The following is a 57419-nucleotide window of genomic DNA, read 5'->3' on the forward strand; positions in this document are numbered from 1 at the left end:
TGGGCCGATGTTCTGTCTGAAATCAAGACCATTTGTCACTGCGGACGAAAGGCCACGATGGTGCTGAGAATCGATTCCGAGGGAAAGCCCCTGCGAGCCGGAAATCAAATTAAGGTGGGGGGCAACGAAAGCTATGTGTCCGTCTGCCGACAGCACTTCAAGGAAGGAATGGCCGAACGCAATTCGCCAACACTTCCCTTCGAAGATGACGAGTAATGCCTCAAGGTTTCTGCTAAACAGACGGAGCGTGGCTCAGCACCGCAAGGCATGCCGATGTCGCTGCGGCGACATTCAGCGATGGTACCGGGCCTGATGGGGGAAGCGCTACAAGCTGATCACAGCGTTCTCGCGTCAGCCGCCGCATTCCTGAGCCTTCGTTGCCGACGATAATCATCCAGTGACGGTCACGCTTGACGTTGTACAGGCTCTCTGTGGCTCGTTCACACGTTCCCAGTATCCAGATGCTGTTTTGCTGAGCTTTCTCGATCGCCTGAGACAAATTGGCGACCGTGCTGAACGGAACGTATTCAACTCCTCCCGTTGCAACGTCGCACACTGTCGCGTTGACGGGGGCACTGCGATCTTTCGTCATAATGATGCCCCTGGCTCCGAAGAAGCCAGCCAGTCGAAAGATCGCGCCAGTGTTCTGCGGATCCTGAACCTGATCGAGAGCGAGCCAGATGCCGAATTCCGGGGCACGATCGGCTTTCTGATCCTCGGAGTGTCGTGGCGGCACGGAGATCGGAGGTGAGCTGACGTTCAGCAATTGTTCCAGTGGAATCGGAGACGGCGGTTCGACAATCGCCATTCCGGCACTTGTGCGTTCGGTGCCCCGATCATCACGCGAGGGCCGTCCTTCCTTCCCGTTCCGGCTGCCCTGCCTGCCGTGTGATTTCTTTCTTCCGTCGCGCGAACCGCGAATTTCGCTGCGCCGTGAATCGGGTGGCGATCCGACCAGAACAGACACGCCATTCGATCGAGCGACATGGGCCACGTGGTCCCAGACATCGCCCGCCCCAATGGTCTGAATGCTGACCGATTTGACTGCTTTCGGACGCACTTTTAGCGCGGCAAGAATGCTGTGTGGGTTACGAAGTTCCAGCATAGAATTTCTGACCGCGAAGAATGTCGTTTGGGGAATACGATACGTACTGATCGTTCAATGAGGTTCACTGTTGGTGGCCGGGACATTTCATGCCCGCCTGCGTTGTCAGCCGAGCCTGATAAGTGACTGATCGGTGATGACTGTACTATCATCGTCGGATAGATGAAGGATATCGGATAGACGCAGGATGACGTGTCATTCCGCGACGATCTCCGTTCCAACACCTGTATCCGAGTAAATTTCGAGCAGTACAGAATGCGGCATGGCGGCGTCGACAATATGAACCTTGCGAACGCCTGCGTCCAGCGCATCCAAAGCGGCTTCGACTTTCGGGACCATACCTCCGGCAATGGTTCCGACGGCGATCATATTACGGACCTGTGATCCGGTGACGTGAGACAGTCGACTCGCGGGATTGGTGATGTCGGTAAGGATACCGGGGATGTCGCTCAGAAAGACCAGTTTCTCGGCTGCCAGCGCACGTGCGACTGCTGCCGCTGCAGTATCCGCGTTCACATTCATGCGATGACCATAAGGGCTGAGAGCGATACACGGGATCACCGGGATCGTACCTGTCGAACAGACGCGCACCAGTGTGTCCACTTCCACTCGAGTCACACTTCCCACGTGGCCGAGATCCAGTTCGTTGCCCTGATCATCCCGGAGAGACAGCTTTTCGGCTGTCAGCACATTCTCACTGCCAAAGTGCAGCCCGGTTGCTCGCGAACCTTTTTGGTTGATCTGGTCGACAATGGACTGGCAGATGTCTTCAATCAGAACTCGCGAAGCGATTTGCAGAGTTTTATTGTCGGTGTAGCGTCGACCCGCAACAAACTTCGGTTCAATGCCGGCACTGTTCATGGCAGAACTGATGGCTTTGCCACCACCGTGAACGATGACGGGCTTCATACCAACGGTCGACATGAAGACGACGTCCGCCAGAAGACTGTCCACTGCTGCCTTATCATCCAGTGTGCTTCCGCCCAGTTTGACAACGACGTATCTTCCGCGGAAGCGCTGAATCCAGCTCATAGCCTCGATCAGTACGCGTGCTTTTCGGATTGCTTCTTCCATAGTGGACCAAATTCTGTGCAGCGGGAAAATCACTGCTGAGGGAGGGCGAGCGATGTTATGAGGGGCACGATTCTATGATTCGGCGAAAGCGAATCAACGTGCGAATCGCTCGTTGTGTTCAGATTACATTCGATTACAGTGATGTCTCGACTCGGCGAATGCTGGAAACGGCTGTGAACCACCGGATTTCAATGGTCCGAGACGAAGTGTTTCAGGTGCCTGTGGGTGTGGAATCAGCCAAAGACTGACTGTCCGCACGGGTACAGGTGAAAAGGGAAGACGGTGAAAATCCGTCGCGGTCGCGCCGCTGTAACCGGGGACCATCACTGCATTCATCCACTGCGAATCCTGCTGCAGGGCGATTAGCCATCCAGTGAGTTCGTGGGAAGGGGCAGTTGAAGGAATGATCCGGAAGTCAGAAGACCTGCCTGAAATGCCGGAGATCAGTCCTTCGCGAAAAAGGATTGTCGTCCATCATACGAATCGCCCCGAATCCTGATTCGGGCTGGTTCCGTTGGCATGCGACAATTTTGCTTCGCGGGTTTTCCTGTTTCAGTGTCGGGCTTCCACCGCCCGGACAACGGAAAGGTCGTCATGCCTGCACAAACAACGCCTGAACCCGAATTTTCTCCATCCGCGACCCCACCACGGCATCGCCATCGTGGTTTCACGCTGATTGAGCTTCTGGTTGTTATCGCGATCATCGCTGTCCTGGTCGGACTATTGCTGCCGGCAGTCCAGCAGGCCCGTGAAGCCGCTCGAAGAACTCAGTGCCGCAACCGATTGAAGCAGCTGGTGCTTGCGATGCACAATTACGCCGATGTCTACCGGGAGACATTCGTTCCGTATGTAATCGAAGACCAGCAGCGTTTGAATTACCTGAGCACTTTCAGCGGCAATCAGGGCACCGCGCAATTCTGGTTTGGCACGGTGGACTACGACCAACCGCTGCCAGAGAATCAACTGGCATTTGAACGGGGGCCGTTGAGCCCCTTCATGGAAACAAACTATCAGGCGTTTCAGTGTCCGAATTTCGGTCCGGGGCAAATGGACAGTGTTCGATTCGGACGCCCGGCATCGGGGTTCGGATTTAACGGCTATTATCTGTCTCGCCCCGGCGGAATCGAATGGCTTCCGCCTGCCTGGGCCGCGCAGTTAAGCCGCAAACCGGTGACGCGAAAGTTTCGCGATGTCCGGTCGACGTCTGAAACCCTTGTATTTGCCGATGCTGCTCAGGTCAAGCTGGTGACGTTTGCCCCGCCCACCTACAGCTTTGAAGAAACGTGGTTGCTGGAACCGCCGAGCAATAATTTTCCGAACATCCACTTCCGACATTTGGATTCAGCCAACGTAGCCTTTCTGGATGGTCACGTCGAAAGTCGAGCCTGGCAAAGCCTGGTTGAGGTGCCGGGAAGCAATTTCCTGTCGCAGGAACAGGCCGACCTGATGAAGGAAAAACGTCTGGGCTTCGCTTCCAACGGGAATCTCCATGATCCTAACCTGCGGGATGAGCTTTACGATCGCGAGTGACGGGCGTTCTGTGTTCCGGAAAGGATCATCGTCCTGGTCAGGAACAGCGAAGACTCAGAATGCTGCTGAAACCCGAAGTCCTGCTGTCTGCTGGCGTATTGGCTCAGGATATTTCACAATGCCAATCCTGACCCAATCGCGTCTCATTGCAGCGCGAGCATTGCCTTCGAGCCCCACCCGATAAATCCCCACGCAGAACGAATTCGGAGTTCTCCATGAAGTATCTCTTTGCATCCGTGCTGATTGCTGCCGTCAGTGTTTCAGTGTTCGCCGATGAAAAGCCATCGGGCCAGCAGCAGGCCGCATCAGAGTCACCATCCGATGGTAAAGTGCTGAAGGTGGGAATGATTGGACTGGACACTTCGCATTGTCTGGCGTTTGCGAAACTCCTGAACGTGAACGACGCACAACACGTTGCGGGGTGTCGATTGACTCTGGTGTACCCCAAAGGATCGCCCGACATCAAAAGCAGCGTTGAACGGGTTCCGAAATACACCGAAGAGATTCAGAAACTGGGGGTGGAAATCATCGAAGATCTTCCCGCCATGATTGCTCAGGTCGACGCGGTGTTGCTTGAGACCAATGATGGACGGCCGCATCTGGAGCAGATTATTCCCGCACTGAAAGCTGGCAAACCCGTGTTTATTGACAAGCCGATTGCTGGTTCACTTGTGGACGCCATCGCGATATTCAAGCTGGCAGAACACTACCAGACACCTGTCTTCAGTTCGTCTTCACTCCGGTTTGCGTCCGCGGCTCAGGACGTTCGGAATGGTTCCATCGGCGATGTCACGGGTTGCGACGCATATTCGCCGTGTTCGCTGGAGATGACTCATCCGGACCTCTTCTGGTACGGAATTCATGGCTGTGAAACATTGTTTACTGTCATGGGGGCCGGCTGTGAAAGCGTTGTGCGAACCCAGACAAAAGATTTCGATCAGGTCACGGGAACATGGTCTGATGGTCGAATCGGTACGTTTCGTGGTATTCGATCCGGCAGCAGTGGTTATGGCGGCACAGCATTTGGCACCAAAGGAATTGCTCCGGTCGGAAAATACGACGGCTATCGTCCGCTGGCTGTTGAATTTGTGAAGTTCTTTCAGACAGGCATTGCTCCGGTTGGCCCTGAAGAAACGATCAATCTTTATGCCTTTATGGAAGCCGCAGACGAAAGTAAGCGACAGGGATTTATTCCAATAAAAATTTCAGCAGTGATGAAGAAGGCGGAAGCGACGGCCGCACAAAAAGTCGCAGACATCACATCGAAATAGCGTCATCCGAAACAGGCTTCGAAATTTCCAGGTCAGCATCTCAAAAGCACTTTTCATTTTCCATCAGACCGCTGCTCCCGGCGCTGATGATGTCTGCGGCTGCCTTCGTGCTGGCAGCCTCGCGAATCAATCACGGCCTGATCGATTCGCGTCTGCCGGCCGGTCCCGGTTTAACCCTGGACGAATCGTTCAATGTGGGTCAGGGAGTGTATCTGGCTGAGGCGATCGGTCGCCACGGTCCCATGATTCTGACACCCACTGTGGCAAAGGAGGTTTTCGCTGCAAGAGACTACCTGTCGGATCATCCTCCCGTGGGCCGAATCCTGCTTGGCATGGCTCACCAGATGACAGCATGGCTGATAGGCGGAGCCGATGGATGCAGTATCAACATTACTGCGGCCCGAACGGGTTCGTGTTTTGCATTCGCGGTGCTGATCTTTCTGGTGTTCGAATTTTGCCGACGACACTTCGATCAACCAACGGCAACCGCTGCCGCGGTCGCACTGATCTTCATGCCGCAGTTCATTGGTCACGCAAGACTGGCAACGCTGGAAACATCGACCGTGCTGGCCTGGTCCGCGGCTGTGCTGGCATTTGCATCCTGGTGGACCCGAACGACACCACCAACGAATCGCCAGGCAATATTCTGCGGTGCCCTTTGGGGGGGCCTGATGCTGACGAAAATGCAGGGCATCCTGCTGCCGCCACTGATTGCCGGATGGAGCCTTTACCATCTTCGAATCCGCGCAATTCGGCCACTGCTTCTTTGGACTCTGTCAGGGTTGTTCGTTGCATTTGTGTGCTGGCCATGGCTTTGGCTTGACCCCATGGAACACATCCGGCAATACCTTGGGCGCGCGTCGGATCGACAAACGCTGTATGTCTGGTATCTGGGGGAACGATTCGCCGACAAGCTTGTTCCATGGCACTTCCCGTTTGTGATGACGCTGATCACTGTGCCGGTCTACGCATTGCTGAGCCTAGTGATGCGAGCCATGAACCGCCAAATGCAGACGATCGAATGGTTTCTTCTGGCGGCAACTTTGTGGCCTTTGATTGTGTTCGCGCTGCCAGGGACACCCGTCTACGACGGAACTCGGCTTTTCCTGTGTATCATGCCCTCGCTTGCTATTCTGGCCGCGCGGGGGTTTGCACTATCGATCCGTCGAATCCGTGAGGCGAGACTGCATCCGGAAACGGTTCCTGTCGGTCGATGGTTGCCTGCCTGTCTGTTGATTACCGTGATCGCTCTGGCCAAGACGACCGCAGACCGAAGCTGGCTGAGTCCCTATGCCATCAACGAATACAACGATCTCGTCGGCCGCGGCCGCGGTGCGTGGCGACTGGGGATGGAATCGTGTTACTGGTCCGATTCGCTCAATGGCGATTTCTGGAAGCATATTGCAGAAGATACGACAATCTTCGTGGCTCCCGTGTCACATCAATTTCAGTTGAATGCGATCGAATCACTGGTTCCCGTGGTCGCTCGCAAAAATATCCATCTTGTCCCTTTTGAATACGATTCGCAACGTCAGCGCGGCCCGTTGCTGCTGCTTCATCGCCTTGCCGATCTGCGTCGTTCCCTTCGCGAAGTCCCGCCGGGTGCAGAACTGCTGATTGAAGTCCAGTACGATGGCGTTGTGCTGGCTCGCCTCATCGATACAACCCATGCGGAATGGGATGAACTCCCCGAATAACAACTCGATTGGCCAGCTGACCGTTCTTCTCCATTGATCCCACGAGGCCCTCATGAACCACGCACGTTCGTCCCTCTGCGGGAAGCTGAATCTTTGCTTCCTGGTTGCACTTGTCGGAACATGTCATTCACTGGAACAAGCGGCTGCCAGTGAGGACGCACCACTGGCTGCATCCACGACTCTGCGAGTGTTGTGTTACAACATTCACTATGGTCAGGGGAATGACGGCGTCTACGATCTGGAGCGGCTCGCAAAGGTCATCAAAGACAGTCAAGCAGACATCGTTGCGCTTCAGGAAGTTGATGTGGTTGTCCGGCGATCCGGTTTAGTCCATCAGGCTCGGGAACTTGCAAAGCTCACAGGACTAGCCGTGCGATTTGGTCCAACTCAGCATTACGACGGCGGTCTCTACGGCAACGCTGTTCTGACTCGCTTTCCTGTCCAGGATGTGCATATTCAGCCATTGCCCTATTCAGAAAGCACAGCCGCACGCACAACTTATCCCCGGGGAGCCATCAGGACAGAATTGACGATCAGCAATGGCATCCCCATCACGTTTATCAGTACGCATTTTCAGCACAACGTTCCCGAAGATCGGATTGCTGAAGCGAAGGCTGTTAATCAGCTGTTTGCAGCTGATAGTCCCTCTCAGCCAGTCATTCTTGCGGGCGACATGAACGCGACGCCGGACTCAGAACCGATTGCAATACTGCTTGAGAAATGGAATCACGCAATGGATGCAGCTCAATCTCCATCGGCGCCCTCCAGCAAACCGCGCAGTCGCATCGACTACGTCTTCTACAGAGGTGCCGGCATTCGAATGACTCATTCAGAAGTCATTGAAGACGACATGGCATCTGATCATCGACCTGTACTCGCCGTCTTCGAAATCAGTTCCCCTCAATAGTCTTTCGGCCGCCAGCACGTGGACGTTGTCAGAAAATCCAGCCTATGAATATCCTTCTCCCGCTAAACAATCCCGGTCCCCTGAGCATGTTTCGGACTGTGCGATTCGCCTGCCTTCCCGTCCTTTGCATGATGTTGGCGACCTCAGGGTTTCCGGTTTTCGCCCAAACCCGGGATGAAGGCCAGCTAAAGGCCAGCCTTACTGCCACATCAGCAGAAGAAGATACGGCAGGCAAGGAGCAACTGCAGCAGGCCCTGCAGGCGGCCGGGGAAAACCGAACGGAACTTCTGATGGCGATCAGCAAGTCGCCAGCGGCTCATCGGGAAGCGATGGAGTTCCTGATCGCCAATATGCCGGAACGCGACCTGAGATCGCTTTCCTCGGAGTATCTGCTGGAGAATGTGCGGCTTGCCTATGAAGCATGGGAGCAGGCTCCCTGGAAGACAGACGTACCTCATGACATTTTTCTGAACAACGTGCTTCCCTACGCTAACATCAACGAACGCCGGGATGGATGGCGAAGACAATTCATGGAGCAGTTTCGCCCGCTGATTGCAGAAGCTTCTACGCCGTCCCATGCAGCAGCCCTGCTTAATCAGAAGCTTTTTCCGCTGGTAAAGGTCAAATATTCGACGCAGCGTCCCAAGGCGGATCAGAGTCCGCTTGAATCGATTAATGCCGGCCTGGCCTCCTGCACAGGATTATCCGTGCTGCTGATTGATGCCTGCAGAGCCCTGGGCATACCCGCTCGGTTTGTCGGAACACCGTTATGGTCCGACAACAGTGGAAACCATTCCTGGGTGGAAATCTGGGACAACGGCTGGCACTTCACTGGAGCGGCTGAACCAACAGGAAACAATCTGGACAAGGCGTGGTTCAGCGGCAGAGCGGGGACGGCCGTTACCGATGATCCCAACCATGCGATCTATGCTGTCAGCTTCCGGCGGACACCTCTGAGGTTTCCTCTGGTCTGGGATCGTTCGATCGACTACGTCAGCGCGGTGAATGTCACAAATCGCTACGTTGCTCAGGCTGAAAAAGTGCCGGATGGAATGGTCCTCGCCATGTTCTGCGTGAAAGACCGCAGGGACCAGAAGCGGATCTCTGCCAGGGTGCGCGTCCTGAACAATCGAAACGAAAACGTCTTTGAAGGTATTTCCCGAGACGAGGGATTTGACACAAACGACTACCTGCAGACCTTTCTTCAACAGGGAGAACAATATCGCGTCACCATCCGCTGCGATGACATCGAACAGGCCGAGACTATCCGGGCAGAAAACAGGTCGGGGCCATGGATCTGGACGATCGCCCGATCAGGAGGTTCTTCTGCCGCAACTCGTTCCGCGAAAGCGGTGGCTGATCTGGTCGCTTTCCTTTCGCAACCGACGGATCAGCGACCCGATATTCAGCGGCAGGAATTTGCAAAAGTGCCCCTGACAAAAGGCGATGCCGCCGAAGCCGTTGCACTGCTTTGGTCAGACCACCAGGACCACATTCGAGCAACTCGAAAGGCCGAAACGGATGCGCGCGAACTGGTGATTGGCGAACTGAAAATGCCATTCGACTTCAAAGTGTTTGGAACGAAGCCGCCGACCGGTCGAAGCCTGTATCTCTCTCTGCACGGCGGCGGTGGCGCGCCGAAGCGAGTGAACGATCAGCAGTGGGAAAACCAAAAACGGCTGTACGAACCTGCGGAAGGTCTTTACCTCGCGCCGCGGGCTCCGACAGATACCTGGAATCTCTGGCATCAGGCCCATATTGATCAGTTCTTCGACAGACTCATTCAGAACCTGATTGTGCTGGAAGAAGTTGATCCCAATCGAGTGTACCTGCTCGGATATTCCGCCGGGGGTGATGGTGTCTACCAACTGGCTCCTCGCATGGCCGACCGCTTTGCGGCCGCGGCCATGATGGCCGGACATCCCAACGAAACTTCACCACTCGGCCTGCGTAATTTGCCGTTTACTTTGCACATGGGAGAACTGGACACCGCATACAATCGCAACAAGACTGCTGTGGAATGGCAGACAAGACTGAAAGCCCTGCAAAAAGAAGATCCAGAAGGCTATGACCACTGGGTTCATATTCATGCTGCCAAATCGCACTGGATGGATCGTGAAGATGCCGAAGCGATCCCGTGGATGGCCGGCAAATCTCGCAATCCTCTGCCGCAAAAAATCGTCTGGAAGCAGGATGACGTTGTGCATTCCAGATTCTACTGGCTCGGCACAAACCCACAACGCATCAGGGAACGCGCTGAGATTCGTGCTGAACGCGACGGTAACTCTTTCGCTGTGAAATCGGATGATGTCGAAGAGTTTGCAGTTCTTCTGAACGACGAGATTGCTGACCTGGACAAACCAATTACCGTCACACACAACGGCATCGTTCTGCACGAGGGAATGGTTGAACGAACGATTGATGCAGCCGCACGCTCCCTGGCAGAACGCGGAGATCCAGCGACGGTGTTTACCAGTCAGATCGCTGTAGTTTTATCCGCGCAACCATAGCTTTCGTTGTTGAATTGCGGTGACAGCATCAGCAGCAGAATGCTGATTCAACGGTTGTTTGTCGGCATTGCTTGCTGCCCATCAATCGAAAGCGGTATGCTGGGCGTTCGAAATATGCACAGCTGAGGCATCGACTGTGCCGCTTTCCTGCGCGATTCAAATTCCTGCCGAGCTGCCAACCTTTCCTGCCGGAGCTGCTCATGTTGATCTGTCTGGTTCGATCCCATGCTGCAGTTGCAGCACTACTGACGGCCTGCCTGCTTTCGGATGCAGCTCTGGCGACACAGCCATCGCCTGTGAGCGAACAGGATGGCGCTGGTCTCCCCGCCAGTGTGTTCACGGAGCTTTCCCGCAGCTTCGACCAAGAACAGTTACCGTTGCTGAAACAGTTTTGTCTTGATTGCCATTCGACCAGCGAAATGCAGGGTGAACTGGATCTCGAAACATTCAACTCGTTCGATGCTGTAAGGCGGCACCCTGCGGTCTGGCAAAAAGTTGTGGAAATGATCGACAACGGCGAAATGCCGCCAAAGGATTCTGCACAACTGTCCGTCCGGGATCGCAAACAGTTTCGCAACTGGGTCCAGGAGTTTCTGAACGCGGAGGCCCTCGCAAGCGCCGGAGATCCCGGGCCCGTCGTCCTGCGACGTCTGAACAATGCCGAGTTCACGTATACCATTCAGGACTTAACCGGTGTGCCGCTGGAGCCGGCTCGCGAATTTCCAGTGGACAGTGCATCGGGGGAAGGATTTACCAATACGGGTAGTTCGCTGGTTATGTCCCCGGCGATGATCACGAAATACCTGGATGCTGCTCGCGAAATCAGTTCACATGCGGTTCTTCTGCCTCAGGGTTTTCGCTTTTCGAAATTCCATACGCGACGCGACTTCACAAATGAGATGCTCGATCAGATTCGCAGCTTCTATGCACGATATACCGACAGCTCTGGTGGTGATCAGGTCAATCTGCAGGGAATTGTTTTCAATACGAATGGTGGCGGACGACTGCCGCTGGAAAAGTACCTGACAGCATTGCTGGAAAACCGAGCTGGCCTGCGAGCCGGCTCAGTAACGTTTGAACAGATTGCACTGGCATCGGCCAACAATTCACCTCAACTCAGTGCACGATACCTGCAGACACTCTGGGAATCACTGGAGGCCGCCGATCGGCCCGATTCGCTGTTGTTGAACAAACTTCGTGCCGCATGGCATCACGATTCACCGGAGGCCCGTTCAGAAATTCTTCAGCAGGTTGCACGATGGCAGTCTGCTTTGTGGCAGTTCACAACGGTGGGGCATATCGGCAAAGTGAACGGGCCGACTTCCTGGCTGGAACCTGTCAGTCCGATTGTGTCGCGACAGGACATCAGATTGCCACTTTCTGCTTTGGCGGCCGCACAGTTGGCCCCTGGCGAATCCGGCCAGCGGGAGATTTCGTTGTACCTTGTCGCGGGCGATGCCGGAACATCGTCGTCCGGCGATGTTGTTGTCTGGGAACGACCGCGACTGGTTGCGGCCGGGCGGCCGGATTTATTATTAAGAGATGTCCGCGATGTGACTCGTGAACTCGCCGCTCATCGCCAGCAGCTATTTTCCACAGCCGAACGATGTCTTGCTGCCGCATCCCGTGCCAGTGAAACATCACAGACCACCGATGTCCATGCGCTGGCTGAGGAATTCTCTGTCGATGCTGCGTCGCTCACCGCATGGCTCGACTACATGGGAATCGGTTCAGCAGGGCCAGTTCGGTTGGGAACGCCCATCGGTCGCAAGATGGAAAACGGTGCGGGCTACGCTTTCATCAATGGGTGGCATGAAGATGACGCGCTCAGCATCGTCGCCAATTCATCGGATCAGCATGTTCGAATTCCCGGCAATATGAAGCCTCATAGCATTGCCGTGCACCCGGCCCCGACACTTTCGGTTGTTGTCGGCTGGAAAAGCCCTGTGACGGGCACACTGAACATCGAAGGTGCCGTTCAGCATGCCCACCCCGAATGCGGGAACGGGACTGCATGGACAATAGAATTGCGGCGAGGAAACACCAGGCAACGACTGGCTGCAGGCATCAGTCACGGCGCGACCGTCATCCCGTATGGTCCGCTGGAAGATATCGCTGTGCGGCAAAATGATGTCGTCTGCCTGATCATCAGCCCTCGGGACGGAAACCATTCGTGCGATCTGACCTCAATCGACATGACTCTGAATTCAAGTCTGCCGGACGGAACAACTCTGCAATGGAACATGGCGAGCGACTTGTCCCCCGACCTGCTGGCTGGAAACCCCCATGCGGACCAGCACGGTCATCTCGACGTATGGCATTTCTTCTCGGAACCCGCAACCGGTTCTACCGGACACGTCATTCCTGCTGGGTCATTGCTGGCCAAATGGCAGAGCGAAGCCGATTCGATAAAGCGATCCTTACTGGCTGCACAATTGCAGAACCTGCTCCAGAACGGCCCGCAGAATGCCCCGGGAGACTCGCCCGACGCGATCTTGTATCAGCAGCTGACATCGCTCAGTGGACCACTGATGTCTTCCGCCCTGCAAATGATCTCCGTCAGGGAAAGGAGCACGGGGTCGTCGTCAGCCAATGGTGTGAATGCTGACGAAGGACTTGAAGGACTCCCATGGGGGCTGGATCGCTCAAAATTTGGAGCACATCCGGCAGACAATGGACTTTCACAGGATCTGCCTGCCGTTGAGTCGGCCAGTCTGTGTGTTGCTGCGCCGTCTGTGCTTGAAGTTCGGCTTCCTGCTGACCTCGTGGCAGGAACGGAGTTCGTCACCACAGCGATGCTGCATCCGGTTTCAGGAGCCGAAGGCAGCGTACAAATGCAGGTCCTCACTTCTCGCCCCGAAAAGCTTGAGGGCCTGCAGCCAGCGTCTGTCACAAATACGAATGGAGTGGGCCCCTGGACATCCAATAATCGTGGCATCGCGTATGCCACGCCCGTCATTGTCAATCAGGACAGCGTCGCACGGGAGCAGATCGAGCAGGCTTTCGACGACTTTCGACACCTGTTTCCGGCAGCATTGTGTTACACAAAAATTGTTCCGGTGGACGAAGTTGTTACTCTCACGCTTTACTATCGCGAAGACAACCATCTGAAACGACTGCTGCTCAGCGAACGCGAAACGGCAGAACTCGACAGACTCTGGGAGGAAATGCGTTACATAAGTCGAGAGGCTTTTGCGACTGTCGATGCCTTTGAACAATTGATGGAATTCGCGACTCAGGATGCGGACCCGGGTGTCTTTGCGCCAATGGCTGGTCCAATTCAAAAGGCTGCCGACAGATTTCGTGACACGCTCAGAAAAAGTGAGCCTACACATATCGAAGCGATGATTGATTTCGCTGCCCGGGCGTATCGACGTGATCTGAAAGCAGGCGAAGCCGATACCCTGCGAAGTCTCTACGCCGAGCTCCGGGCCGATGGCCTCTCTCACGAGGATGCATTCGGCATGTTACTTCAACGGGTTCTTGTAGCGCCGTCGTTTCTCTATCGACTGGAGACCCCAGGCAGGGGCAGCGATCCGTCGGCTGTAAGCAGCTGGGAACTGGCGAATCGGTTGAGCTACTTCCTGTGGTCGTCAGCTCCGGATGCACAACTGCGAGAAGTCGCTGCGAATGGAACGCTTTTACAGCCGGATATTCTGAAATCGCAGGCAACCCGAATGCTGGAGAATCCCCGGTCACGCCGCATGGCGACCGAGTTTTTCTGCCAGTGGCTGCATATCTATGACTTCGATCAGCTGGATGAAAAGAGCGAACAGTATTTTCCGACCTTTGATTCTGTGAAACCGCTGTTGTACGAAGAAGCGATTCTGACATTCACAGACCTGTTGCAACAGGACCGATCTCTTCTGGATTTATTCGACGCTGACCACACGTTTCTCAATGCCGCTCTTGCAGAACACTACGAAATCCCGGGCGTAGATGGCACCAACTGGCGTCGAGTCGATGGCGTGCGGCAATATGCACGCGGAGGCATTTTCGGGCTTGGCGCCACGTTGGCGAAACAATCTGGTGCATCACGCACAAGTCCGATTCTGCGAGGCAACTGGCTGAGCGAAGTCGTGCTGGGCGAGAAACTACCAAAGCCACCGAAAGGAGTTCCTCCGTTACCGGAAGAAGAAGCAAATGTGGAACTGTCGGTGCGGCAACTGGTGGAGCGCCATACCAGCGACGATCGTTGTTCCGGCTGTCATCTGCGGATTGATCCCTACGGCTTTGCCCTCGAGAACTTTGACGCCATCGGCCGTTTCCGAACCAGGGATCTTGGCGGCCGACCTGTCGAAACCAGCACAACGGTTCTGGACGGAACCACGATCGACGGCTTCGAAGGCATGAAACACTATCTGCTGACCGATCGCCGTGACGCTATCGTTCGTCAGTTTTGCAGAAAGCTGCTTGGCTATGCCCTTGGCCGCGCAACACAACTATCCGATGAACCACTCCTGGATGACATCCAGAAAGATCTTGCTCGAAATGACTACCGCATCTCAACGGTTGTGAACGCAATTATCACGAGCCCGCAATTTACGAAGATTCGCGGTAGTGACGTTGCTCAATCGACAAGCGACTGATCACACTGCGCTGGTTCTGCACATTCTTCCGGCACGATCCGTGATCAACGTGCCGCTTCACAGGCAGTCTTCATCTTTTGCAAACCTGTCTTTGCAACCTGCAGCGCGTCCTGTTGCCAGTAGTCTTTGTTGAATAGCTCCAGTGACAATGTCACGCTGCGTCCATTGCCGCCAATCATGTTCAGGATGTCTGTCAAAGGAGCGATGCCATCTCCCGGGTAGACGCGGTGGGAGTCATTCATTTCCTGTCGTGATGGCGAAGCGGGATAATCATTCATGTGGAAGACCTGAATCGCCGCATCGCTCAACAACTGGAGGCCGTTAAATCCAGAGCCGCCCTTAAATATATGATAAACGTCCGGCAACACGCATGCTTTCGGATGATCAGCTTCGGTGCACACGAATACAGTTTCGCCGAGCCGCGAAAGATTGGCAGAAAAGCCCCAAACTTCCAGCTGCGGTGTGACCCCCGTCTGATCGCCAAGTTCCAGCAACGCGCGATAACGCTCTGCGACGACAAACAAATCCAGCTTCGGGCCCTGATTCGCGCCGGATGGTGGAGCGGCGATGCGAGTTCCCCCGAGTACTCTCAGCATATCCATGTCACGTTTGGCTTCTTCCAGCCCGGCTTTCCGTTTTGACTCATCGTCCACAATCCATTGAGCAAAACCGATCGCACTGTCGACTGTCAGACCCGCATCCTGAATCTGTTTTCGAAGATCGGCCAATTTGCCACCGGCTTCAACGAATTCAGCGATACTCCGAATCCAGGGTTCGATTCCATCGTATCCCGCCTCAGCGGCAATACGGATTTCTTCCTGAATGCCGAGTTTTTGCCCTCGAATCGTGCTCGTGTTCAGACAGAACCGAAACGGTGAGGCGATTGTTTGATTGCCGCCGTCAGCTGATTCGGCAGCCACAGCATCTGCGCTCCTCCGGGTTGCCAGTATTCCTGTGGCCGCAGAAGCCAGAAAAGCTCGTCGTGCGAACGAAATTGATTTCGATTCCATTGAGATCTGTCCTCAAGACTAGTCGGGCCTGGTCGCCAGCAATCCGGCGCCCGAAGGTAGTTGACAGAGAAAGCAAAAGAAATCGTTTGTCCACCAGGAGCGGCAAAAACCGGCCAACTCCAAAAAAATCGAGTCTGCCGTGAACCCATTCCCCCGAAGTCACGAAACTGACTTCCGGCCATTGAGTCTCCTTGACAGTATTTTGGATGCGTGATAGTGTTCTGCGCTCGGTGACAAAGTCTTCGGACACGCACCACCAAAACCGGGGGATTAGCTCAGTTGGGAGAGCGCTTGCATGGCATGCAAGAGGTCATCGGTTCAAGTCCGTTATCCTCCAATTCACAGAAAGCCCTGAAAACACTTAGTTTTCAGGGCTTTTTTGTTTTTCACGGTGAACCGATTTCGTGTGCATGTCCCCATTTTTGTCCCCAAAATCCGGACAAGGGAGACTCGTCCATGCGAAAGCCGTTCTACAAAAAATCTCATGGGGCCTGGTACGTCAACCACCACGGCCGAATGATCCGTCTGAGCCAGGACAAGGAGGAAGCGTTCAAAGCTTACCACGAGCTGATGGCATCGGAAGCACCAGCATCGTCGAATGACTCGGTGGCCACACTGATGAACAGCTACCTCGACTGGTGCAAAAAGAATCGGTCAGCTCAGACCTACATCTGGTACAAAGAATTCCTGTCCTCATTCGCCCGTTCGATCGGCGTCCGTCTGAGAATCGGCAGTCTGAAACCTTTGCACATCACGCAGTGGACAGACACTCAAGAAGGCTGGAATGACACGACAAAGCACAACGCCGTGAGAGCCGTCAAGCGGGTCTTCAATTGGGCGGTGAAAGAAGGCCGGCTCCGAATCAGCCCCATTCAAAACGTCGAACGCCCAGCTCCTCGTCGCAGGGAATCATTCTTGACATCTGCTCAGTTCGAGCTGGTCAGGAACTGCGTGAGGGAAGGCGGCTTTCGTGACTACATCACATTTCTGTTTGAAACAGGAGCTCGCCCACAGGAGATCCGTGTGATCGAGGCGAAACATTGTGATGTGAAGGCCGGTCGAATCGTGCTGCCTGCGAGCCAGGCGAAGGGTAAGCAGTATCCGCGACTGATTCTGCTGACACCGGCAGCGAAGGATCTTGTTGCCTCACTGTGTCAACGTCACCCGGATGGCCCTCTATTCGTGAATCGAACTGGCCACGCCTGGAACAAGGACTCCGTGAACTGCCGATTCCGCCGAATCAGAGAGCAGCTTGAAAAGAATGGAACTCCAATTGCCGGTCTCTGTGCCACCAGTGCAAGGCGTCGGTCTCGTCGTTCTTGAGGAACAGGTGCAGCTTGCCGTTGATGATCTTGAAGTTAGTTGGGCACGCCTCGAACTCCTTGTCGATGGACATACCAAAGGCGCATCGACCGCCGTAGACAGGGATGTACTTGTCAGGGTTCCGGTCGAACTCTGTTTTCACTTCCTCGTTGACGAAGTGGTAGACCTTGCCGTCGTGCGTGGAAGAGAACTGTGGATCGCCTTTCATCGGCTGGCTCAGTGCGAAGTAAGCGACCGGGCAGTGCCCCTGAAGTTCTGGTGTGTGATCTAGAGTCATGGTGATTCATCTTTCTTAATGGTTGTCGGGATTGAGATTGTGAGAGCAGGCGGCAACTACTTGCCTGCGATCTTGGGCCGTGCCGCTCGCAGGACGGGATAGGTGCCGGTGAAGACATAATCCTCATTGGCTCCCGAGTGGCAGGCGTTGCACGATTCTGTCTTCATCCGAGTCCCCACCGATGCGTAGTCGGGCGCTTCCCCAAAGCGGAAGAAGGCCCAGCCTCCCGGTTCGTCGCTGAACCGCTTTGAGTCCTTCACCATCGCTTCCAGGCTGACGAACTCTCCTTGGAAGTAGCCGTTGCCACTGTCCATCTTCTTGCCACCGACCGAAACGAGTTCCTTGAGGATCACTGTGCCCTCGGCAAACTTGCCGGTCTGCTTGTAGGCGGCGTAACTGGCTGGATCGATGTAGACGTTGTGGAACTCGGGAAAGGCCGCCTTGCCATCGTTCATGTCGTTGGGCGTGACGGGTGCCCCGACGAAGACCCATTCCCGGTGATCGGCTGGGCGCAGCAGTTCGCCCTGCTCGTTGTGGTTCACCAACCTGGCCTGCATTCCGGGTTCTCGCTCGGCAGCATTCGCAGTTGCCATCGGCGTGTCGGCTGAGGTGCCGCAGCCTGACAGCAGCAGTGGCGCTGAGGCGGTTCCGGCGAACAGCAAGACGGCTCCCAACAGGTTCTTTTTGTGACGCATGTGTCTTCTCCTCACTGAGTGAATCAAGTGGCCCTGAACGACGGTGTTCACTGGCACGGCTCTCGCATTTGCAAGGAGAGTGCCAAACAGGGAGGAGACGCTTGGAAGCGTCGTAAACCGTTGGCACAAAAGGCGTTCATCTTCACGGCACTTTTCAGGAGAGGCTTTGGTGAATACGATATTTCGTAACACGACACGACATTCCGTGAATGTTAGGGATGGAGAAGGGGTTCTGATGGCGGCGAAAGGCAAACCGATGGCGCCCGACCCGGATGCTACGCTGCGGTCCATCATGGAGGGGACTGCCGGGGCCAGTGGCGAGCATTTCTTTCGCTCGCTGGTGCAGTACCTCGCCGTCTCACTCAATGTGAAGTCATCGTTTGTGGCCGAGTTCAACCCGGAGCGAACGCAGGTCCAAACGCTTGCTGTCTGGGTGGATGGAGAGCATGTCCCCAACTTCGACTTTGGGATCGAGGGAACGCCCTGCAAGCACGTTCTGAGCGGAGCGATTCAGCATTTCGCCGATGACGTACAGCAGTTATTCCCACCAACGACTATCTCCGTGCGTTAGATGCTCGCAGCTATCTGGCGATTCCCCTCGTGGACGAGACGGGTGTTGTTGTCGGGCATCTCGCCGTGATCGACGACAAGCTTCTCGCCGCCGACGAGCGAGAGCTTTCGATCTTCCACATCTTCGCCGCCCGAGCGACCGCCGAATTGATTCGTCGGCAGGCCATCCGGCAACTGGACGACAGCCGCCAGCGAGAACACCGCTTGCGGGTTGAACGCCAACGAATGGAAGCAGAAGTCGCCTACCTGCGGGAAGAGTTGAGGAACACGATCCGACTTCTCGGAGATCGTCGGGAGAGTGACGGTATCTGGAAGGTGTTGCGGAGCATCGACATGGTAGCTCCCACCGATAGCACGGTGCTGATTCTCGGGGAGACCGGCACGGGCAAGGAACTCGTGGCACGGGCCATCCATAAGAACAGTAAGCGGAGTAATGGGCCGTTCGTGCGAGTCAACTGCGCTGCTTTGCCCGAGTCGCTGCTGGAGAGCGAACTCTTCGGCCACGAGCATGGAGCATTCACCGGAGCGACTCAAAAGCGGACAGGTCGCTTTGAGTTGGCGGACGGAGGGACAATCTTCCTTGATGAGATCGGTGAGATGCCGTTGCCTGCGCAATCACGTCTGCTGCGTGTATTGCAGGAGCAGGAACTCGAACGTGTCGGCAGCAGTCAGACGATCCGGGTCGATACCCGAGTGTTGGCTGCTACAAATCGAAGCCTGCTCGATATGGTGGACGAAGGGACGTTTCGGGAAGACCTGTATTACCGGCTCAACGTCTTTCCGATTCAGGTGCCTGCGCTGCGGGAGCGCAGGGAAGACATTCCCACGCTGGTCCGATTCTTCATCAAGAAGCTGGCCGAACGACTGGGCCGACAGATTGAAAGCGTACCCGCCAGCATCATCTCGACTCTTCAGGAGTACAACTGGCCGGGGAACGTTCGGGGTTGGAGAATATCGTCGAGCGGGCAATGATTCTCTCCACGGGTGACACGCTGCAACTTCCCAGCGGTGTGATTCCCGTCCACCGCCAGAAGAAAAGCTCGGTCCTGCGGTCACTCGCCGAGATGGAGACCGAACACATCCGGGCCGTGCTGGACCACACCAACGGCGTCATCGCCGGGCCGCAGGGAGCAGCCAGGATTCTCGACATGAACCCCAATACGCTTCGCAGCCGGATGGAAAAGCTGGGCATCACGGTGGAACGCTGAGATGCGAGAGTTCCGAGTCAAACGCATCTATGACGCCCCCAGCCCCGAAGACGGTGTGCGGCTCTTGGTAGATCGCCTGTGGCCACGAGGTGTCTCGAAAGAGGCGGCCAGGATCGACTTGTGGGCGAAGGAACTCACACCATCGCATGAACTGCGCAAATGGTTTCACGACCAGCCCGATCAACACGCCGAGTTTGCCAACCGATACAGGCTGGAACTCAACGAACGCCTCGACGAAATCATCGGAATGTTTTTGTCGATCGATTCTTCACGGTTGACCCTGGTAACTGCCACGAAGGACTTGAAACGAGGTCACGTCGCTGTCTTGTGTGAATTCCTCGAAGCTATGGTCATCTAACCTGCCCGCCTCCTGCACTCATGCCAGAATCACCTCAAGTGCTCTGACTACAATGCACAGGCTCATCGTCATCGATCGAATGCCCGGTCAAAGAAAAGTTCAACTGGTATCCTTAATCCTCCACTTTCTTAAAACAGAAGCCGCTGATCAAATGGGATCAGCGGCTTTTCTTGTGGAGTCATGGAAGAGTTCAGAGCTCAATCGGGAAACGCAGTGATTGCCCCGATTGACCGAAATCAAATGCTGGCAGTAACTTCTGGAGTTCAATCGTCCAGTACCTTCTGCGATTAGAATCAATGTCGCCGCACTTCGTCTATTTGGGGCCTGCAGCGCTTCGATAGATGTGCGTTCTCTCTGATGGCGGTCGAAAGTGATCTCGATGTGGCGAAACCACACGCCTGCGGCATGTGATGTCTTGACTTATGACACGCCCTCATCGGGCAGTTTACTCCGGAGACTTCGCGCCACAACTGTCATCAGTCCGATCACAGAGTGTGAGGTTTGTTCTGCAGCACAAAAGCGTACTACAACTTCAGAGACAGCCACCCGCTCGCACCGATCGCCGTCTCGCAGAATGATTCCATACGTGGCCTGCGGTCGGAAAGGACACCACTGCCTGAGTGGTGAATTGACGGTTTGGAGTCGCTGTTCGAACAGCTTTCAGGCCTGTTGCCCGGCGGGCTGTCAAGCCGGACAATGTTGTGATGAAGACTCCTGCGTTCCGTCGTCCGGATCGAGAACAAGTGTTCGAACGATAACGTGGACCAGTACATTCGTGAATTCCGAACCATTAGCCGGTGTTCAGGACGAGTGAGCCGTCATTTCGGTCCCTGAAAACAGGCTCAGCGACAACTCTTTCCTCGCCGAAATGCAGATCCCATATTTGCACTTGCAATTACTGAATCTGCACGGGTATAATCGGTTGAAAAGAAAATGACACGCATCACCAAGAAACAATTTCTCGCGGACTCTCAGGGAAGAACGTTCGTCGACGTCGCCGATGACCCGGAACAGCCATTTAATGTTGTGCTGAAGTTTTTTAGTTCGGCCGATCGACAGCGGCGAATGGAAGATTCGGAGATTCACCACGACAGGCCGCCTCTGGCGGGAGTTGTGCGTGAACTGGAAGCGGAACCTGCTGTCAATCAGTTTCTGTCTGAGATTCATGTGACGCAGAGTAAGCGGTTACGCCAGGCAATCGGCGTTGTCGTTCGCATGATCATGGAACGTCGTGGCTGGAAGAAATCAGGACGAAAGGGGTCGTTGGGGGTACGTGCCCCGAAGACGTCCGTGCGATCTCCGCGACATAATTCTGGTGGCCTGGCATTTTGGTTCGTTCGCGGCGAGCGGTACGAACGAGAAGAGGGGATGCCGTATCGTTCTGTGCGAGAGCGATTTCAAGAGCTTGAGTCCCCAGCGAACACGAAGTAGTTCGACTGAAGGAAGCCAGCCATAACTGCGCTGGTGTTGACTCGGCCAGCCGTCGGTCGCAACCGATGTGAGTGACAAGGACGAACAGCGGGCACTGGTGCGCCGGCGGACGCAAGGCCAGGGACGGCGGGACGGGGTCGAAGAAGTAATTGAATACCTTCGCTCGAATTCGAGCGTTCCTTGCCGGGAGTAATGCGATGAATGCATTTGATGTGTGGGTTCGCCCGCTGGGTAAAAGTTGCCGCGTACGCGTGAGTGGAACTACGAATGCCGAGTGGCTTCTGAAGAGGCTCGGCGAGTCGTTCGCAGTGGATAATGCTGATCCATGCCGTGAGAAGCAGGAATCGGACATTTGCACATTCGAGGTGCCATGTAAGTTGCCACGGTCGCGCAATCGTCTGGAGAAGGCGCTGGCATCCATGCCTGAAGTGAGATTAAGGATGCGACCGGAGTGATCAACGTGGATTTTCAAAGGAGATCGAAATGTGGAACTGGTTTACAAATTTCTGCTTTTCTGTACTCGCTCTGTTTGAGCGAGCCTGGCGATCGATTTCGAAAGCCTGGAAGGCCTGACAGCAGGTCCCGGGCAGAGCGTGGAATGGCTGGCGTTAACGCACATAACGCCGGCTATCCGGGGAACGTGATCGTTCAGCATGTGCTCGATGACGGGCATGGGAGCTTTGGATTCAGGGCCGCGACGGGAGTTTACGAAGACATTGTCAAAGTCGGGGCCATCGACGCAACAAAGGTCGTTCGCTGAGCGCTCGAAAATGCCGCCAGCGTGTCATCCTTGTTACTGGTCAGTGGAGCCGTCATTGCGGAAGCCATGACAGGGAGAATTAATGATGGATAAACATACTCTGATCATTGCCACTATGGCGAAAGAATGTTGCGTTCTGCTGGAGGAGACAAAGCAGTCGAACAATACCCTGCCGAGGACGCTGCAGCCTGATCATTTGCTTTGGATGTCGAAACAGATCTCGAATCACGCAGACGACTGGCCCGCAACGAAATTGCACCGGTGGATTGGCTACGTGCAAGGTGGGATGGTCGGGAATCGCATGCTTGACTTTGAGGGGGCAAAGGCAATGTTCAACAAGGTCCGAGAAACCTTTAAGGGAACAGAGATCGATCAGGATCTGATCGACCATCTCGACGCTGAAAATCCATTCCGGCTGGAGACCGGCGGAGAGTCGTAGACACCAGTTCTCATCGAAAACCTTGCGGACAGAAGATCAATGACAACGACGTCCGGGATTGCTGCGACCCCCCTTTAAGATCTGCTCAAAGGCAGGGATTCAATCGGTCCCGCAGTCGTCTCGGCCTTACCGGAGAATGGCTGCGACGTGGTGGACGGTTTTTTCGACAAGCCGACTAACGTTGGATTTCCTGCGAACAGCGAATGGAAACTGAGGCCCTATCCGTTAGTGAAGGGATATCTTCATTAACCGCGAGGGAGAGCCCTGGGTAGGACGCTCATCATCCGAGTCAACAGACCATAACGGCCGTCACGACAAACTCCGCATTGATCGCTCAGTCGGCAAGTGCCGCTCAAATAGAATCAGAGTACGAATTGAAATTCGATTCACGGACGAGTTGCTATCGCATTGCGGAGTCCTCGACATGAATGGAAAACGCCCGCAGTCCATGACGTTTGTTGGCACCGTGTTCAGTCTGACAGGCAACAACCTGATGGTGGAAGTCCGCGACGGGAAGAAGCGGACTTATTCGGGAGCCGATGAGGCCACGATCACCAGCGACGGGAAGATCAGCACGCAGGAAGAAACATACATTGGTCAGCATATTCGCCTGACTTCACGTAATAAGGAGTTTGATATCGTCTCAGTCATCGAATCACTCAGGGACAATGCGGAGTTTCCGTTTGTAACCGGAGTCCGTGGATGAGCCTGAACCATTTGAGAGTCGCAGCATGACAGCTAGTCACCGTCTCTCTGCGGTCAATGAACAGCCTTCGATTTGAACGGAAATCAATAAATGACGACGAATTCAGGAAATTCAGGAATGTTGGTCGCCAGCGAAATCATGACCCAAAACGTAATGACGCTGTCGCCGCAGACTTCCATTCCACAAGGAATACATGAACTGTTGGTGAGGCAGTTTTCGGAAATGCCGATCGTCGACGACGACGGCGCGTTTCGAGGTATGTTTTCAGAGAAGTGCTGCATGCGGATTCTCGCCACGCTGGTGGACCTGGCGGAGATCCCGATTCGAAGAGCACCGACTGCAACTGACGTGATGGTGCCCCGCAGGAAACTGCTCACTCTGTCGCCTGAGCAGGATGTTCACACGGCGATGGAAATGCTCTTGCAGCGAAGTTGCTCGGGAGCGCCGGTTATCGATTCGAACGAACAGTTCCTGGGCGTTTTCTCGGAGAAAACGTGCATGGGATTCATCATTGAGGCAGCGTACAACAACCTTCCAGGCGCGACCGTTCGTGAATTCACAGATCCGGACAGTAATCGCCTGATCGATGCCGACACTGACCTGCACAGCATTGCCAGGATCTTCATGAATGTTCCTTACGGACGCCTTCCGGTCATGGACGCCAACAGGATTATCGGGCAATTGTCCCGAAGAGATGTCCTGCAGCATTCGGGCGTGCTCGCCTGCATCATGAAACACCATTTGACAGAGTCCGAGACGATACATGTTGCTCCATTGCCGGAAGAAGCGGAAGTCTGGTCCAGAGTGCGCGACACACTGTCGGATTACACCATCAGTGACTTCATGAATCACTCATCGCAGACAATCCACACCAGCATGAATCTGTTTTCAATCGCAAGGCTGTTCATGGTGTCGCCCTTCCGTCGTTTTCCTGTCATCAATGATGACAGGTTGGTCGGGCAGATCAGTCGTTGCGATCTTCTGCGTGAAGTCCTTCGTGTGACGTGTTAGTGGAATCATCAGCGACTAAATGCTTTAACCTGTACGTTTGTGGTATCTATATTGGTCTTGCATCCTAAGATGGGCGCAGGTGCAGTCGTTGCGCCTCCAGTCGAGGCAATGAATGATGTTGAATCGCCGTGGTCGAAAGTCCTTACCAGTACTGACTTCAGTTGTCTGTTGTGTCCCTGGTTCTGAGTCAGCTGCTCGAGTTCCATCCATCAGCACGCAGCGGGTACCAACCCGAGTCAGGATGCGTGCGAATCATGTCAGCTAAGAAGCCTGCTCCACTCTTTGCTCAGCGCCCGCGCCCTCGTTGTCCCGTTTGCGGGGAAGCAAGTTATTCGGCAGCCGGAACTCACCCCCAGTGTGCTGTTCGTCGCCTGGATGAGAAACGCATGAAGTTGGTCCGGCTGGAAGCCCCTCAGGCGCAGACAAAGAACTTTGTGCCCCTCACTGACATGAGTCCATGGAACCGCGTATGCCCGTCATGTCATGCGCCCCGGTACGCTCGTAAGAACATCTGCACGTGCGGATACGTTTTCGCGTCTACGTCTGCTCCTTTAATTCAGAACGGCGAAGAGTCATGACAGATGTTCTGACCTGGATCGTCGTCGCAGGACTGACTGGCGCCATCTACGTTACGGTGAGCCGGTATTTTTCACTCTGGCTGCAGGCGTATTTGACCGGAACACATATCAGTCTGCTGTCGCTGATCACGATGTCGCTGCGAAAGATCGATCCGGCTGTGATTGTCCGCTGCAGGATCATGGCAGTTCAGGCTGGCCTGCAGTCGTTTTCCACAGACGCCCTGGAATCACAGTATCTTGCCGGAGGAAATGTCGAGCGAGTGACCCAGGCCCTGGTGATTGCGAATCGTGCAGGTATTGTTCTGGACTGGGACACCGCAGCAGCGGTTGACCTTGCCGGAAGAGATGTTCTGGAGGCTGTCCGGATCAGCGTAAACCCGATCGTGATCATGTGCCCGGACCCGGCAGCGGGTCGCAGCGATACACTGGACGGTGTTGCGAAAGATGGAATTCAGCTGAAGGTTCGTGTTCGAGTGACCGTCCGAACCAATCTCTCGCAGCTGGTTGGCGGCGCGACAGAATCCACCGTCATTGCTCGCGTTGGGCAGGGGATCGTTTCCGCAATCGGATCGTGTAACAGCTACCGAGACGCACTCGCTGATCCGATGGTGATCACTCGAGAAGTTCTCGCCAAAGGTCTGGACTCGCAGACTGCATTTGCGATGGTCTCGATTGACATCGCCGACATTGATGTGGGCGTAAACATCGGAGCCAACCTGCAGATCGCTCAGGCGAAAGCAGACGTGCGTATTGCCGTGGCGCATGCAGAGAAACGCCGCGCGATGGCGGTTGCTCGCGAGCAGGAAATGGTTGCATTGACGCGTGAGAACGAAGCAGCCGTTGTTCGAGCGGAAGCGGACGTTCCGTCAGCCATCGCGACAGCCTTTCGAAGAGGGCAGCTGCGCGTCAGACATCACCCCCGTCGAATTCAAACAGTCGGGCAATCATCGCTCTCGGATGCTGGCAGTAGAACCGGGAAACTTCGGTTGCCATCGGTTTCATCAGGTTCAAATACCACTGACGCATGGGAAACGGAGGGCGGTGCCTGTGAAGTCAGAAGGTAAATCCGGATCAGCAGTTCGAGGCATATTCAATGACAGAAAGGTTCTGGAATGAACTGGATTGATGTAAGCAGCAACCGGAAGCACGCGGGCGAGCGCATCAGGGTCACATGGGGAAAGCTCAGTGATGCCGATATCGCGACCATCAATGGTGATCGGGAACAGCTCGCCAACGTGCTGCAGCGGCGGTATCGCTTCAGCGAGGCAAAGGTGGAGCAGATGATTACGAACTTCCCTGACGCGTTGGGTAGCCAATGAAACACTTAGTCAAGCCTCTTCTTGTTTCAACGTATCCGCCGGAAGAGTGTGGTCTGGCGACCTTTACAAAAGACTCAGCCGACGCCGTGGATCTGGCGGCCGGTCAACCGGTATCGACTATTGCCGCCATACAGAAGCTGCATCAGCATTCCGGGCAGGATTCTCGCATTGTCCACGTCATCGACAACCAACGCCCAGATGCGTACCTCACGGCTGCAGAAGTAGCCAACGATGGCCCTTGTGATGTGGTGAGTCTGCAGCATGAGTTCGGTCTATATCCCGGTCACTGGGGCAGCCGCATCACAGACTTCATGGAACACTGTCACAAACCAGTGGTCACCACATTTCACACTCTGTTGACGGAACCAGATGCAGTGCCAAGACAGCTCATTCGCGACATCGCCGCAAACAGCGACGGCATCGTTGTGATGACAGACATTGCAGCGAAGCTACTTTTCGAGGTCTACGGCGTCGGTGGTTCGCGCGTGGAAGTGATTCCGCATGGAGTGCCGGTTGTACCATTCGCGCGCAATAAGACTCATCGAGAAGAGTTAGGCCTCACGGATCGCCAGGTGATCTGTACCTTCGGCCTGATCAATCCGGGGAAGGGCCTGGAGCACATGATCCGGGCCGTATCGCGTATTGTTGTGACATGCCCGGATGCTCTGTATCTGATCGTGGGAGCAACACATCCTCAGGTCAAACGCGAACACGGCGAAAGCTATCGCGAAGAGTTGAATGAGCTAACCGAGTCGCTCGGAATCAGCCGCAACATTCGATTCGTCAACAGATACCTGAATCTCCCTGAGTTGCTGGCCTATTTGCAGTCGTGCGATGTCTTTGTGACACCGTATCCAGGCAAGGATCAAATCGCCAGCGGCACGATGGCTTACGCGATGGCGGCCGTTGGTGCTGTGGTCAGTACGCCGTATCTTTACGCGGAAGAAGTGCTGGCGGACGGTCGAGGCATCCTCGTTCCATTCGCCAACAGCAGTGCGTTGGCCGACGCGACGTGGCGATACCTGACGGACGGCGAGTTGCTGTCGAACACCCGGCGGCGCGCCTACGAGTATGCCAAACCGATGTTCTGGCCCAACGTCGGGCGGAAATACCTTGGTTTGTTCAACCGCCTTGTTGATCGCGACTCTGAATACACAGGTCGAAATTCGAGCAGGGATCTTCATGCATCAGGCGAGAATAGTCGCCCACCACTTTCACAAAAAGGACTTTGATGCACGCTTCAAGCTTTCCGTCACTCGCCCACCTGGATCGGATGACGGACTCAGCCGGACTGATTCAGCACGCCATCTACAACATTCCGCGCCGATCAAGCGGCTACACAACTGACGACAACGCGAGAGCCCTGCGTCTTTGCGTTCGTCTTTGCGCCGATCATTCCGATGAACGCATGCTGGAACGAGTTGCATGTTACCTGAGCTTCATGGAACACGCTCAACAGTCCGCGGGCGGTTTTCACAACTTTATGAGCTATCAGCGCAACTGGCTGGACGACAACGGCTGCGGCGACAGTCAGGGACAGGCGGTGCTGGCGCTCGCCGAGGTTCGTGCCGGCAATGTGCCTCGGGGCTTTCGCGACCTGGCAAAGGAACTGATGGACAACGCCGCGCCTGTCCTGCGTGATCTCACCAGTCTGAGAGCTCATGCCTACGTTGTTCAGGCATGGGGCATCCTGCGAAGAGCAAGGGTTGCGGGCATCGGCGAATTGGAATCAATCGCCCGCAATGCTGTCGGCCATCTCGTCAACGCCTGGCAGGCAAATCAACACGTCGGCTGGGAATGGTTTGAGCCACAAATGACCTACGCGAATGCAGTACTGCCACATGCGATGTTCGATGCTGCGGACGGATGGTCTGACGAGGAGTACTTGTCCATCGCGGAGTCTTCATTTCGCTTCCTGGACAAAGCTACCACGACCGGCAACATTTTTTGGCCTGTTGGAAACGACGGCTGGTACTCGCAGACCGGTGAAAAATCGCTGTACGACCAGCAACCTGTCGAAGCCTCCACGATGGCCGCGGCGGCATTATCTGCAATGGAGCTGCAACACGACCAGGACTACCTGGTGGCATTCCAGAAGGCCCACGGATGGTTTCACGGAGAGAACAGCCTGCATTCTTCCATGGCAGACACCGAAACCGGCGGATGCCATGACGGACTGGAATCCACCGGCGTGAATCGAAACTTCGGGGCCGAATCCACGCTTGCCTATCTGTGGACGGAAGTCCTCGCGCTGGACGCACACCTGGTCCCCAACAACGCGACGTCCGTGTCCTCCTCTCTGCGAAGCGTACCACAATTCACAGAACGTCCGGAGCGTCGTGATGGCACTCCTGATATCGAAATCACAAGTCCGGTTTTTCTAACGGGGAGAGAGTTCTAATGGGTGACAAAGGCAGCAAAGACAAAGGCAAGCGAGAACAGCAAAAGAAGGCGATGCTGAGCCTGAAGGAGAAAAGAAAGGCAAAGAATGACAAGAAGATAAAGTCCGGCTCGGTAACGACGTAGTCCATTCAGCGCCTCTCTCGTATTCCCGCAGGTACAGCGTCAGCCAGTGGACCGCAATCAGCGGTCCAGCATGGCCGGCGTCGTTGCCACACGCATTTCACGTAGTCGATAGCAAAGTTTTCACCCTCTTATGAACAGCACTGCCATTAGGCTCCAACGCACAACAACCATTTTGCAGCCTGACCAAACTCGAGTCCTGTTGCGTCCGTTCAGCCCCGGAGACGCCCAGCGTTGCGGAAGAGTGATCGCTCGAATTCTGGCCTTACCGGAAGATCAGATGCGGCCATTGCTTGAGGAGATTTCCGCCGAGTTCTCAGGGCGACATCAGCAGATCCGCAGCATGTTTCTGGAACGATTTGAACAGATCCGCGAACAGCACGTACCAGATGAAGGCGTCTCCGAAGAAAAACGCATGCTGATCGGTTCGTACTTTCTCGCCGAGTACTCACTTGAATCTGCGGCGTTGTTCAACCCGTCAATCGTTCCGCACACAGACCAGACCAATCTTCCGGCCGGAGCCCTGCGATTCATCCTGAGTCTGCGTGCCACTGGCGAAGGGCACGTCTCGTCGATCACTTTTCGTACGGGCATCGTCCATAAGGACAATCGCATCGAGATTCATGATCCGGCGCACCTGCTGACGGAGCCTCGTCAGATTCCGAATTCGCAGTACGAAAAAGGACTGTTCTCACGGAAGCTGACTGAACTGGGACTCCAAAGTGACTTCACAGGTCGCGTCATGAATCGACTGGGCGAAACATTCACAACGCACGACCTGCGGCAAAGCATTGACGCCGAAGTCGAGCTGGAACGGCTCGCTGATGGTGTCCTGCATCGAGACCAGGGGGTCGCTCACGGCATCTGGATGCTGGCGAAATCCAACTACGAGGTTCAGTTTCAGCCCGAACAAAGACTGTCCGAACGAATATTGTTTCCTGCCACACCGACGCAAAGCAACGGCATCGAAGACGCCCGCTTTGTGCGGTTTCAAAATGATGACGGAAGCCATGTGTACTACGCCACGTTCACCGCCTTCGATGGCAAAGTAATCATGCCGGAACTGGTGGAAACCACCGACTTCCTCAAGTTTCGATTCAGCACACTGAACGGCCCCGCCGCAAAGAACAAAGGCATGGCCATGTTTCCGCGGAAGATCAATGGGCAATACGCCATGCTGTCGCGGCAGGATAACGAGAGTATCTCGCTCATGTACTCCGATAACATTCACTTCTGGAATCAGCGACAGGTGGTGCTGAAGCCTAAGTTCCCGTGGGAATTAATTCAGCTCGGAAACTGCGGCTCCCCCATTGAAACCGACGTGGGTTGGCTGGTGTTGAGTCACGGTGTCGGGCCTCTGCGAAAATACTGCATCGGAGCGTTTCTGCTGGACCTCGAAGATCCCGGCATCGTGATCGGACGCCTTCGCGAACCGTTGCTGAGCCCCAACGCCAACGAACGCGAAGGCTATGTGCCGAACGTCGTCTACACCTGCGGTGCTTATCTACACGGCAGCGAACTGATCATCCCGTATGCGATGGCCGACCACGCCACAGGATTCGCCACCGTGCCGGTGGAAGACGTGCTGGCAGCCCTCGAACCGGAGACCGCATGACATTGTCTGCCACGAAGAATCGGATTGCCGTCCTGTCGCCTGTTGCCTGGCGCACTCCCCCTCATCAATACGGAGCGTGGGAAACGGTCGCCGGCAATATCACGGAAGGCCTGGTTGCACGCGGATGGGACGTCACACTTTTTGCCACCGGTGATTCGCAGACCTCCGCACACCTGCATGCCGTTGTTGACAGAGGTTATGAGGAAGATTCTTCCGTTGATCCCAAAGTCGCCGAGTCCCTGCACATTTCGGAAGTCTTCGAACGGGCGGATGATTTCGACCTGATTCACAGTCACTATGACTTCATGGCGCTGCCATACTCTCGGCTCGTGAAGACTCCGGTATTGACAACGATCCACGGGTTTTCCTCACCGAAAATTATGCCGGTGTACCAAAAGTACTGTGACGGAAACTACGTGTCGATCAGTGAGTCTGACCGCGCCCCAGGTCTGAATTATCTTGGTACGGTCTACAACGGCATCGACGTGTCTCTGTACCCACTGCAAGCAGCGAACGGTGACGCTCTCATTTTCCTCGGACGAATTCATCCGGACAAAGGGGTCCACCTTGCGATTGAGGTCGCGCAGCAAAGCCGACAGCCACTCATCATTGCCGGCATTATTCAGGATGAAACCTATTTTCGCGAACAGGTGGAACCGCACCTGGATGGCGAACAAATTCGATTTGTCGGAGCGGTCGACATGGCGGGAAAAAACGAATTGTTTGCCCGCGCCAGGGCGCTGCTGCATTACGCAGGCCGACTACCACAACGTCGGGATCTTTCCGGAAAAGTTCAACGGATTCTACGCGCGGCTCGACAGACCTCATTCGGAAATTGCGCCCTGGTCGATCTGGATTACTTAATCGCCGGACCTCGTCTTCTGGGGTGAATCTAAGTTTGTGATGAAGCCCGAGCCATACCACTGGGATGAAATGAAGATTGGCCCTGGAGCTCCGCCGATCAAAACGCAGGAAGGCTGGCTTTCCATTTATCAGGGTGTCTTTGGGAGCATGGACGGGGCCGTTTACCGACTCGGCGTTGCGTTACACGATTTCAAAGATCCGTCGAAGATCATCGGTGTCGGGAACTCATGGATTCTGCAACCCCAAGCGCCGTGGGAAGTCACCGGCTATGTGCACAACGTGGTGTTCACCTGCTGTGCAGTCGCTGAGTCAGATGAGACCGTCAAAATCTATTGGGGCGAAGCAATTCTTCAGGCCGGTGAAACGTGAAGACTTCCCGGCTTCTTGAATTGGGCTCCAGCGTATTCGTGAACTGAGTCACTGCGCCCGTTGACTCATATGCGAACGGAAGAGGCAGCCGATAATGGATACTCAGTCGGCATTCCGGTTGTCGATTTCGCCGACTGGGTTTCCACTCCGGTCAGCGTGTGACCTTCCGGTTTGGCCTCGATGACGCCGATGATCTGTGCGTCAACGTACAGCAAGTAATCTGCTGAGCCAGTCTTTAACGGGAATTCACCAACGGCAACACCAAGACCTGCCGAGATGTGAAGATCACGGTGATCCTGCACGATCCAACCAGCAGCATGAAGCTGCCTGTCGATTTCTGGTCGTGCGCGTTGTTCGGGAGTCATCGCCCAGTTCCATCGCCACTGATTGACCAAAAAGTCCCATCAGCATACGATTTTCCAGTCCAACCAGCAATCAGGTAGGTGTCCAGAATGCAATTTGGCGACCGAGTTCGAGAGTTGCGTGAGCAGTTCGGCATCACGCAGAAAGAACTGGCTCAGCGTCTCAACGTCAGTGCCAGTTACGTCAACAAGGTGGAGAAAGGCAGACTCCATTTTGGCGACTACCCGTCCGCCAAGTTCATCCACAAAATCGCCGCCGAACTCGACGCTGACGAAGACGAACTCTTGCTGCTGGCGGACAAAGTGCCAGAGGCGATTCTGAGACGGATTCAGGAAAGGCCGGAGGCGTTCCGAAGAATCGCAGAAATGGATGAAAAGGAATTGGACCGCTTTCTTGAACAGTATGGAACTCGTGGGTAGCACCCGACATGGACGACGAACTTGATGACTTCGAGCATGATGAAACGAGTGACTTCGCCGAGTTCCAGCCTGCTCGTTTTTCATCTGACCTTGGGCTTCCGGCTGGTGACGAACAACAACTCAAAGATGCCGCCGTTGCTGTGCGGCAGGAGTTTCGAGACAGTTCTCAATGGAAACGATTGAACTGCAAAAAGGTCAGTGTGTTCGCTGAGAGAGATCGGGGTACGATCTACGTCGTCCACATCGGGAAGACTGTCGAGTTCGACTGGAGATGGGAAGGTGCGAAAGCCTTTTGTCCAGACTCGCTGGATGATGATCCGAGTTTCTCGGATCGATTCTACTCGGAAGCCGAATACGAAGATGATGCCGTCTGGTCGGGCGAGATTGTCGAGGTGGATGAGCAACACGGTTGCCTGTTCATTGCGCTCGATGATCCAGAAGCGATTCCCAAGGTTGGCCCCTTCTTTGTGCGTCCGTTCGAGTTCCTGTCAGTGCTGGATGCCATTTACAACGGTGATGAGTTTGAAGAAGTTCGGGAGCACCTTCGGGCAAGATTGAATGCTTCCGAAGGCGACGTGCATCCCGACGTTTTGCTCAAGGCGAATGTTGGTCTTTCTCATCTGCAAAGCTGGTGGCAGCATTCGTGGAACGTTTTGTGGGGACCACCCGGAACTGGAAAGACCTGGACGACCGGACAACAAATCGCACGAGTCCTGAGCGACAAGCGGGAACGCATTCTGATTGTCTCAACGACCAACAAGGCCACCGATGCCGTGGCATTGTCTCTGGGCGAAGCGGCAAAGAACGTCTGTCCGGGCGAGTTGGAAAATGAAACTCTGCTGAGGATCGGCAAGGGGGCTTCGTACCAGACATTTGTTGGCCGACAACTCGATTCAATGCTGGCTGGTACAGAGTCGGAAGTTCTCTCCAGGATTGACGGACTGACTCAGCAACTTCGGTTGTTCGATTCGTGGGAAGAGAAGGCTCTGACTCGAAAGCAGATTGGTGAACTGAGAACCACGGGCAACGACCAGAGCAATCGAATCTTCGTTGATCCGGCCAATCGAGTCGTCGTGACCACCGCATTCAAAGCGATGAGCTTTCTGAATGATGACGCAATTCGAAAGATGGTGGCGAATGGTGAAGCTCCATTTACGACGATTTTCATTGATGAAGCCGGGTTGATCTCAAGGGCGGCGGTGGCGGCTTTATCACTGCTGGCGGCTCGTCGAGTCGTTCTCGTTGGTGATTCCAGACAGCTTGCACCCATCAGCCGCATCTCACGAGTGTTGCCCACTCGACAACAGACATGGCTCGCCAGTAGCGCCCTGAGCCATCTCGAAGAAACAAGTGATGTTCCAACTGCCGTCCACCTGCTTTCCGAACAACGCCGGATGCACCCGGATGTCTGCAAGGTCGTTTCGTCGTTCCAATACAATGGCGTGTTGAAGACGGCCAGGGACCGAGCATCGCAGGAATCAACGCTCTCTGCGTTTCTCGCAGACCGCTCAAGGACGCTCTGGTATGTCCTCGACGACGAAGACTGCGACCTTGCCTCCATTCGGGCCAGTCGTGGTCCGGGCAACAGGAGTTGGGTTCGACCAATCACGAAGTCCGTGTTGCAGAAAATCTTCTCTGACGCAGGCGTTCGGCGAGCCAACGGGTTGTTTATCTCGCCGTTCAAGGCTCAGGCCAACGTTGTCGGCGAGTGGCTGGCAGGTTGGGGCATGGACTCATGGGAATCCTCGACTGTTCACAGCCAACAGGGCTCCGAAGCGGACATCGTGGTGTTCGATACGGTTAACGCCGGAAGTCACACATGGGGCATTGTCGAATGGAAGCGACTCGTCAATGTGGCCATTAGCCGAGCACGGGAAGCCGTTATTGTTCTCGCAAGCCGGGCTGAAATGGACGAGCCGTATCTTCGCCCTCTCAAACGACACCTGACTCCCTCTGTACTGGTGAAAGACAGTGACAAACTCACCTGGAGTGAGTCGGGCGACCAGGGGTCAGCAGATGGTTCGATGGTCGCGGAATCAAAGACTGCGTATCGATCTAAACGAAAATCGACAGGTGATGCTGACAACGGCACTCAACCAGGCTGCCGCATGGGCGATCAATTTGAAGCTCGAAAAGGCATGAAGCCGCTGTTCTCACAGGAACAGCAACGCCTGACAAATCTCGAACTTGACGGCAAGCCTCGATTGGTGCGTGGAGTCGCCGGGAGTGGCAAGTCGGTGGTGTTATGTAATTGGCTGGCCAAAACAGCGAAGCGTTTGCAAGGCAGGAAGGATGCTCGCATCTGGGCCGTGTATGCGAACAGGAGCCTTCACAAACTGCTTTGTGATTCCATCGAAGCAGCATGGGAACATCAGAGTAACGGGCAACTGCTCGACCGCTCTCCCTTCCCTTGGGAGAACGTCGATTTGCTTCATGTGAAGGATGTGCTGTCGGGGCTGTTGCCCAGCGTGCAAATGACGTTCGACCAATTTGGTTTCGATTACGACCGTGCCGCCGAAGAATTTCTGAATCGGCAGGGGAACGAGAATCTCTTACCTCGTTGCACGGCGTTGTTTATTGACGAGGCTCAGGATATGGGGCCATCAACTCTGCGGCTCTTACTCTCGGTCGTCGAACAATCCGACGAATCGGACACCAATAGTCGATCTGCTCACATTTTTTATGACAACGCTCAGAACGTATACGGCACGAAGACGCCGAAGTGGTCTGACTTCGGTCTCGACATGCGAGGTCGCTCGACGATCATGCGGGAGAGTTTTCGGGCAACTCGTCAGATCACAGAGCTTGCGGTCAATGTGCTGTGCCGACTTTCTGGTGACACGGGAAGGCATGACCAACAGGAATTGATTTCACTTGGGTTACTCAAACCGACACAACGAAACGGCGAAGACTGGTTGGAAACAACATTCAGTCAGGTTGAAGGGCCGAAGCCGATCTACCATTCATTTGAGCGACGAGGCGACGAGATGCCCTCCGTTGCGAAACACTTGCGGCACCTGATTGAAGTGGACGGCATTTCTCCAACGGACATTTGCGTCATCTACAACGGCAGTGCCGGACGGATTCTGGAATCGCAACTGGCTCCCAAGCTCGCTGAGTTTGGTGTTGAGTTGTCGCTCCAGAAGAATCGGTCATTCGAGAGAAAAGCGAACACTCTGCTTGCCACGACACCGCACTCTTACAAGGGCTACGAATCCGAAGTCGTCGTCATCCCTTGTGTCGATCTCTACGTCGCCCCCGAAGGCAAGATCGTCGCAAACGGGCTGTACGTGGCCATGACTCGTGCTCGCTCACTTCTGGCGATCTATGGCATCAACGGTGGCTCAGAAGCAAGCCGAAAGGTCAGTTCGGCAATCGCTTCATGTGTGGAGATTCAGGGGACAGCACCGAGAGTGGATTGTGAGGATCAGGAATGAGAGTCCTGCTCGTGGTGCATCTGCGAGGATTTCAAGAATGAGCATTCTCGATCATCCGGCCATCAGCGGCGCTTATCTGTTTCCCCAGCCAAGGTCTGTTGCCGATCCGTTTGTGGTGCAAGTGAATGGTGCTGAGTTGGCGTGTTATCGGAAGGTTGTTGATCCAGAGAACCTGACTCTGGTTCATTTTCACGGCAACAGCGAATGTGTTGCTGATTACGTTCCTTACATCGCAGATGCGTTCGGTGATCTCGGATTCAATATGTTGTTCGTTGAGTATCGGGAATACGGAGCCTCAACGGGGAAGGCTCAGTTGGTCGCCATGCTGGGTGATGGCGAAGCTGCGATCAAAGCCGCCGGTCTGGAGCCGAAGGATGTTGTTGTATTTGGGCGATCAATCGGCTCGCTGTATGCGATTGAACTCGCATATCGACAACTGAATATCGCAGGGCTCATCATCGAAAGTGGCATCGCTGACCCGGCAGAACGTTTTCTCAAGTACGCTGATCTCAGTTCAGCCGGTTTCGATGAAGCTGATGTGCGGGCGGAAGTTCGGCGACATTTTGACCACGAACAAAAGCTCCACAGCTATGAAAACCCATTACTGATACTGCACACAGAGAACGATGGCCTGATCGACATTTCTCACGCCGAGCGAAACTTGCAGTGGGCAGACTCGGGGCAGAAGCAACTGGTCAGGTTTCCGCAGGGCAATCACAACACGATCCTGTCGCACAACTTCGATAAATATATGAAAGCCGTGGAGAGTTTCATTGAGGTTGTTCAGGAATGAGCGAGAACCACGAGACGTTTACGACGATCCGGCGTAAAGCCTATGACGAATTGTTCGATAGTACGCCATCGTCCAGCTTCCTTCCTCACGTCCTGTTCAAGAAGCCCGATGAGCGGTTTCACATCGACGTTTTTGTGTACACGCTGGAAGCAGATTCTGGTGAAATTGAAGTAGCCGTGACGAATGGAATGTCGGATCAACGAATGGTCGATCTCAATGCTCCTGAAAGCGGATCACGCCGTGAATTGATTCAGTATTTCCCAAAATGCACCGAAGGCCATGCTCGCCTCCTGCACAACTTGGCATGGTTGCCGCTATTTGATGGATTCTTGCTCGACACTTATCATTCAGTCGCGTGGGGCGAAACGACTGTTCCTGGAACCCCGTGGAACAATGCGTTCTTCCTTGCCCCACTGATTAAGTCGCACCAAGAATGTTTCTGCGAAATCGAAGGCGATCCGGTCTCCTTCCTCTGGCATATCCCAATTTCAGACAAGGAACGAGCCTACAAGCTAGAGCACTGTGCCGATGCACTAATCGACCGGCTTGAGGCCGTGCAGTTGCCTTGGGTGTTTGACGAGCAGAATCGACCTGACTTGCTGGGAGATGAGTCGATTCGGCGATGTAGACATTTGTAGCGGTTTACGACTATCAACCTCCCACGAGCAGCACTCCAATCCTCTGAACAACGTTATTGTTCGAGAGATTGCAGCAAGGCTTCTCCTTCCAGATTGAACCGCATAGAACAGGCGTGATCGATGAACAGGTCGCTTTTACTCATTGTCTTGCTGGCTACTTGTGGAGTCACTTCGGGAGGTGTTGGTGCTGCCGAACCATTGATTGTGGCTCACCGTGGCCTGCTGCGCCACGCACCTGAGAACACACTGGCCAACTTTCGAGCCTGTCTCGAACTTCGGCTGGGATTCGAGTTTGATGTCGAGCGGACACAGGACGGCCACTTGGTTTGCATTCACGACAGTACCGTAGATCGGACCACCAACGGCAGCGGCAAGCTGTCTGATCTGACATTGGCTCAAATTCGTGACCTCGATGCAGGCAGTTGGTTTGGTCCCAAGTTTTCCGGTGAAAAGGTGCCAACGATTGAGGAAGTTCTGAGATTGATTGCGGAGTACGAACAGCATGACATACTCATCGCCGTTGATCTGAAAGCAGAGAATGTCGGACCGGATGTGGTCCGGCTGGCCGAAAAGCACAACGTGCTTCATCGCCTTCTGTTCATCGGCAGAACGATTTCCGAACCGGAATTGCGGAAGCAGATCAGAGAAACCTTTGCGAAGGCTCAGACTGCCGCCGTTGCCAACAACTCCGATGAGTTCCCCAGCGCACTTGCCGCAACGAACGCTGGTTGGGTTTACTTTCGCTTTCTGCCGACGACCGAACAGATCAAAGCTGTTCACCGGGCAAACAGGAAATCCTTCATTGCTGGACCATCTGTCGCCGGAAACCTTCCTGAGAACTGGCAGCACTGTGCTGATGTTGGCATAGATGCGATACTGACAGACTTCCCGTTGGAACTCCGACAAGAAATGAAGGACAGATGATGGCTCACTTCCAAATCCGCCCACTCGCTGACGAACTCCAGCCACCCGAGACGGGCAAACAGAGCATCGTGCTGGCCGACGACGCCAATGCAAAAGTTGTATTGTTCGCCTTCGCCGCAGGTGATGGACTAACCGAGCACGTTGCCCCACTGCCTGCCATCATTCAGATCGTCAGAGGCGAAGCGTTCCTGACAGTTGGAGAAGAATCAGTGGCAGCCAAGCCGGGAACGTGGATTCACATGGCAGCCAAAACGCCGCACAGCATCAAGGCACAAACGCCGATGGTCATGTCGCTGACGTTGTTGAAGTAATGCTGGACTTGAACATCGACGGGATGCTGAATGCGAATAAAAACAGCCCGTCATCGAAATGACGGGCTGTGGCATTTCAAACCGGGAGAAATCATCGACTCGGGTACGGACTCTTAACCAAAAAGAAGTAACCCGAATCTGCACCATCCCGGCTGTTTCAGGATACGGCAGGACGAATGAAGTATCCATTCATCCCGCCGTTCGTAGTCAATCCTGCCGATAACGTGATCGCAGAACCTCGATGGTTGGTACTTCGACAGACTGTTCCGTTGAAGTATCTACACAGGACTCAATGTCCCGGATCATGTCCAGCAGTTTTTCGGACCAACCGGACAACAGGTGTGTTCGGTCGTCGCCCGGTCGCAACTGGCTCTGCCCGTGTCCGTTCAGGTTCACTGAATAGACATAGCAGTCCTTGCTGACGGCCTGACGATAACGATCCACCATTGACTGCATGGTCGCCTTCTTGCCGAAATACTTCTCCAAGCTGACGCCGCAGTTCTTGGCGGTTCCATCGTCGCCCTGCGTGTAGCAGCAAAGGTCGGACAGAAAGATCATGCGATCCACTTTGACCTGACGCTTGGTAAGGTCATCGATGGCAAACCACAAACCGGTTTCTGTTCCGCCACCCACACCGGTTCCCTTGCGGTATTGAGGAATGGCCAGAGCACCGTTCTTGCTCCGCTCTTCACGCTGGGCGACCGAGTCAATCTTGTTCTTGATCGACAGGCAACTATCCGCCTGAGAGAACGAAACCCACATGCTGCTGTCACCGAAGACGCCAACGACAGCTCGCCGTCCCAGCCGCTTGGCCAGAACAGCCGCCAGCATGTTACCGGCGTCCGAAACTCGCAGCCGTGACTGGCCGCTGATTGCACAACCAACGGCACTTCCGCTGTTGTCTGTCAGAACCATCGTCACCCCCGGCAGGTCAGCGACCTTTTCGACAGCACGGTCCAGCATCTTGCCCATCACGGTCTTCGCTTCTGTTGACGAGACTTCTCGTTCCGCAGAGAAGAACCGGAAAGGCAACTGAACCGTATCGGCAACGGACAACAATCGTCCGTAGACTCGATCCCACGCATCACGTGAAATTTTCGCCTGCTCGAAGTTCCGCAGGTTTCGAGTGAGTGCCATTTCGCCCATGATTGGAATGCACATCTCCCAAACGGTGCGTGTGCTTCCCAAGTGCGAAACAACGTTCTCCCACGTCAAACCGGCTTCCTTCACCAAATCCAGTGACACAAGTGCAGCGTCCTTCGTTTCGAAGAATCGCTTTCGTGCGTCGAGGATTGATGGCAGGTCATCAGCGTACTTGTCGTTCACGAGGTACTCGAACATAGCCTTGCTGACTGGCCAGTTGGCTCGTTCTTCGCCCGTGACTCGTGCCAAATACTTGCCAATGGCCTTTGAGCCACCGACCATCATCAACACGTCACGAAACGTCGGACGATCACCGCCGTTGTACTTCAGCAAGTGGGCATCACTCTGACTCGCCAGAGCAACGGCCAACGCCTTCCGCAAAGCGTGAGGCAAGGCACCTCGATGACCACGAGCCTTCCGACCGGACTTCACGTCAGCAGACTTTGCGTCTTCATCCGCAGACATGAACAGATGCCGGAATGCTCCGAACACCTGACGAATTTCGTCGGCTCGGCGCATGATCGCTCGACCATACTTTGGCACGAACGCCTTTGTCTTTGGATAAGCAGCCGCCAGGGCGAGCATGATTTGAGGTGTGCTGCGCAGCTTCAGGCCGTTCTTCGTATCACGTGCCCATGCGGCGACAACCAACAGGTCTTCCGGCGTGTCACCGTTGGCGACAGCCGTTGCCGTTTCGATCACTTCACGTGCCTGCTCGGTCAGCCCCATTTCGTCCACGATGGTGGAGGCGATTCGGCCCTTTGAAAGCAGTTCGGTGCAGAAGTCCACGACAGAACGATTGCTGTCGTAATACTTCGGCTCGTTGAAGAATCCACCACCGATAGTGTGAATCAGCTTCGCAACCGGATCGGCGACGTTGTAGGCTCGGCCCGGAACGTGGTTGTGAGCAACCTGCTCATCAAACGCTCGGTCGTGTATGGAAGTTTTTGTCACTCCAAACTTTGTCATCTGTCAAATCTCCTTCTTCAAGGCGAATGCACCGAAGAAATCAGCAGCGAGGGTGTAGCGGGATTCGAACCCACGGTTACCGGAAGTAGCCCTTGCCTGCACCATTCAGCACACGTTCGCACGAAGAAAAGAACACCGGAGAAATCGTCGGTCAGAGACCATTTTCGATGCTCTCCCAGTTGAGCTATGTCCGAGTCAGACTCAGACAGCGGGGCTCGAACCCGCAACCTTCGAAGTCCAGAAGTAACTCTGTCCTGCACCATCCGGCGTTTACAAAGAGATCGGAGAAATAATCGTCCAAGGTGATAGTGCTCTGCCAACTGAGCTACCGCCCCATGGAAAGCCAAAAGGGGCGAGTGGGACTTGAACCCACGACCTCTTCATTAGGAGTGAAGTAACCCTGAACTGCACCGTCCGATCTGTTTCCATTTGTCACTGGTGAATTCAGTTCCCATGACGACAGAGACCCAGTTTGCGGGAGTTGGTTCGCATTGTTTCTGTGTCAGTGTTGGTAGCTGGATGTGCACCGCCTCCAAATCTTCACTTCATTGTGCCTCGGCACGATATGCCTCGTGTTGCGTGGTGGGTATGCTGAAGCGGTTGGACCTTGGCCGCTCAGTCGGGCAGAACCGGAAATTCCCTCTTCACTGTCGAAGTGGCGGACCCTTTCAACAATCGAATTCGGTTCAATGAACGAATTGAGAAGGACAAACAATGAGAAATCAGATTCATGAAGTTTTTCCATACCTTCGTGTCCGGGATGCGAACGCTGCAATCGAGTTCTACAGGAAGGCTTTCGGGGCGGTTGAAGACTTCCGAATGAGTGAGCCGAGCGGTCGAATCGGCCACGCCGAACTCAAGTTTGGTGAAACAACGGTCATGTTTTCCGACGAGTATCCTGAGTACAGAATTCAGGGACCGGAAGCCTTCGGCGGCACAGGATCGTCCATCCATCTGCACGTTGATGATGTGGATGCGATGACCGAACAGGCTGTCAGTGCAGGTGCGAAACTTATCATGGAACCCAAAGATCAGTTCTACGGTGAACGAGCCGCCAAGGTGCTTGATCCGTTCGGCCACGAATGGCTTCTGGGCTCGCACATTGAGGATGTGTCACGAGAAGAGATGCAACGGCGGTTCGACGAGATGATGGGACAACCATCGGAAGATGGTGGCTGCAACTGAGAGCTTTGCCATGATGATTACGGATATTGACGAGTATTTCGAGAATGGGTGCGGGCGTTGCGAGCGCTTTGCCACCGCAGATTGTTCGACACGAAAATGGAACCGTGGACTGACCGAGCTGCGCCGAATCTGCCTGAACGCAGGGCTTGAAGAGACCGTCAAATGGGGACATCCGTGCTTCATGCACGGAGGCCGGAACGTCGTCATTCTTGGTGCCCTGCGAAACGACTTTCGAATCAGCTTCTTCAACGCCGCCCTGATGAAAGACCCCGAAGGCGTCCTGGAGAAGCAGGGACCGAATACTCAGCACGCCGACATGATTCGGTTCACCGAGAATGCGCAAATAGCGGAGATGGAGCCCGTCTTGCTGAAGTATCTGGAAGAAGCGATGAGCTATGCCGAGGCAGGCATCAAGCCGCCAAAGGAAGAAAGAACAATCGAGCTGCCCGACGAGCTTGTCGATGCACTGGCATCTGACCCCGAACTTGCCGACGCTTTTCATGGCCTCACGCCGGGGCGACAGAGAAGCTATGTGATTAACCTCAACTCGGCGAAGACGCCGAAAACACGAGTGTCACGCATCGCAAAATTTCGAAACAAGATTCTTGCCGGTAAAGGTGCGATGGAACGATGAAACCTGCGACGTTCACAGATCGACCGAAACGTACAAACGCCATCTCAGGTGTCGCACGATTTGAAAGAGAAGTCGTTGAAAATCGAAATCATCGAAGTGCCGATCCAATTCAATCTGTTCGGCCTATCTTCCACCGTGGGCAACCAATCTTACGGCGAAGTTGGCTGTCGGCTAATGGACGAGATGTGGAGGATCGTTAACGAAGCCGGTCTCAAGACTGCAGGCATCAACCATTGGGTTTACTTTGCCGACGACCGAATGTTTGTTGGTGTCGAAGTCAGAAATGCTGACCCGGCAATCATCCCTAAGTCGTTGGAGTCATGCGAATTCGAGTTGGGTCGGTACTCTAAGCATCTGCACATCGGCCCGTACCAAGAGTTGCCTCAGAAGTGGCAAGCGTTGAAGGCCGAGCTTTCTGCCCGTGGCGAGACGGTCACGATGCCATCCCTTGAAGTTTACGGCCATTCGTGTGAGGGCGATGACGAGTCAGAAGCAGAAACGGCGATCTTGATGGCGTTGAAGGCGAATGGCATGTGAGCAAGCCGGAATCCGTACGTCCCTCATGTCATGTTGTGGTTGCTGTAAGAGAAGAGACGATGGCAAAGAAACCGGCTAAGAAACTCGACGGCGTTTCGGACAAAGCCGTGCAGAAGGCAACTGGCCACGTTTGGTCCGAGTGGTTTGCCATTCTCGACAAGTCCGGTGCCAAGAAATGGGATCACAGGGAGATCGTGGCCTACCTGAAGGACAACTATGAGCTAACTGACTGGTGGCAACAGTCCGTCACCGTCGCCTATGAGAAATCAATGGGACGCCGGGCCGTTGGCCAGACTGCTGACACCGGATTTCAGGTTGGTGTTCAGAAGGCACTTCCGATCGATCTCGGTCAAACTTGGTCGCTGTTGGCGTCTCACAGAGGGATAGCCCTCTGGCTGGGCAAAGTGAGCCGCCTTTCGTTGACCGAGGGAAAGACCTGCGAGACCGCTTGCGGAATCAAGGGTGAGATTCGAGTCGTCAAGCCGGGCAACCGAGTTCGTTTAACTTGGCATCGGCCAGACATGAAACGACCAGCGACGCTGCAAATTGCTTTGGTCGGGAACGGAGAAAAGACTTCCTTGCGAGTCCACCTCGAACATCTGCCATCACAGAAGGTTCGTGAGGAAATGAACTCTCATTGGCGAGGAGTGCTGAACGGACTTGCAAATCTGGCTGAGGAGTAATCGTTGTTGAGGGCAGAACAAGAAGTCGCTTCAGGGGTCTTGTCCGATGAATGCCTGTTGATTGCGATTTGGAAGCGTTGAGTTTTTGCGGTGTCATTTACGGTCTTTCCCTGATGTGGATTCAAACAACGAATTGCACTCGTCCTTAAGCACGCCACTAATGGATGTACATTTGCTGAATGGTGTGCGCTGAGCAACCTCCTCCGCCAGAATGTGTCGATCTGTTTCCAGCCAAGTTGTTGAAGAAATCGAATTGACGAACCAAATACGACCGTTTCTATTCCCGTCCAGTGAATTGCTCCCTGACACATCGGGCAAGGCTCGGCTGTCGTGTAAAGTGCGAGTGGCGTTACTTTCCAATCGCAACCTGCCTGTGCCAATCGATTGATGGCGTCGATTTCACCGTGCCAGGTTGGATTGGTGGACGATTTATTCCAACCTTCGGCAAGGACTACTCCGGTATCTTGATCGACGATCACTGCGGCAAAGGGAAGTTCAGGTACGTTTTCCGCCAGTTCAATCGCTCAGCGCATGTATTTTTCGTGATCAGGCATCACCGTCCCCGGTTCCACAATGTCATCGACAGTTGCAGGACACTGGCAATCGACACCCAGACAAAATACGGCACCTGTGCCACAGCGACCCATTTGTAGTGCTTCCAAATCGCTGCCATCATCCAGATGATTGTCGCCCAAACGATCACAATGTCCAAAGCCGCCAACGGCAGGTTCCGAAGCCCGAATTGAATTGGCGTAAAGATCAGGTTTGCCACGAGGTTGATGGCGAACGGCAGAGCCACCATCCACGGCACCTTCTTCCTGATGGCCTGCACAAACAGGAAGCCGAACGTGATCAGGATGATCGGGTAAAGAATCTGCCAGATCGTCCCAATGGTCGATGGCTCCGGCGTCCACGACGGTTTTTCAAGGCTGTTGTACCATTCGATCCAGGTCATACTTCGGACTCCTCCTGCTGATCGAGATTGTCGTATGCACCGTGCAGCAGTCCCTTTGCCCGGGCTTCCATTTCTTTCAGGACTGCTGCAAAATCTCGATAGGTCGCATGAACGGTGATCGTTTGATTTCCTTCGCGAATTCTGGCAAACGACCCAATCGAACGATCTTCGCCGATTTCGAGTTTTCCCCCCGACCTCAGCAACGCAGCAAGATTCACATAGGTTGTTTCTTCAGGCAGTTGATCGCAGGTGTGTTTCATTCCTGGTTCCGTTTCGTTGTCACAATTCAAAAAATCGCTGGTGTCGAATTTACAAATTTCCAGTGTTCGTAAGCCCTTTTTTGACAAGGACTTGCGGATTGTGGTTCTTCAGTTCATTGTCCTTCACTCCACAAACTTATTGGCCGCCTGCGGGCGGTTTTTTCTGAACGCTGAAGTCGTTCAGGGGAATTGAGTTCTGGTGTTCCCGGGTACCTGTATCATCTTACGTGTGTGGAGTCGGGTGTTGGATTTTGTGTCAGATTTGTTTTATGTAGACTTTTGGCGTGCGACGTTCCAGAGCGCTGGAACCGGGGCGACGTGAGTTTTCAGACGGCGATGGCCGGTCCGAGTTTGGCCAAAGGTGCGCTGTTGGGAACGTCGGAAGCGATAGCCAGGTCGGCGATTGACAGGAGAAGGGGGCGGTCTGGATGAAGGTCCTTTTTCTCCATGGCTGGCACAGCGTTCCGGGTGGTGTCAAACCGACCTGCCTCAAAGACGCCGGGCACCAAGTCATTAATCCGGCTCTCGATGACGACGACTTCGATGCCGCCGTCCGTACTGCCCAGGCCGAATATGAACAGCACCAGCCCGATGTGATTGTCGGTTCTTCACGTGGCGGTTCCATCGCGATGAACATCGATTCCGGTGGCATACCGCTCGTTCTCTTGTGTCCCGCCTGGAAGAACTGGGGAACCGCAAAAATCATAAAGCCGAATTCCGTGATTCTGCATTCACGGCAGGATGATGTAATCCCATTCACCGACTCCATGGAACTTGTCGCAAAGAGTGGACTTCCTGCAGAAGCATTGATCGAAGTTGGAAATGACCATCGGTTGGCTGATCCTGAACCGCTTTCTGTTATGTTGTGGGCGTGTCGTCTGTTGGCGGCGGGTAAGAAACTACCCTGGTTAGATGACGATCAGCAATCCACAGTTGTCTTTAACAGCAACAGCAAATCAACCGCACAGGAAGAGGCCAGTTACGTCTGTGATGCCTGCGGTGAGGAAATTGTGATCCCACTGGATCTGACCGAGGGACCAAGTCAGAGTTACGTTGAAGATTGTCCGGTCTGTTGTCGATCCAACACGATTCATATTCAGATCGATGATGATGGGGAAGTTCATATCCGGGCCGAACCGGAACAGGACTACGATTGATCTTCTTAATGATGGCTCGAAACACCATGCCTCACCAGAAAGCTAATTTGCCCGAAAAGATCTGCGAAGTCTGCGGAAGATCATTCCAGTGGCGTAAGAAATGGCGAAAGGTCTGGAACGAAGTTAAGTATTGCAGCGAGAACTGTAGGACGGTTCGTAATTCTAAAGCCGCCAGGTCATGAACCATCGGGCAGCCTTCATTGGCTCCGCTTGCAAGGCATTCTGGCTGCACTCAAAGGACTGAACAGTAACACCAAAAGCTCCAGAGGCATCAAGCCTCCCCGGGAAATGTTCTCGCCCGCACTCAGTGCTTTAACTGTCCGTTCAAAAAATCGGGACAGACACACTGGATGACTTTGAACCGTCGTGTCTGAAGGTCTCCTGCCCGAGCCAGTCCCGTTCTTTAACAGGCTGCAAAGTTAAGTTAAACCAGACCCCAAAGCTTTGTCTTGGCCCAGAGATGTGGAAGTTGACAGCGGAAACGTGAACTCCGAACATTGTCACCACACTGAGTCTGTCTGTCGGCAGCGTCAGAAGCATCAGGGCGGTACATTCGAAACAGTCATCCCGGTGCCAATTTCCCGGCAACTCTGCAAGGCAACGATCATGACTCCCGGTATACTCGCAGCAATCGTTGCGATCTCAACCATCTCGACGGCAGCATTCTCTCCGGCTCAACAGCGGGGGCGTGAGATCAAGTGGGTGAATGCGGACATCGCCGACATGAAGGGACTGACTCATCATGTCCTGAACAGCCAATCGATGGGGCACGAGGTTGGATACGTTGTCTGGACGCCGCCGGAATACGATCAGGATAGGCAGACACGTTACCCCGTCGTCTATTTCCTGCACGGCGCCGGTGGATCAGAGAAATCAGATTCCGCCGGATTCTCTTCACGTGTGTCTGCCGCGATCCGGTCAGGCAAATTTCCTTCGGCCATTTGCGTCTTTCCGAATGGTGGAATGAGCGGCTACCGAAACGATGTCGAGTCGATGATCGTTGACGAACTGATTCCGCGGATCGACCGTAGTTATCGCACGCTACCTGCGGCTGAGTCTCGCGTTGTCTGCGGCTTTTCGATGGGTGGTGCTGGTTCGGTGCATCTGTCGTTGCGTCATCCTGATCTGTTTTGTGCTGCTGGCAGCTGGGGCGGCGCTCTGTCATTTCGTGGCCGCGCTGATGAAAGTCCGCTGCTGGAAATCGCCAAAGAGAACGCTGGTCAGCTGAAAACACATCAGTACGCGTTGTTGACCATCAATGGCGATCAGGACCGACCGGATGCCTTTCAGCCACTGAAAGAAATCCTGACGTCGCAGGGGATCTCGCATCACGTGATCACTTTGAAGGACACCAACCACAACCTCGGCAAGTACTACGAACTCGGCGGGGATGCGATGCTGGAGTTTCTGGCAGAACGGCTATCAGCAGATGAGCCGTTTCAGATAGAGGAATCTGTGATCGCACAGAGCCACGGTGAATTGCACTGGTCGCAATCACGTCCTGCACTCATTCCAGGCAATCCCCAGTCGGGTGATTGTGACGACACAGGAGATCGAGCGGCAAGGTTCCCATGGTTACCGCAACGTGTATTTTACAGAAACGACGGACGGTGCGAAATCTTGGAGCGAACCGAAGGAGATCATCAGTCTTCGCCGTCGCTCGATGCCGGAAGGTCACGACCTGGTCATCGGCGACGTTTGCCCTCAATGGCACGCTGCCACCGGTGTCGTGCTGGCTCATGGAAAGACCTTTGGCTTTGACAAAGGCGTCAAAGAGAACCGGGGATATGAACGCGTTTCTTATGCCGTCTACTCGCCGCGTACGAAACAGTGGAGTGGCCTGAATCTGCTGGAACTGCCCGACAAAGATCACGAAGGCAATCGGATTCTCGAACCAAACTCAGGCTGCAATCAGCGATTCGATTTGCCCAACGGTGAAGTCCTGCTGCCGATTCGTTACCGCAAGGATCCAAAGTCGCGACAATACACGACAATCGTTGCACGCTGTCGCTTTGACGGAGAGAAGCTGACGTACATTGAACACGGTTCTGAGCTGACGTTCGCTGGTCGACGTGGACTCTACGAACCATCCGTGATCGGGCATGGTGGCCGATTCTATCTCACCATGAGAGCGGATGAATCTGCGTTCGTTTCTGTAAGCGACGATGGTTTGAACTACTCAGAACCAGCTGAGTGGAAATTCGACGACGGCGAGATTCTTGGCAGCTACAACGCTCAGCAGCACTGGATCACCCACGACGAAGCATTGTACCTGGCCTACACGCGTCGTGGTGCCAACAATGATCACGTCTTTCGCAACCGCGCTCCGTTGTTCATCGCAAGGGTCGATCCGGATGCGCTCCGTGTGATCCGCTCGACGGAGCGGGTACTGATGTCCGAAACCGGACTGGATCTGGCTGGCGGCTTTGGAGTGGTGGATTTCAGTCCAGCGGAAACCTGGGTTGTCAGCACCGAAATGGCGTTCCCTGAGGAACGCAGATCCGAACCAAACAGAATTCGGCTTTCTCGAATCATCTGGCAGGAAGCAAATCGGTGACGCAGCATTTAATTTCGGATTCCGAAAGCTCGGATCCTGGACAATAGCGTTGTCGGTTTCAGCCCCAGCAGTTCTGCTGCACCGCCCGTGCCATAGATCTTGCCGCCGGTTGCCTCCAGCGCGCGACAGATGTTTTCCTTCTCGAAGTTTCGCACCTGCTGCTCCGTCAACACATGTTCCTTCAACACCCGTTTTGACGGGTCAGCATTCGCCGGAGTCGCCTTCTTTGACAGCAGCGACGATGGCTCATCCGGTAAATCGAATCTCAACTTGCTGTCGGTGGAAATGATGACCGCCCGTTCCAGGACGTGTTGCAACTCTCGAACGTTTCCCGGCCAGCGATACCGCTGCAATTGTTGCACGTTTGCCAATGTCAGTTTCAGCGGTCTGCGTCCCAGCTGACGAGTAAACCGCTGCAGGAAATGCTCCGCCAGCAACGGAATGTCCTGCACTCGCTCACGCAGCGGTGTCAGCTCGATTGGAAAAACACTGAGTCGATAAAACAGATCCTGGCGGAATCGTCCCTCCGAAGACTCCTGACGGAGATTGCGATTGGTGGCGGCAATGATTCGCACATTCAAACGCCGCGTCTGTTCTTCACCGATCCGTTCCAGTTCGCCCTCCTGCAGGACCCTCAATAGTTTTGCCTGCAGATCCAGTGGAATCTCCCCAATCTCATCCAGAAACAGTGTGCCGCCATCAGCCAGCTCGAATCGACCGGCACGATCTCGCAACGCACCTGTGAACGATCCTTTGGAGTGACCAAAAAACTCGCTCTCGTATAATTCCCGAGGAACAGCCGCACAGTTTACCTTGATCAACGGACGTTCGGAGCGGTTGCTGCGTCGATGGAGTTCCCGTGCGATCAGCTCCTTTCCCGTCCCGCTTTCACCCAGTATCAGGACCGAAGAATCCGTGGGAGCCACCAGGTCAATCTGCTGACTGATCATCTGCAGCGCCGGGCTGTTGCCTACCAGTTCACCCATCGATGCGACTTCAACCTCCTCGCGCAAGTACTCATTCTCTTGTTCGAGCCTCGCTTTCAGCATCTCAATCTCATCGACCGCCCGAGCGTTGGCGATCGCGGCGGCCAGGTGATCGGCAATCATCCGCAGCCAGTCACAGCAGGAAACAGCCATCTGCTTGCGGGAGAACAACGCCAGGACTCCAAGCGTTTCATCACGATACCGAAGCGGCAAGCCAAAGAACGATCGGACCGCTTCATCGCGTACCCAGTCAGGACGTGCGATCCAGGGTGAGTCGGCCGAGACGTCGTCGATCTGAACCGTCTCCCCCGTCGCCGCAATGTGACCAATCTTGCGTACCGCCATCGGCATGCGACGGAAGTCGCCTGTCGTCCGTTCCCAGTGTTGATTGTCATGGAGTGGGTGGCCGTAGCTGGCAACAAGATGCAAACATCGCTGACGATGATGGCACTCGCCAGCCATCGGACAGTTCAGGCAATCACCTTCTTCCGGCGAGCGTACCAGCCAGATTCGGACCAGTGCAACCTGCTCGTCGGGTGCCAGCAGCCTTACCGCCAGAGGCAGCAGTTCCGGCAGATGGTGTTTGCCGGAAATCGCCAGCAGGATCTCGGTCGGGTCGCCGAATATCGCATGTTTCTGAAGGCTCATCCACCGGGTCTCCATTTCAACGATATTTCGTTGGATTGGCACGAGATATTGATTGTGCACGAAATTTCGTGGCACCGCAAGATTCATGTCGCGATCCGTAAGATGTTTTCTTGAAATGACTTGCGACTTATGTGCCTGTTTTGGCACGGAAAGTGAAACAGGGATTCTATCGCTCTGACTCACGTCGAGTGTGAGCGTTTCTATTTCTCAACCCTTGTGACTGGAGAACCAGGTCATGTCCCGAATTCATCAAATCTCTCCCGAAAACGCCACCGGCAAATCTGCTGAACTGTTCACTGCCGTGAAAGGGAAGCTCGGTATGGTCCCCAACATGATGCGTGCGATCGGCAACTCGCCTGCCGCGCTGGGGGCGTATCTGCAGTTCAGCGGCGGGCTGGCCGGCGGATCGTTGTCGAATCAGGAACGCGAGCAGATCGCCCTGGCGGTCGGCGAGGCAAACCAATGCGACTATTGTCTCGCGGCCCATTCGGCCCTCGGCAAGATGGCTGGCCTCAGCCTCGATCAGATCCGTGACGCGCGACAGGGTTCGGCAGTCGACTCCAGAAGTGACTCTCTGATTCGCTTCGCTCGAAAGTTGGTCGACGAACGTGGCCATGTCACTACTGAAGACCTGCAGGAGCTGCGTGACCAGGGCTTCACCGATGGTGATGTTGCCGAAGTGGTGGCGAATGTTGCATTGAACATTTTCACCAACTACTTCAATCACGTCGCTGATCCCGATATCGACTTTCCAGCAGCAGAATGCCTCAACTGCAAAGTCGCCTGATGTTGACGTATGCGGCCGCCGTCCGGGATTTTTCCCGACGGCGGCATTTCCAATGTCACCCACAGGTCACAAAATCAGTCCGCCTTCTCAAGACCACAAAAGGCTCTGACATGCCCAGCCCACTTTCGATTCTGCCCCCTTTCAACCTCCGGTCGGCGTTGGCGAAAGTTCAGGCGGCCGAGAACGCCTGGAATTCGCAGGACCCCGTTCGTATTGCGCAAGCCTACTCGATCGATACCGAGTGGCGCAATCGCGATCAGTTTGTCTGTGGACGTGATCAGATCGTTGAATTCCTGACGCAGAAGTGGCAACGTGAACTGGACTATCGCCTCGTCAAATCGTTGTGGGCGTTTACCGGAAATCGCATCGCTGTTCGATTCCAGTACGAGTATCGATTGGCCGATGGCGGTTGGTACCGAGCCTACGGAAACGAGAACTGGGAATTCGATGCCGATGGCTTGATGCGGCGTCGGGAAGCCAGCATCAACGACGTGGCGATCGATTCACGCGATCGCAGATTTACCTGGGCTTCTGGTTCACCTCGACCCGCAGTGGGTTTCGAAATCGAAGAGCTGCGATGATATCACTTCATCGTTAGAATCCATCACAGCCGTTCGCAGATTGTGAACGATCCATTCGAAACATCGCCAGCAAACGAGGTGGGGATTATGCCGAGACCCAGCAGGATCGAACCCGTTCTGATTCGCCCCGAAGAGTGGCTTAAGAATTCCAGCCCGCCGCTGGGTTCTCAGGAAGGCCATCACTTCGGCGTTGATTGCGTCGTCATTCGTTACAGCACGGACGTGATCGGGGAGGGGCCCAACCTGCACGTGCATCCGTACGACGAAATCTTTCATATCCTGGAGGGACGTGCTCAATTTACAGTGGGCGATCGACAGTTCGAAGCGACCGCCGGGTCGCTCGTCATTGGTCCAGCGAACGTGCCGCATGCTTACAAGAATCTCGGCCCCGGTCGTCTGGATTCCGTGGATTTCCACCTCAGCCCGGAATGGATCCAATACGACCTGCCGCGTGATGGCGAGTCGCTGAGCGCTCCGGCGCTTTCATAGCACCAGCTTTACCTCTGTTGAGATGATTTCTGCAGAATGCATTTCAGGCTTCAGAACGAAGCGGCTCGGGAATCATGAGTACCTTCGGATTGTCATGCGCCAGCCCGACCTGGTTCCCTGACGAACGTGGCCGATGTGATATCAAAATTCATACAACGGTCGGTGCGATACGGCTCGTATCGCCCCTGCCCATGAAGCCGCTCGAAGCGAAGTCAAAACGACACGTTGTCCCCTTTGCTGCGCGTGGAAAGTGACTGGAAGACCGGATGACTGATTGTTGTGGAAAGTGGCTTCACGGAACCATCGGCGAAGGCAAAGACTACAGATCCAGCGTGATGACTCCAGAAATGATTGTTATGTGTGCCATCGTCGGAGCCTTCTGCCAGAGGAGCCTCAGTGCTCAGTACATTGTCCTGATTTCCTGAATAGTCAGGTTTTTCGCCGCCGGCACAGATAGACCATCCCAGTTGCAGATCGGACGGCAGCCCGCGTTCTCCCAGAATCAGCGTATTGGTGGTCCCGTCCCTGACGTCTTCCAGGCAGATGCGACTGCCGCTGTAGAGCAGACCATCTCCGGCTTCCGGAGCCGAACCGATGATGCCCAGATAATTGTTTACGGCATGACGGCCGTGGGTGGATGCATACGTCTCGCATATGCTTCCGGAGTTTGGGTCGGAAGGGCAGGAAAACGTATTCAACACCACAGACTGAGGTTCGAAGCCCTCTTCGTCTTTGTACCGGTAGAAGAAGCAGTAATCGGGAAAGCTGAAATCGATTCTGTCTGACAGGTCGGATCGCCCAAGAAACGGCAACAGTCGCGACTGGAATGTCCACAATCGATTGGGCTGATTGCCCTCGGGTAATCGTCGGTTCGTGCAGTGAAACGAATGAATGGCAACGCTGATTTGCCGCAGATTGTTCATGCATTGCAGCTGCCGCGACCGGGCAACTGCCTGAAGCACAGCGGGTGCCATCAATGAAACAAGCATTGCAATGATGGAGATCACAACCATTAATTCGATCAGCGTGAAGCCTCGACGAAGCCGAGGGACAAATCCAGCTGGCTTCCGGCTTTGCTGTGATGACATCATGGCGACAACTCCCTTGTGTAAATCAGAATTGTGATGATGGAACGGCGAATCCACATTGTTCGGTCACTCTGTGGACTCGCCGACGCCGCGGATAAGTACCCTGCCTTCGTGTCTATGGCATGGAATTCAGATCAGTCATCATCGTGATGCCCGGAGTGACCATGTTCGTCACCGTCATGGTGATTGCCGTCGTCATGGTGATTGCCGTCGTCACGGTGATTGCCGTCGTCATGGTGATTGCCGTCGTCACGGTGGTTGCCGTCGTCATGGTGATTGCCGTCGTCATGGTGATTGCCGTCGTCACGGTGATTGCTGTCGTCATGGTGGTTGTTGTCGTCATCATTCTGACCATGCTCTTCGGCACCGTCATCATGCCGTTCGTTGGACCGATCGTTGTTCCCGTTGCCTGAACGATTTGTCGAGGAATCATTCTTGTCTTCGTTCTCCTTGTCTTCCGTCTGTCCGTCGTCCACGCGCACTTCGATTAATTCTGTCCGTCCATTGGCATGCAAAATCAAACCCACGCTGAGCCTTGCTTTCTGAGCACTGCCGATTCCGGCTTCTGCTGCCGGCATCAGCCCGCAGTGAACAATGCAGGCTGCTGCTATTACTGCGAGAAGGTGCCGCATGTTGCTGCTGGTATGTGAGATGTTCATGAAAGAGTTCTCCATTTAACAAGTGAAATTCGTCGGCCCGGCCATTCACCCGAATGGCGACTCAAGGCTGACTTGGTCATCATTTCTGCACCTGAATTCGCCCAGCGCAAACCTGTTGCGCAAACACCGATGCTCGAATACCGTGTTGGCCACGTAATTAGGGGCCCTGTAATCACATTCCGTTCAGCAAGTCCAGAGCATCCGTCGCATGACCTTCGGCCCACGCGGCAAGTGCGGCATCGAGAGCAAAAAGATCGTCTTCGGCGGCAACGGAATCTGCGATGCGTACATCTCGATACCGGCACACATCCGCATCGATTCGCGAGATACTGAAAGAGGGAATGAAACAATGAAGTGCGGATTAACCTGCTCAGGACTTTCAGGGAGTCCGTGTGGCAAGACACCACTCAACGAGACAGACCACGTCACTGCAGACTAGTCGTCGTTACCGCCGGTGTGATTGCCATCATGGTCGTTGCCGTCTTCGTGATCTCCGTCTCCGTCGCCGCGCCCGTCGATGTCATCGAGTCCCAGGCCACCAAGCAGATCATCCAGGCCCGTACCACCGAACAGCGTATCCCGTCCGTCGTCTCCGTGGACGGTATCGTCGCCGTCATCACCGTAGAGCGAATCATCACCAACACCGCCCTGGATGGAGTCATTTCCGCTCCCGCCGTGTTCTGTGTCGTTGCCTTCTTCACCATTCAGGACGTCATCACCAAAGCCGCCGTCGAGCGAGTCATCACCAGAGCCGCCCTGAATCAGATCATTACCGCTTTCACCGAAGAGTTCGTCACTTCCGGCGCCTCCGGAAAGTTGATCTGTACCGTATCCCCCGTATTCGATGTCGTTGCCGTCGTCACCATACAGATGATCTGCCCCGGCATTGCCGTGCAGACTGTCATCGCCCAGACCGCCGGAAATCAAATCATTCCCGGTTCCACCCCGGAGATCATCCGCTCCATCATCGCCCCACATTCGGTCGGCGCCGTCGTCACCGTACAGGCGATCATCCCCGGAACCGCCATACTCGATGTCATTTCCCTGACCGCCCCGAATTTCATCCAGACCGTCTTCGCCCCAAAGCGTATCGTTGCCATCGTTGCCAAAAAGTCGGTCGTTGCCTGCTCCACCCGCGATCCGGTCCAGCCCGTCGCCACCATATTCAGAATCGTTGCCAACACCACCGCTAAGATTGTCGTCTCCAGAACCACCATCGAGCATGTCGTTGCCCGATTCGCCCCACAACCGGTCGTTGTCTCCCTCCCCGAAGAGCCGGTCATCTCCGGCACCTCCGAGGATGCTGTCTACGCCGGAGCCGCCGTATTCCAGATCATTGCCCGCTTCACCTCGGAGCGTGTCATTATCATCACCGCCGTACAAACGATCGTCGTCCATACCTCCATAGAGATCATCTGCACCCGCGTCGCCGAATACCTTGTCCTGGCCGGCATCACCATACAGACGGTCATCACTGGTTCCGCCGTAGATCAGGTCGTTGCCAATGCCGCCATGGATTTCATCCAGGCCGTCTTCACCCCAAAGCGTATCATTGCCATCCTGTCCAAACAGACGGTCGTTTCCGATGCCCCCGGCTATTCGATCGACCCCGGCACCACCATATCCGGCATCGTCGCCCGCACCACCGCTGATCGAATCGTCACCGGTTCCGGCATCCAGCACGTCATCTCCGTCGTTCCCCCAGAGGCGATCGTTTCCGTCTTCGCCGAACAGTCGATCATTACCGCCTCCGCCTTCGATCATGTCGTTTCCGGCGCCGCCATATTCAATGTCGTCACCCGCATTCCCGTTCAGCTGATCGTCGTCAGCGCCTCCGTAAAGATAGTCCGTGCCGTCTCCTCCCTGAAGGTTGTCTGAACCTTCGTTGCCATGGATGCGATCCAGTCCGGCGCCTCCATTCAGGCTGTCACTTCCTGCACCGCCGAATAGCCGATCAGAGCCATCTCCGCCGAATTCTGTGTCATTCCCCTCTGCACCAATCAGAATGTCATCTCCGACACCGCCCTGCAGCGTATCATCTCCTGCGTCGCCCCAGATGCGATCGTTTCCGGCATCCCCGGAAATGTTGTCGTCTCCATCACCCCCAACTAATGCATCATCTCCGTTTCCTCCATGAATCTCATCACTCAGTGCGCTGCCGGTGATATAGTCATTGCCTTCATTACCAAAGATGCTTACTCGCTGAACAGAGGGAAATGATGCGGCCGTCACATTGTGAAGATCGATCCGATTGTCCCCTGCACCGCCATTGACTGTAATGGAATCAACGTCCGAAGCATTGAGTGGTGATGCCCCACTGGAGACAATCAGATTGTTGAGGGTTACATGTCCTGAAGAATCGGTATTGATCTCCAGCGTATCTGCCGCGTCACTGTCAACCGTCAGTTCACCGGTCGTCGCATCGAATGCAGCAGAAGCGCTCAACAGGATCCGAGACTCCAGGGTCACAGAGCGTGCCTGAACCGTTGATACTCTCTTTCGACGACGAGTAGTTTTCGCAAATGAAATTCGGTCCCGGACCGACGCCAACCAGTTGAGATGTCGCATGTGATTGTTCCTGTGCAGATTCCGCAGTAAAACTGTTCAAGTCTTTTCGCAAGTTATCTTCGACCTGCATTCGACTATCGTCGCACAGTGAATTCACAGCAACGGCAGGGAGGCGAATCTAAGCCAAAGTTCATCTTCAACATCCATGGCTACACAGCATCACACGAATTCGATGGCCGGTTTTCGTCGTACGACCAGGCAGCCTCCCGCAGGCCACCAACCAACTCAGCAAGAAAGCCAGGGCAAGAGCGAATGGTCGAAGAGCAATGATCGTTACCTGAGCCGATGGTGAGGCACTCCGACACATCAGTGAGGGATCGGTGTCCGGCAAAGGCCAGCGAAGGCGTCCCCGGCTGACGTATTGGGTACTGTTTTTAACGGGCTGATCGTCGTCTTCATTAGTTTTTGTTTAACTTTGTGGACAGTCTCGCCAGAGACGGTCGTAATCAAATCTAACATGTGGTTTCCATACCACCGGCAAGCGATCATTTCAGATGAAGAAACTCCAGCAATGGCCCGATTGTTAGTTGTTGAAGACCAGGCAGCTCTGCTGCAAAGCCTCCGCCGAGGGCTGGAAGAGGAAGGACACGCAGTCTTCACCGCCATGGGAGGCACCGAAGCCTATATGATTGCGACGCGAGAGCCGTTGGACGCTGTCATCCTGGATTTAGCGCTGCCTGATGGAGATGGGCTGAGTACCATGCGACGGCTTCGCGACGAAGGTTTTGTGAAACCCATCATAATTGTGACGGCCCGCGATTCGGTTCAGGATCGCATCATCGGTCTCGACAGCGGTGCAGATGATTACCTTGTCAAACCGTTTTCTTTTGACGAACTGCTTGCGCGACTTCGAGCGCTGCTGCGGAGAAATTTCACGGACAATGAAACAGTCCTGCGATACGACAATCT

Annotated in this window: 57 protein-coding genes, 2 tRNA genes and 1 riboswitch (1 of these 60 running past the window's edge); of the genes, 45 read left to right on the top strand and 14 right to left on the bottom strand. The window is 54.7% G+C overall.

The window, feature by feature from the left end:
• The coding region (locus R3C20_21480) for a hypothetical protein (protein ID MEZ6043079.1) at nt 1-216 on the top strand (216 nt) is incomplete at its 5' end.
• Between the two features lie 16 nt (nt 217-232).
• On the opposite strand, the gene R3C20_21485 is transcribed toward R3C20_21480, so the two are convergent.
• Both R3C20_21485 and argB read right to left on the bottom strand, forming a co-directional pair.
• On the bottom strand, nt 233-1105 hold the full coding sequence (locus R3C20_21485) for an RNA methyltransferase (protein ID MEZ6043080.1): 873 nt from the start codon (nt 1103-1105) through the stop codon (nt 233-235).
• 195 nt (nt 1106-1300) lie between these two features.
• The gene (argB, locus tag R3C20_21490; protein MEZ6043081.1) at nt 1301-2179 is read right to left on the bottom strand and encodes an acetylglutamate kinase; all 879 of its coding nucleotides are present in this window, start codon (nt 2177-2179) and stop codon (nt 1301-1303) included.
• A gap of 74 nt (nt 2180-2253) precedes the next feature.
• Here argB and R3C20_21495 point away from each other — a divergent pair, with 74 nt between their 5' ends.
• From R3C20_21495 to R3C20_21525, 7 genes are all read left to right on the top strand, one after another.
• Nucleotides 2254-2427, top strand: a complete 174-nt coding sequence (locus R3C20_21495; protein ID MEZ6043082.1) for a hypothetical protein — start codon at nt 2254-2256, stop codon at nt 2425-2427.
• Nucleotides 2383-2626, top strand: a riboswitch (cobalamin riboswitch). Its footprint overlaps the gene before it by 45 nt.
• A 147-nt stretch (nt 2627-2773) precedes the next feature.
• Nucleotides 2774-3709, top strand: coding sequence for a DUF1559 domain-containing protein (locus R3C20_21500; GenBank protein MEZ6043083.1), 936 nt, complete (start codon nt 2774-2776; stop codon nt 3707-3709).
• Nucleotides 3710-3924: 215 nt separating this feature from the next.
• Complete coding sequence (locus R3C20_21505) at nt 3925-4980, top strand: Gfo/Idh/MocA family oxidoreductase (GenBank protein ID MEZ6043084.1); 1056 nt, start codon at nt 3925-3927, stop codon at nt 4978-4980.
• An 86-nt stretch (nt 4981-5066) separates the two neighbouring features.
• A complete protein-coding gene (locus tag R3C20_21510) occupies nt 5067-6677 on the top strand; it encodes a glycosyltransferase family 39 protein (protein MEZ6043085.1) in 1611 nt (536 codons plus the stop codon).
• A gap of 52 nt (nt 6678-6729) precedes the next feature.
• Nucleotides 6730-7584 (top strand): endonuclease/exonuclease/phosphatase family protein, encoded by an 855-nt coding sequence (locus R3C20_21515; protein ID MEZ6043086.1) that lies wholly within the window; start codon nt 6730-6732, stop codon nt 7582-7584.
• A 44-nt stretch (nt 7585-7628) separates the two neighbouring features.
• On the top strand, nt 7629-10094 hold the full coding sequence (locus R3C20_21520) for a transglutaminase domain-containing protein (GenBank protein MEZ6043087.1): 2466 nt from the start codon (nt 7629-7631) through the stop codon (nt 10092-10094).
• 200 nt (nt 10095-10294) lie between these two features.
• The gene (locus R3C20_21525; GenBank protein ID MEZ6043088.1) at nt 10295-14683 is read left to right on the top strand and encodes a DUF1592 domain-containing protein; all 4389 of its coding nucleotides are present in this window, start codon (nt 10295-10297) and stop codon (nt 14681-14683) included.
• Between the two features lie 44 nt (nt 14684-14727).
• Here R3C20_21525 and R3C20_21530 read toward each other — a convergent pair whose 3' ends face one another.
• Nucleotides 14728-15693: a sugar phosphate isomerase/epimerase family protein gene (locus tag R3C20_21530; protein MEZ6043089.1), complete on the bottom strand. Its 966-nt coding sequence runs from the start codon at nt 15691-15693 to the stop codon at nt 14728-14730.
• A gap of 264 nt (nt 15694-15957) precedes the next feature.
• Between R3C20_21530 and R3C20_21535 the strand changes: the two genes are divergently transcribed.
• Nucleotides 15958-16030, top strand: a tRNA-Ala gene (locus tag R3C20_21535).
• 119 nt (nt 16031-16149) lie between these two features.
• Nucleotides 16150-17016: a tyrosine-type recombinase/integrase gene (locus tag R3C20_21540; GenBank protein ID MEZ6043090.1), complete on the top strand. Its 867-nt coding sequence runs from the start codon at nt 16150-16152 to the stop codon at nt 17014-17016.
• Here the strand turns inward: R3C20_21540 and R3C20_21545 are convergent.
• Together R3C20_21545 and R3C20_21550 are read right to left on the bottom strand one after the other, a co-directional pair.
• On the bottom strand, nt 16934-17293 hold the full coding sequence (locus R3C20_21545) for a YHS domain-containing (seleno)protein (GenBank protein ID MEZ6043091.1): 360 nt from the start codon (nt 17291-17293) through the stop codon (nt 16934-16936). The two genes, R3C20_21540 and R3C20_21545, sit on opposite strands and share 83 nt — an antisense overlap.
• A 56-nt stretch (nt 17294-17349) precedes the next feature.
• The gene (locus R3C20_21550) at nt 17350-17988 is read right to left on the bottom strand and encodes a cytochrome P460 family protein (GenBank protein ID MEZ6043092.1); all 639 of its coding nucleotides are present in this window, start codon (nt 17986-17988) and stop codon (nt 17350-17352) included.
• Between the two features lie 169 nt (nt 17989-18157).
• Between R3C20_21550 and R3C20_21555 the strand changes: the two genes are divergently transcribed.
• From R3C20_21555 to R3C20_21635, 17 genes are all read left to right on the top strand, one after another.
• Nucleotides 18158-18559, top strand: a complete 402-nt coding sequence (locus R3C20_21555; protein MEZ6043093.1) for a hypothetical protein — start codon at nt 18158-18160, stop codon at nt 18557-18559.
• A gap of 29 nt (nt 18560-18588) precedes the next feature.
• Nucleotides 18589-19530 (top strand): sigma 54-interacting transcriptional regulator, encoded by a 942-nt coding sequence (locus R3C20_21560; GenBank protein MEZ6043094.1) that lies wholly within the window; start codon nt 18589-18591, stop codon nt 19528-19530.
• Complete coding sequence (locus tag R3C20_21565; protein MEZ6043095.1) at nt 19503-19766, top strand: helix-turn-helix domain-containing protein; 264 nt, start codon at nt 19503-19505, stop codon at nt 19764-19766. Before R3C20_21560 ends, R3C20_21565 begins: the two co-directional genes overlap by 28 nt.
• A 1-nt stretch (nt 19767) precedes the next feature.
• Nucleotides 19768-20124: a DUF488 family protein gene (locus R3C20_21570; GenBank protein MEZ6043096.1), complete on the top strand. Its 357-nt coding sequence runs from the start codon at nt 19768-19770 to the stop codon at nt 20122-20124.
• 933 nt (nt 20125-21057) lie between these two features.
• Nucleotides 21058-21555 (top strand): hypothetical protein, encoded by a 498-nt coding sequence (locus tag R3C20_21575; GenBank protein ID MEZ6043097.1) that lies wholly within the window; start codon nt 21058-21060, stop codon nt 21553-21555.
• A 598-nt stretch (nt 21556-22153) separates the two neighbouring features.
• Entirely contained in the window at nt 22154-22315 is a 162-nt protein-coding gene (locus R3C20_21580; GenBank protein ID MEZ6043098.1) for a hypothetical protein, read from the top strand.
• A gap of 85 nt (nt 22316-22400) precedes the next feature.
• Nucleotides 22401-22754, top strand: coding sequence for a hypothetical protein (locus R3C20_21585; protein MEZ6043099.1), 354 nt, complete (start codon nt 22401-22403; stop codon nt 22752-22754).
• Between the two features lie 424 nt (nt 22755-23178).
• Nucleotides 23179-23460 (top strand): hypothetical protein, encoded by a 282-nt coding sequence (locus tag R3C20_21590; GenBank protein ID MEZ6043100.1) that lies wholly within the window; start codon nt 23179-23181, stop codon nt 23458-23460.
• 90 nt (nt 23461-23550) lie between these two features.
• A complete protein-coding gene (locus tag R3C20_21595; GenBank protein MEZ6043101.1) occupies nt 23551-24471 on the top strand; it encodes a CBS domain-containing protein in 921 nt (306 codons plus the stop codon).
• Nucleotides 24472-25045: 574 nt separating this feature from the next.
• Nucleotides 25046-26113 (top strand): flotillin-like protein FloA, encoded by a 1068-nt coding sequence (floA, locus tag R3C20_21600; GenBank protein MEZ6043102.1) that lies wholly within the window; start codon nt 25046-25048, stop codon nt 26111-26113.
• 48 nt (nt 26114-26161) lie between these two features.
• Nucleotides 26162-26368: a hypothetical protein gene (locus R3C20_21605; GenBank protein MEZ6043103.1), complete on the top strand. Its 207-nt coding sequence runs from the start codon at nt 26162-26164 to the stop codon at nt 26366-26368.
• On the top strand, nt 26365-27600 hold the full coding sequence (locus tag R3C20_21610) for a glycosyltransferase family 4 protein (GenBank protein ID MEZ6043104.1): 1236 nt from the start codon (nt 26365-26367) through the stop codon (nt 27598-27600). The genes R3C20_21605 and R3C20_21610 overlap by 4 nt, the downstream gene beginning before the upstream one ends.
• Entirely contained in the window at nt 27600-28769 is a 1170-nt protein-coding gene (locus tag R3C20_21615; GenBank protein MEZ6043105.1) for a hypothetical protein, read from the top strand. The genes R3C20_21610 and R3C20_21615 overlap by 1 nt, the downstream gene beginning before the upstream one ends.
• Nucleotides 28769-28894 carry a hypothetical protein gene (locus tag R3C20_21620; protein MEZ6043106.1) on the top strand — a complete coding sequence of 42 codons (126 nt, stop codon included), beginning with the start codon at nt 28769-28771 and terminating at the stop codon, nt 28892-28894. Before R3C20_21615 ends, R3C20_21620 begins: the two co-directional genes overlap by 1 nt.
• A 241-nt stretch (nt 28895-29135) precedes the next feature.
• Nucleotides 29136-30506, top strand: coding sequence for a glycoside hydrolase family 130 protein (locus tag R3C20_21625; GenBank protein ID MEZ6043107.1), 1371 nt, complete (start codon nt 29136-29138; stop codon nt 30504-30506).
• Complete coding sequence (locus R3C20_21630; protein MEZ6043108.1) at nt 30503-31396, top strand: glycosyltransferase family 4 protein; 894 nt, start codon at nt 30503-30505, stop codon at nt 31394-31396. Before R3C20_21625 ends, R3C20_21630 begins: the two co-directional genes overlap by 4 nt.
• A gap of 13 nt (nt 31397-31409) precedes the next feature.
• Nucleotides 31410-31739, top strand: coding sequence for a hypothetical protein (locus R3C20_21635; protein MEZ6043109.1), 330 nt, complete (start codon nt 31410-31412; stop codon nt 31737-31739).
• A gap of 65 nt (nt 31740-31804) precedes the next feature.
• Here the strand turns inward: R3C20_21635 and R3C20_21640 are convergent, their stop codons facing one another.
• Complete coding sequence (locus R3C20_21640; protein ID MEZ6043110.1) at nt 31805-32104, bottom strand: hypothetical protein; 300 nt, start codon at nt 32102-32104, stop codon at nt 31805-31807.
• Between the two features lie 87 nt (nt 32105-32191).
• Here R3C20_21640 and R3C20_21645 point away from each other — a divergent pair, with 87 nt between their 5' ends.
• The 6 genes from R3C20_21645 to R3C20_21670 all read left to right on the top strand — a co-directional run bounded on the left by R3C20_21645 (nt 32192) and on the right by R3C20_21670 (nt 38624).
• Complete coding sequence (locus tag R3C20_21645; protein ID MEZ6043111.1) at nt 32192-32521, top strand: helix-turn-helix transcriptional regulator; 330 nt, start codon at nt 32192-32194, stop codon at nt 32519-32521.
• A gap of 8 nt (nt 32522-32529) precedes the next feature.
• A complete protein-coding gene (locus tag R3C20_21650; GenBank protein MEZ6043112.1) occupies nt 32530-35958 on the top strand; it encodes an AAA domain-containing protein in 3429 nt (1142 codons plus the stop codon).
• Between the two features lie 37 nt (nt 35959-35995).
• Nucleotides 35996-36751 (top strand): alpha/beta hydrolase, encoded by a 756-nt coding sequence (locus R3C20_21655; GenBank protein ID MEZ6043113.1) that lies wholly within the window; start codon nt 35996-35998, stop codon nt 36749-36751.
• Complete coding sequence (locus tag R3C20_21660; GenBank protein ID MEZ6043114.1) at nt 36748-37389, top strand: suppressor of fused domain protein; 642 nt, start codon at nt 36748-36750, stop codon at nt 37387-37389. The genes R3C20_21655 and R3C20_21660 overlap by 4 nt, the downstream gene beginning before the upstream one ends.
• Nucleotides 37390-37509: 120 nt before the next feature.
• The gene (locus R3C20_21665; GenBank protein ID MEZ6043115.1) at nt 37510-38313 is read left to right on the top strand and encodes a glycerophosphodiester phosphodiesterase family protein; all 804 of its coding nucleotides are present in this window, start codon (nt 37510-37512) and stop codon (nt 38311-38313) included.
• On the top strand, nt 38313-38624 hold the full coding sequence (locus R3C20_21670; GenBank protein MEZ6043116.1) for a cupin domain-containing protein: 312 nt from the start codon (nt 38313-38315) through the stop codon (nt 38622-38624). Before R3C20_21665 ends, R3C20_21670 begins: the two co-directional genes overlap by 1 nt.
• 207 nt (nt 38625-38831) lie before the next feature.
• On the opposite strand, the gene R3C20_21675 is transcribed toward R3C20_21670, so the two are convergent.
• Nucleotides 38832-40736, bottom strand: a complete 1905-nt coding sequence (locus R3C20_21675; GenBank protein ID MEZ6043117.1) for a TROVE domain-containing protein — start codon at nt 40734-40736, stop codon at nt 38832-38834.
• A 348-nt stretch (nt 40737-41084) separates the two neighbouring features.
• Nucleotides 41085-41152 (bottom strand) — tRNA-Arg (locus R3C20_21680).
• Nucleotides 41153-41450: 298 nt separating this feature from the next.
• On the opposite strand from R3C20_21680, the gene R3C20_21685 reads away from it, so the two are divergent.
• The 4 genes from R3C20_21685 to R3C20_21700 all read left to right on the top strand — a co-directional run bounded on the left by R3C20_21685 (nt 41451) and on the right by R3C20_21700 (nt 43775).
• Nucleotides 41451-41921 carry a VOC family protein gene (locus R3C20_21685; GenBank protein MEZ6043118.1) on the top strand — a complete coding sequence of 157 codons (471 nt, stop codon included), beginning with the start codon at nt 41451-41453 and terminating at the stop codon, nt 41919-41921.
• Nucleotides 41922-41931: 10 nt separating this feature from the next.
• Nucleotides 41932-42555 carry a YdeI/OmpD-associated family protein gene (locus tag R3C20_21690; GenBank protein MEZ6043119.1) on the top strand — a complete coding sequence of 208 codons (624 nt, stop codon included), beginning with the start codon at nt 41932-41934 and terminating at the stop codon, nt 42553-42555.
• A 75-nt stretch (nt 42556-42630) separates the two neighbouring features.
• Complete coding sequence (locus R3C20_21695; GenBank protein MEZ6043120.1) at nt 42631-43092, top strand: GyrI-like domain-containing protein; 462 nt, start codon at nt 42631-42633, stop codon at nt 43090-43092.
• A 59-nt stretch (nt 43093-43151) separates the two neighbouring features.
• Nucleotides 43152-43775: a DUF4287 domain-containing protein gene (locus R3C20_21700; protein ID MEZ6043121.1), complete on the top strand. Its 624-nt coding sequence runs from the start codon at nt 43152-43154 to the stop codon at nt 43773-43775.
• 553 nt (nt 43776-44328) lie between these two features.
• On the opposite strand, the gene R3C20_21705 is transcribed toward R3C20_21700, so the two are convergent.
• Together R3C20_21705 and R3C20_21710 are read right to left on the bottom strand one after the other, a co-directional pair.
• A complete protein-coding gene (locus tag R3C20_21705) occupies nt 44329-44730 on the bottom strand; it encodes a TspO/MBR family protein (GenBank protein MEZ6043122.1) in 402 nt (133 codons plus the stop codon).
• The gene (locus R3C20_21710; protein MEZ6043123.1) at nt 44727-44990 is read right to left on the bottom strand and encodes a hypothetical protein; all 264 of its coding nucleotides are present in this window, start codon (nt 44988-44990) and stop codon (nt 44727-44729) included. Before R3C20_21710 ends, R3C20_21705 begins: the two co-directional genes overlap by 4 nt.
• Nucleotides 44991-45418: 428 nt before the next feature.
• Between R3C20_21710 and R3C20_21715 the strand changes: the two genes are divergently transcribed.
• From R3C20_21715 to R3C20_21725, 3 genes are all read left to right on the top strand, one after another.
• The gene (locus R3C20_21715; GenBank protein MEZ6043124.1) at nt 45419-46147 is read left to right on the top strand and encodes a CPXCG motif-containing cysteine-rich protein; all 729 of its coding nucleotides are present in this window, start codon (nt 45419-45421) and stop codon (nt 46145-46147) included.
• 606 nt (nt 46148-46753) lie between these two features.
• Nucleotides 46754-47908, top strand: coding sequence for an alpha/beta hydrolase-fold protein (locus R3C20_21720; GenBank protein MEZ6043125.1), 1155 nt, complete (start codon nt 46754-46756; stop codon nt 47906-47908).
• Nucleotides 47811-48704, top strand: a complete 894-nt coding sequence (locus R3C20_21725) for an exo-alpha-sialidase (protein ID MEZ6043126.1) — start codon at nt 47811-47813, stop codon at nt 48702-48704. Before R3C20_21720 ends, R3C20_21725 begins: the two co-directional genes overlap by 98 nt.
• Nucleotides 48705-48712: 8 nt before the next feature.
• Here R3C20_21725 and R3C20_21730 read toward each other — a convergent pair whose 3' ends face one another.
• Nucleotides 48713-50338, bottom strand: coding sequence for a sigma 54-interacting transcriptional regulator (locus R3C20_21730; protein ID MEZ6043127.1), 1626 nt, complete (start codon nt 50336-50338; stop codon nt 48713-48715).
• Nucleotides 50339-50573: 235 nt separating this feature from the next.
• Between R3C20_21730 and R3C20_21735 the strand changes: the two genes are divergently transcribed.
• The 3 genes from R3C20_21735 to R3C20_21745 all read left to right on the top strand — a co-directional run bounded on the left by R3C20_21735 (nt 50574) and on the right by R3C20_21745 (nt 52195).
• Complete coding sequence (locus R3C20_21735) at nt 50574-51125, top strand: peroxidase-related enzyme (protein ID MEZ6043128.1); 552 nt, start codon at nt 50574-50576, stop codon at nt 51123-51125.
• 110 nt (nt 51126-51235) lie between these two features.
• Entirely contained in the window at nt 51236-51706 is a 471-nt protein-coding gene (locus R3C20_21740) for a nuclear transport factor 2 family protein (protein ID MEZ6043129.1), read from the top strand.
• A gap of 87 nt (nt 51707-51793) precedes the next feature.
• Nucleotides 51794-52195 carry a cupin domain-containing protein gene (locus tag R3C20_21745; protein ID MEZ6043130.1) on the top strand — a complete coding sequence of 134 codons (402 nt, stop codon included), beginning with the start codon at nt 51794-51796 and terminating at the stop codon, nt 52193-52195.
• Nucleotides 52196-52407: 212 nt separating this feature from the next.
• Here the strand turns inward: R3C20_21745 and R3C20_21750 are convergent, their stop codons facing one another.
• The gene (locus tag R3C20_21750) at nt 52408-53286 is read right to left on the bottom strand and encodes a DUF1559 domain-containing protein (protein MEZ6043131.1); all 879 of its coding nucleotides are present in this window, start codon (nt 53284-53286) and stop codon (nt 52408-52410) included.
• A 119-nt stretch (nt 53287-53405) separates the two neighbouring features.
• Here R3C20_21750 and R3C20_21755 point away from each other — a divergent pair, with 119 nt between their 5' ends.
• Nucleotides 53406-53696 (top strand): hypothetical protein, encoded by a 291-nt coding sequence (locus R3C20_21755; GenBank protein ID MEZ6043132.1) that lies wholly within the window; start codon nt 53406-53408, stop codon nt 53694-53696.
• A 418-nt stretch (nt 53697-54114) separates the two neighbouring features.
• Here R3C20_21755 and R3C20_21760 read toward each other — a convergent pair whose 3' ends face one another.
• A complete protein-coding gene (locus R3C20_21760) occupies nt 54115-54249 on the bottom strand; it encodes a hypothetical protein (protein ID MEZ6043133.1) in 135 nt (44 codons plus the stop codon).
• 128 nt (nt 54250-54377) lie between these two features.
• Nucleotides 54378-56510 (bottom strand): calcium-binding protein, encoded by a 2133-nt coding sequence (locus R3C20_21765; GenBank protein MEZ6043134.1) that lies wholly within the window; start codon nt 56508-56510, stop codon nt 54378-54380.
• A 511-nt stretch (nt 56511-57021) separates the two neighbouring features.
• Here R3C20_21765 and R3C20_21770 point away from each other — a divergent pair.
• Nucleotides 57022-57419, top strand: the 5' portion of a protein-coding gene (locus R3C20_21770) for a response regulator transcription factor (protein MEZ6043135.1). Its footprint extends 280 nt past the window's final position; only the first 398 of its 678 coding nucleotides appear in the window; its start codon is at nt 57022-57024; the stop codon falls past the right edge of the window.

The sequence above is a fragment of the Planctomycetaceae bacterium genome (assembly GCA_041398825.1).
GTDB lineage: Bacteria > Planctomycetota > Planctomycetia > Planctomycetales > Planctomycetaceae > F1-80-MAGs062.

Bases quoted from the DNA above. Each gene is read 5' to 3' on its own strand.
- floA (MEZ6043102.1), top strand. From the start codon at position 25,046: ATGACAGATGTTCTGACCTGGATCGTCGTCGCAGGACTGACTGGCGCC.
- R3C20_21590 (MEZ6043100.1), top strand. From the start codon at position 23,179: ATGAATGGAAAACGCCCGCAGTCCATGACGTTTGTTGGCACCGTGTTC.
- R3C20_21745 (MEZ6043130.1), top strand. From the start codon at position 51,794: ATGCCGAGACCCAGCAGGATCGAACCCGTTCTGATTCGCCCCGAAGAG.
- R3C20_21495 (MEZ6043082.1), top strand. From the start codon at position 2,254: ATGATTCGGCGAAAGCGAATCAACGTGCGAATCGCTCGTTGTGTTCAG.
- R3C20_21505 (MEZ6043084.1), top strand. From the start codon at position 3,925: ATGAAGTATCTCTTTGCATCCGTGCTGATTGCTGCCGTCAGTGTTTCA.
- R3C20_21640 (MEZ6043110.1), bottom strand. From the start codon at position 32,104: ATGACTCCCGAACAACGCGCACGACCAGAAATCGACAGGCAGCTTCAT.
- R3C20_21580 (MEZ6043098.1), top strand. From the start codon at position 22,154: ATGGCTGGCGTTAACGCACATAACGCCGGCTATCCGGGGAACGTGATC.
- R3C20_21750 (MEZ6043131.1), bottom strand. From the start codon at position 53,286: ATGATGTCATCACAGCAAAGCCGGAAGCCAGCTGGATTTGTCCCTCGG.
- R3C20_21730 (MEZ6043127.1), bottom strand. From the start codon at position 50,338: ATGAGCCTTCAGAAACATGCGATATTCGGCGACCCGACCGAGATCCTG.
- R3C20_21525 (MEZ6043088.1), top strand. From the start codon at position 10,295: ATGTTGATCTGTCTGGTTCGATCCCATGCTGCAGTTGCAGCACTACTG.
- R3C20_21550 (MEZ6043092.1), bottom strand. From the start codon at position 17,988: ATGCGTCACAAAAAGAACCTGTTGGGAGCCGTCTTGCTGTTCGCCGGA.
- R3C20_21710 (MEZ6043123.1), bottom strand. From the start codon at position 44,990: ATGAAACACACCTGCGATCAACTGCCTGAAGAAACAACCTATGTGAAT.
- R3C20_21735 (MEZ6043128.1), top strand. From the start codon at position 50,574: ATGTCCCGAATTCATCAAATCTCTCCCGAAAACGCCACCGGCAAATCT.
- R3C20_21665 (MEZ6043115.1), top strand. From the start codon at position 37,510: ATGAACAGGTCGCTTTTACTCATTGTCTTGCTGGCTACTTGTGGAGTC.
- R3C20_21685 (MEZ6043118.1), top strand. From the start codon at position 41,451: ATGAGAAATCAGATTCATGAAGTTTTTCCATACCTTCGTGTCCGGGAT.
- R3C20_21530 (MEZ6043089.1), bottom strand. From the start codon at position 15,693: ATGGAATCGAAATCAATTTCGTTCGCACGACGAGCTTTTCTGGCTTCT.
- R3C20_21615 (MEZ6043105.1), top strand. From the start codon at position 27,600: ATGCACGCTTCAAGCTTTCCGTCACTCGCCCACCTGGATCGGATGACG.
- R3C20_21705 (MEZ6043122.1), bottom strand. From the start codon at position 44,730: ATGACCTGGATCGAATGGTACAACAGCCTTGAAAAACCGTCGTGGACG.
- R3C20_21725 (MEZ6043126.1), top strand. From the start codon at position 47,811: ATGCCGGAAGGTCACGACCTGGTCATCGGCGACGTTTGCCCTCAATGG.
- R3C20_21635 (MEZ6043109.1), top strand. From the start codon at position 31,410: ATGAAGCCCGAGCCATACCACTGGGATGAAATGAAGATTGGCCCTGGA.
- R3C20_21650 (MEZ6043112.1), top strand. From the start codon at position 32,530: ATGGACGACGAACTTGATGACTTCGAGCATGATGAAACGAGTGACTTC.
- R3C20_21645 (MEZ6043111.1), top strand. From the start codon at position 32,192: ATGCAATTTGGCGACCGAGTTCGAGAGTTGCGTGAGCAGTTCGGCATC.
- R3C20_21740 (MEZ6043129.1), top strand. From the start codon at position 51,236: ATGCCCAGCCCACTTTCGATTCTGCCCCCTTTCAACCTCCGGTCGGCG.
- R3C20_21690 (MEZ6043119.1), top strand. From the start codon at position 41,932: ATGATGATTACGGATATTGACGAGTATTTCGAGAATGGGTGCGGGCGT.
- R3C20_21620 (MEZ6043106.1), top strand. From the start codon at position 28,769: ATGGGTGACAAAGGCAGCAAAGACAAAGGCAAGCGAGAACAGCAAAAG.
- R3C20_21575 (MEZ6043097.1), top strand. From the start codon at position 21,058: ATGACACGCATCACCAAGAAACAATTTCTCGCGGACTCTCAGGGAAGA.
- R3C20_21660 (MEZ6043114.1), top strand. From the start codon at position 36,748: ATGAGCGAGAACCACGAGACGTTTACGACGATCCGGCGTAAAGCCTAT.
- R3C20_21715 (MEZ6043124.1), top strand. From the start codon at position 45,419: ATGAAGGTCCTTTTTCTCCATGGCTGGCACAGCGTTCCGGGTGGTGTC.
- R3C20_21485 (MEZ6043080.1), bottom strand. From the start codon at position 1,105: ATGCTGGAACTTCGTAACCCACACAGCATTCTTGCCGCGCTAAAAGTG.
- R3C20_21595 (MEZ6043101.1), top strand. From the start codon at position 23,551: ATGACGACGAATTCAGGAAATTCAGGAATGTTGGTCGCCAGCGAAATC.
- R3C20_21675 (MEZ6043117.1), bottom strand. From the start codon at position 40,736: ATGACAAAGTTTGGAGTGACAAAAACTTCCATACACGACCGAGCGTTT.
- R3C20_21765 (MEZ6043134.1), bottom strand. From the start codon at position 56,510: ATGCGACATCTCAACTGGTTGGCGTCGGTCCGGGACCGAATTTCATTT.
- R3C20_21755 (MEZ6043132.1), top strand. From the start codon at position 53,406: ATGGAATTCAGATCAGTCATCATCGTGATGCCCGGAGTGACCATGTTC.
- argB (MEZ6043081.1), bottom strand. From the start codon at position 2,179: ATGGAAGAAGCAATCCGAAAAGCACGCGTACTGATCGAGGCTATGAGC.
- R3C20_21510 (MEZ6043085.1), top strand. From the start codon at position 5,067: ATGATGTCTGCGGCTGCCTTCGTGCTGGCAGCCTCGCGAATCAATCAC.
- R3C20_21520 (MEZ6043087.1), top strand. From the start codon at position 7,629: ATGAATATCCTTCTCCCGCTAAACAATCCCGGTCCCCTGAGCATGTTT.
- R3C20_21500 (MEZ6043083.1), top strand. From the start codon at position 2,774: ATGCCTGCACAAACAACGCCTGAACCCGAATTTTCTCCATCCGCGACC.
- R3C20_21515 (MEZ6043086.1), top strand. From the start codon at position 6,730: ATGAACCACGCACGTTCGTCCCTCTGCGGGAAGCTGAATCTTTGCTTC.
- R3C20_21670 (MEZ6043116.1), top strand. From the start codon at position 38,313: ATGGCTCACTTCCAAATCCGCCCACTCGCTGACGAACTCCAGCCACCC.
- R3C20_21655 (MEZ6043113.1), top strand. From the start codon at position 35,996: ATGAGCATTCTCGATCATCCGGCCATCAGCGGCGCTTATCTGTTTCCC.
- R3C20_21585 (MEZ6043099.1), top strand. From the start codon at position 22,401: ATGGATAAACATACTCTGATCATTGCCACTATGGCGAAAGAATGTTGC.
- R3C20_21610 (MEZ6043104.1), top strand. From the start codon at position 26,365: ATGAAACACTTAGTCAAGCCTCTTCTTGTTTCAACGTATCCGCCGGAA.
- R3C20_21700 (MEZ6043121.1), top strand. From the start codon at position 43,152: ATGGCAAAGAAACCGGCTAAGAAACTCGACGGCGTTTCGGACAAAGCC.
- R3C20_21720 (MEZ6043125.1), top strand. From the start codon at position 46,754: ATGACTCCCGGTATACTCGCAGCAATCGTTGCGATCTCAACCATCTCG.
- R3C20_21605 (MEZ6043103.1), top strand. From the start codon at position 26,162: ATGAACTGGATTGATGTAAGCAGCAACCGGAAGCACGCGGGCGAGCGC.
- R3C20_21570 (MEZ6043096.1), top strand. From the start codon at position 19,768: ATGCGAGAGTTCCGAGTCAAACGCATCTATGACGCCCCCAGCCCCGAA.
- R3C20_21630 (MEZ6043108.1), top strand. From the start codon at position 30,503: ATGACATTGTCTGCCACGAAGAATCGGATTGCCGTCCTGTCGCCTGTT.
- R3C20_21545 (MEZ6043091.1), bottom strand. From the start codon at position 17,293: ATGACTCTAGATCACACACCAGAACTTCAGGGGCACTGCCCGGTCGCT.
- R3C20_21540 (MEZ6043090.1), top strand. From the start codon at position 16,150: ATGCGAAAGCCGTTCTACAAAAAATCTCATGGGGCCTGGTACGTCAAC.